This window comes from Pseudomonas sp. FW507-12TSA (assembly GCF_058781435.1).
Genome location: NZ_JBYSWT010000010.1, coordinates 57672 through 113914, shown reverse-complemented (window position 1 = coordinate 113914; position 56243 = coordinate 57672). Strand labels below are relative to the sequence as shown.

The window sequence follows — 56243 nt, the reverse complement described above, 5'->3', positions numbered from 1 at the left end:
CCCTGCTGGTGATCCTGGACTTCCTGCCACTGCTGCTGTCGAGCTTCGCCCTGTGGCTGACCGGGGTGTTCTTCATGCGCCTGTCCCGGGGGGAAACCTGGAGCGATCGCAACATCCGCATCCTCTGGCGCGTAGGCATGCTGTGGATCATCGCCCCGGCCACTTTCCCGATGATGGAGACCCTGCAAGGCCTGGCCCTGTCCATCGACCTGCCGCCCGGCGAACGCATCCTGCAGATCTCCGCCGGCTTCTCGTCCTACGCCGCTTACGAGGTGGTCAAAGGAATCTTGCTGTGCTCGTTTTCCATTATCATGCGCGACGCGAAAATCCTCAGTGATGAGCACAGTCACTACATATAGAACAATGAGATGACCATTATCGTTCGGCTTGACGTTGTCATGGCTAAAAACAAGATTCGCTCGAAAGAGCTGGCCGCCATCCTGGGCATTACCGAGGCCAATCTGTCGTTGCTGAAAAATGGCAAGGTCAAGGGGATGAAAATCGAGACCCTCGACAAACTCTGCGCCGCACTCGACTGCCAACCCGGCGACTTGCTGGAGTACCAGGCAGACTGAGACTGCGTCTCCCCCTTCGCGTGTGTTTGATCGAGTCCAGACCGTTAAAGCCTGTTCCAAGCCCTCCTGTATCCAATGGCTGACTCATGACTCGTACTCTGCTCTACCCGCTGTTGCTGCTCGTCTCCCTGTTGACCGGCTGCGCCAACAAACTCGACGTGGCGATCGACGCCACCCCCGCCCAAGACTACTACTTCGATCGCCAGGCTCCGGTACTGGTGACCGTCAACGGCGCCAAGGATGCCCAGGCCCTCAAGGCCAGCTACTACCTGCGCGACATGGTCGCCGCCCTGCATGGCATGGGTTTCACCAAGGTGTATACCGAGTCGGCATTGCCGAAGGATCATCCACCGTTTCGCATGAACATCGCCCTGGATGTGGGCAGCAAAAGGACCAGCTACCGCTACACCGCCACCGACTACGCCTCGGTGCCCAGCAGTACCAAGACCACGTGCATGCCCGGCAAGCACCAGCAGACCGTGTGCACCAGCACGCCGACCATGTCCTACCGCGCCGTCGGCTCCTCGGAGCGCACCGCCTACACCACCCTCTCGACCTTCAACATCAAGGCCAAGGACGAGCAGAGCCGGCGCACGGTGTTCGTACTGCGGGCCTCGTCCTATAACGAGGATTGCCAGGACGCCAAGATCGAGGATTTCCTGGTGCAGGAAAGCCTGGACAACCTGGACTTCCGCAACCGGGTCCAGCGCAACTACAGCGTGACCCTGCCCGAAGGCCAGAGCTGCAAATAAGCGCCTACCGCGCACCAGGCGACGCGCCTACAATCGCCCCTCGATGCCGTCCCCCATCGGGCGGGCACGGCCCTTGAGCACAAGGTGCATGTCGAGCATGACCCTGGATTGGAACGCCTGGGAAATAGAACCCGGATCGACGGTGGACGAACAACTGATCGCCCAGGTGCAGCAGCGCCTGGGCCTGGAGTTGCCGCCGCTGTACCTGGAGCTGGTGCGCTACGCCGAGGCCGCCACGCCAGGGATCGGCACCTTCGCCTACGGCAACGGCTACGCCTGCATCAGCGAGTTCTTCGCTTTCAGCATGAACGACGAACCCTGGACCCTGCCCTGGTACGCCACCCCTGGCCGCGTGCCGGGGCTCGCCGCCGGCTGCCTGGCGATTGCCCGGGATGCCGGCGGCTTGCTGGTCTGCCTGGACTTCAACAGTCCGCGCGTGGCGGTGGAAATCTTCGATCCCGACAGCGCCAATCGCTACCCGGTGGCGGCTGACTTCCGGGCCTTCGTCGAGCTGTGGCAGCCATGAACACACCGCGCAGATGGATAGCCGTGCCCACCAGCCAGGGCGCCATGCAACGCCTGGACCTGGACCAGTGCCTGCCGGGCGACCTGGAGGAACTGGCCCTGTCCGCAGAACAGTGGACGAGCCTGTGGCGCAGCGACCTGCTGCCGAGCTTGAACCGCGCCCTGGGCACGCTGATCGACGACTACGAAGACGCCTCGATCCAGGGCCAGGCCGACCTCGCCACGGCGCTGGCGATCCTCACCCAGGCCGCGACCGCCGGGGATGAACTTATCCACAGGCTGATCGCCCTGAATCGGCTGGCCCTGGAGCGGGACACCGGCCTGTACTTCTACTTCTGAGCGGGCAGGCGCCTTCGCCAGGGGCGAGCTTGCGGGGTCAGATCCCGGCGCTGGCCTGTTTCAACTGCGGCTCTGGCGCCTGCACGGCGGTTTGCGAACGCGGCGTACCCTCCGGCACCCAGTCGTAGTTCACCGGCAGCGCGCGATACACCCAGTTGCTCACCGCCTCGCTGCCCGGGGCCTTGCCCAGGTAGGGGCTGACGTATTCCCAGACGATCTCGCCAGCGCCGGTGACCTGGAAGAAACGCCCGTTCATGCCCTCGTCGATCAGGGTGTTGCCGTTGGGCAGGCGCCGCGCGCTGCTGATGAACGAGCTGTAGAAAGCCCAGCCCGGTTGCCTGGAACTGGCGGCGCTGTATTGCCAGACGATTTCACGCTTGATCGGATCGATCTCCAGCACCCGGGAGCCGGCGATCAGCCCCAGGGGTACCGAGGGGTAGCCGGCCGTGCCCTGGTTGTCGAACACCAGCAGGTTGCCGGCCCCCGGCAGGCCGGCGGGGATGATGTGGGCATCGTGCTGGCCGACGAACTGATCCACCGGGCGCGGCAGCTTGCCGGCGCTCTTGGGCTCGATCGGCGCCAGGTTCGGTCCCAGGCGCCAGACCACCTTGGCGCTGTGCTTGTCGATGATGGCGATGAAGTTGGCGTTGCGTGAATCGATCAGCAGGTTGTCCGGGGCGAAGCGTTTGTCACCGGCGTCGAACCAGCGGTTGGGGCCTACCACGCTGAGGTTGTTGATATGCAGGTAGTCCGGGTTGCTGGTGCCGCGCACCAATTGCAACTGGGCGGGGGTGAAGCCGAACTCCTTGAGGTGCTCGGAGGCCAGCCACTGCCATTTGACCTGGCCGTCGGCGCTGACTTCGTAGATCACGTCGTCGATCACCTGGGGCACCTTGAAACCCGCCACCTTGTGCACCTTGTTGGCCAGCACCAGGGTGTTGCCATTGCTCAGCCGGCGCTGGTCATGGTGCTGCTGGGCCGCGCCACCGGGGGCCTGGTCGCCCCATTGCCAGACCAGCTTGCCGTTCCAGTCCAGCTCGCCGACGCTCTGGTTGCCCAGGCCGTTGCCCGCCGAACCGAGCGGGCCGGGGTCCTTGTCCTTGATCTGCAACAGCACCCGGCCACGCTCGCCGCCCACCAGTTGCGGGTCGATGATGGCCGAGGGAAAACCGGCCTGGGGCCAGTTCCTGACCTCGTTGCCGTTCATGTCGATCAAGTGGGTCTGCTTGTCGGCACCGCTGAAGATCACGTACTGGTTATAGGCCTTGGCCGGGTCGTAGCGGGTCACGCCGGTGGGGTAGACGCTGGGCGCCGCGTGCAGCGCTCCGGCCAGCAAGGTGGTGGTCAACAAGACCAAGGGGATTGTGGCGCGTGGCATGGCAGGCACTCCTGTTCGGATTGAAGGGCGCCGACAGTCCCGGCGCCAGGTGCGAAAGCGGACTTCAGAAGTCGTAGCGACCGGTCACGCCCAGGGTTCGCGGCGTGCCCAAAAGGCCCTCGTAACCACCGTTGCCGCCGGTCCAGAGAGTGGTGTAGTAGGTCTTGTCGAAAGCGTTCTTCAGCCACAGCGAGACGTCCCACTGGCCCTGCTCGTAGTTGCCCCGCAGGCCAGTGGAGAGGTTGACCACGGCGTAGCTGGGGATCTGCCCGTACTGGGAATCCTCCACCGTGCCCACGGCCTTGGAACGGAAGGCATAGCTGGCGGTGACGTACTCCTCCAGGCCGTTATCCAGGTTCCACTTGTATTCGCCGTTGGCGTTGGCGATCCACTTCGAGGCACCCACCACCTGGTGCCCGGTGAGATCGCAGGACGCCGGCGCCCCGGGACGCAAGCTGACCTCCGGCGGGCATGGGGCATCCTTGTAGGACAGGTAGCGCACGTCGTTGTAGGAACCGTTTAGGTTCAGGGTCAGGCCGCGCAGCGGCACCAGGGTGCTTTCCACCTCGACCCCGCGCGAGCGCACCGAACCGGCGTTGGTCAGGTACTGCACGCGGTTGCCATAGTCGTAGGCGTTGGTCTGGTAGCCGTTGACCTGGGTCCAGAACAGGTTGGCGTTGAGTTGCAGGCGCCGGTCCCACAGGGTGCTCTTGAAGCCCAGCTCGGCGTTGTTGGCGCGCTCGGTGCCGATCAGCAAGGAGTCGGCACCGGCCGTGGGCGCCGAACCTACCGCCAGGTTGACCCCGCCGGATTTCTCGCCGTGGGACAAGGTGGCATAGCCCAGCAGGTCATCGCTGAAGCGGTAGCTCAGGTTGAGCAACCCCGAGGGGCTGGTGCTGTACTGGTTCAGGTCGCCGGAATCGTAGGCCCCGGCCCGGCCACGCCGGGCATTGGCCGCAGCCCCGGTGACCGCTACACCGCCCAGGGGTGCGTCGCGGCCGACCGAGGCGGTTTTTTCCTCGTAGGAACCCCGCAGGCCAGCGGTGAAATCCAGGCGCTCGGTGAGGTGCCAGGTGCCCTGGGCGAACAGGGCGAAACTGTCGGTGCGGATCTTGCCCTTGCCGATGCTGGTGACGTCGTTCAGCGCACCGGTGGGCGTACCGTTCCAGATATCGGCCTTGGGCCCGTAGTAGGCGAAGGACTTGTTATCCAGGTCCGAGCCGAAGTAGTAGGCCCCCAGCACGTAGTCGAAGAACCCGCCGCTGGGCGAGGCCAGGCGAAACTCCTGGGACCACTGTTTATCTTCCACCGAGACCCCGGCGTTGTAGGTGGCCGGCACGTTGAGGCCATCGTCGTTGCGCGGGGTGAAGTTCCACCAGCGGTAGGAGCTGACCGAGGTCAGGGTGAAATCGCTGGGCAGGATCCAGTTGGCCTCCAGCGAAGTACCGCCCTGGAACACCGTGACGTGCTGGTCGTTGTCCAGGTTGACCTTGCGATGGCTGCCATTGACCAGGGTCGCCCCGGCGGCCGCCGCGCGCGACTCATAGACATTGCTGCCGTTGATGGTCGGCCCGGTGCTGTACAGCACCCGGGTGCCAGCGCTGGAATCCTCTTCGTTGTAGTCGCCGATCCAGCGCAGGTTGAAGCGGTCGCTGGGCTTGTACAGCAACTGGCCGCGAAAGCCCTGGCGCGAACCGCCGTTGAGGTCGTGGCCGTCGTGCTCGTTCTTGATATCGCCGTCGCTGCGAGTGCGATAGGCCGAGAAACGCCCCGCCAGCTCATCGGTCAGCGGCCCGGAAATGGTGCCCTTGGTCTGGAAGTAGCCATCCTCGCCCAGGGAGGTCTCGATGCTGCGCTCGGGGGTGAAGCTCGGCGCGCGGGTGCTGATGTTGATCACCCCGGCGGTGGTGTTCTTGCCGAACAGGGTGCCCTGGGGACCACGCAGCACTTCCAGCTGCTCGATGTCCATCAGGTCGAACACCGCCATTCCCGGCCGCCCCAGGTAGACGTTGTCGATGTACAGCCCGACGCTGCCTTCCAGGCCGTCGCTGGCCGGGTTGTTGCCCAGGCCGCGGATCGACACGCTGGACTGGCGCGCATGCATGTAGGCGACGTTGACGCTGGGCACCAGCTGTTGCAAGTCCTGGATGCGATAGACCCGCTGGCTCTCCAGGGCCTGGCCGCCGATCACGCTCATGGGTGTGGGCACGTTCTGCGAGCTTTCCTCGCGGCGCCGGGCGGTCACGGTCACGGTCTGCAACTGGCCGTCGTCGACCTTGTTGGCGCTGCTCTTGGCCGGGCTCGCCTGGGGCACCGGCGCCTCCTCGGCCCAGCTCGCGCTCCAGCCGGCACTGCCGGCCAGCAGCAGGGCCAGGGGCAGGCGCTTGAGCCGCCGAGGCGTGAGGGGTGAAGCGATGGACAACGGGCTCATGGGCGGCTCCTGGTCAGAAAACATACAGCTCGTATATTCCCTAAAGTTATTTATTTATGTTTTTACAAAGATTTACTGCATAAGAGATTGCCTTTATAAGGAGTCGACCTAATGCATAGCCAATGCATTTCCCCGATATTTTTTATGTGAAAAATGCATATCGACCTGCGCCAGCTCCGCCACTTCATCGCCCTCGCCGAGCAGCGCAGCTTCGTCGCCGCCGCGGCCACGGTGAACCTCTCGCAATCGGCCTTCAGCCGCAGCATCCAGGCGCTGGAGCACAGCGTCGGCTGCCAGCTGGTGGACCGTGGGCGCAAGGACCTGGCGCCGACCAAGCAGGGCCAGCTGCTGCTGGAACACGCGCGGCGGCTGGTCAGCGGCGCCCAGCAGATGGCCAACGAAATCAGCCAGTTCAATGGCCTGGAAGCCGGGGAGTTGCGCTTCGGCTGCGGCCCGGCACCGGCGGCCGGGCTGATCCCCCGGGCCATCGGCAGCTTCATCGGGCGCTATCCCAAGGCCCGGGTGCAGTTCCAGGTGGAGGATTGGCAGAGCCTGGGCAAGCGCCTGCTGTGCGAGGAGTTCGAGTTTTTCGTCGCCGATACCCGGCACTTCGAGGCCGACCCGGACTACCTGACCCAGCGCCTGCGCCCGCGCAAATGGCACTTCTGCTGCCGCGCCGGCCACCCCCTGGCCGGGCGCGACAGCGTCAGCGCCAGCGAGCTGATGAGCTATCCGCTGGCGGTGACCATCCGCCCGCCGAACCTGCGCAAGGTCATTGTCGATCTCAGTGGCAAGCCGGACTTCACGCCCAATGTGGAATGCGAGAACAGCTACAGCCTGCTGGGGGTGGTGCTGCGCTCGGACGCCATCGGCATCGTCGGCTCCTACAGCGATGCCCTGCACCAGGCCAAGGGCGAGCTGGTGTGCCTGAAAATCGAGGGGCTGGCCGACGACCTGGAAGAGCTCTACACCCGCTACGGCATCGTCAGCCGCGCCGGGTATCGGCTGTCGCCGCTGGCCCAGGCGATGATCGAGGAGATCAAGCACCTCGACGCACAGGATGAGGAGCTGTGCTCGCTGCACAAGCTCGCCATCTGATCCGACTTGCCGGCGATGGCGTCCTCAAGAGCGATGCACATCACGCATGAAAAGCATGCGGCAAATGCGCTTGCCGGCATCCCCTGGCGAAGGCGAAAACCCTCACCTGTCTTTCGATCGGTGAAGCCCATGTCCCCTACCCCCCAACCCGTGCGCAACGTGCTCTACATCATGTGCGACCAACTGCGCCGGGATTACCTGTCGTGCTACGGCCACCCGCACCTGCATACCCCCAATATCGACCGCCTGGCCGCCGCCGGAGTGCGCTTCAGCCGCGCCTACACCCAAGGCACCATCTGCGGCCCGTCGCGGATGTCGGCCTACACCGGGCGCTACGTCAGCAGCCACCAGGTGGCGTGGAACGCCGTGCCCCTGCCGCTTGAGGAACTGACCCTGGGCGACTACCTGCGGCCCCACGGCATCCGCACCGCGCTGGTGGGCAAGACCCACGCCACGCCCAACCTGGATGCCCAGCAGCGGCTGGATATCGCCGCCGACAGCCCCCAGGCCGAACAGTTGAACGAAGTAGGCTTCGAGCCCTGGTTCCGCCACGACGGCATCTACCCCGACGACCCGCTGTTCGACGACAAGCGCGAGTCCGCGCCCTACACCCACTACCTGCGCGAGCGTGGCTACGCCGGGCGCAACCCCTGGCATGACTGGGCCAACGCCGCAGCCGGCGAACAAGGGCAGATCCTCAGCGGCTGGAAGATGCGCCACGCGCACCTGCCGGCGCGGGTCGCCGCAGAGCATTCGGAAACCGTCTACACCACTGACCGCGCCATCGATTTCATCCACGAACAGAGCGAGCGCCCCTGGTGCCTGCACCTGTCCTACATCAAGCCGCACTGGCCCTATATCGCCCCGGCGCCCTACCACGCGCTCTACGGCGCAGAGCAGGTACTGGCGCCGGTGCGGGCCGCGCCGCAGGAAGCCAGCGACCACCCGGTGTACCAGGCCTTCCGCCAGCACGAGGAAAGCCTGAACTTCTCCCGCGATGAGGTGCGCGCCAACGTGGTGCCCACCTACATGGGCCTGATCAAGCAGGTGGACGACCAGCTAGGCCGGCTGTTCGATGTACTGCACAGCAGCGGACGCTGGGACGACACCCTGATTGTCTTCACCAGCGACCATGGCGACTTCCTCGGCGATCACTATCTGGGGGAAAAGGAATTCCTGCTGGAGCCGGCGGTAGGCGTGCCGCTGATCGTCCGCGATCCACGGCCAGCGGCGCACAGCAGCCGGGGCACGGTGGATGCCCGCCTGGTGGAAACCATCGATGCCCTGCCGACCTTCCTCGAGGCCCTGGGCTTGCCGGGTGCCGAGCACCGCCTGGAAGGCCGCTCGCTGATCCCGCTGCTGCATGGCGCCACGCCGCCCTGGCGCCGCTACGCCATCAGCGAATACGACTACGCCTTCCAGGCCCCGGCCCGGGAGCGCCTGGGCCAGCCCATCGACCGTTGCCGCATGACCATGGTGCGCAGCGAGCGCTGGAAGTACCTGGCCTACGACGGTTTTCGCCCGCAGCTGTTCGACCTCCAAAACGACCCACAGGAGCTGCACGACCTGGGGGCCGATCCGGCCTATGCGTCGGTGCGCGAAGAACACCTGGGCTACCTGCTGGAATGGCTGCGCGGCCTCAAGCGCCGGACCACCATAAGCTACGAGGAGATCGACCTGCGGGGCCAGCGTTTCCGCTACGGCGAACCGGAAGCGGAAAAGGTGGTGCAGATTGGGGTGTGGTGAGGCGCTGACTTCAAGGACCTCATCGCGGGCAAGCCTCGCTCCTACAAAGGCATACGCGTTCTTGCGTAGGAGCGAGCGGGCGGCGATCCGACTTGCCCGCGAAAAAACGCCAATCCGCCACCGTCCCGGAGCCGCTGCGGCGATTGTGTGGCCCTCGGGCCCTGCGCAGCCTCGCAAGCTCGGCAGCGGCAGGGTTGGTGGTGACCTGCAACCGTCGGGGGCGTTCAGGCCCCCTTGGTGGTCTGGCTGCGCTGGCCCTGGACACCCACCGGGACGTCGCCCTTGAGGGTCACCCGACGCACGACGCGGTCCTGGCTGCCGTAGTCGTCGACGGCGTAGTGCTGGGTCGAGCGGTTGTCCCAGATCGCCACGTCACCGGCGCTCCAGCGCCAGCGCACGGTGTTTTCAAGGCGCGTGACATGGCTTTGCAGCAGGTTGAACAGGTGCGCCGAATCGGCCTGGGAATAGCCCTTGATGCGCTTGACGAAATGCCCCAGCACCAGGCTCTTCTCGCCGCTCTGGGGATGCACGCGAACCACCGGGTGCTCGGTCTCGAACACCGTGGAGGTGAAGATCTTGCGGTAGCGCTCCAGCCGTTCCGCCGAGACGTCGGGCTTGACCGAGGCATAGTCGTACTCGTTGCTGTGCACCGCCCACAGCCGGTCCGCCAAGGCCCGCAGCTCCTCCGGCAGCTCGTTATAGGCGGTGGCGGTGTTGGCCCACACGGTGTCGCCGCCGAAGGCCGGGGCTACCACCGAGCGCAGGATCGAGGCCTTGGGATAGGCGTCGACGAAGGTCACGTCGGTGTGCCAGGAGTTGGCTCGCTGACCCTGGGCGCCATCGAGCTCCATCAGATAGCGGGTACCGTCGCGCACCGGCACGGTGGGGTGGGCCACCGGCTCGCCCAGCAGGTGGGAGAAGGCTTCCTGGCTCTGGTCGTCGAGGTGGGCCTGGCCACGGAAGAAGATCACCTTGTACTGCACCAGCGCCTGCTCGATGGCCTGCACGGTAGCGGCATCGAGCTCGCCGGAAAGTTGCACGCCACGGATCTCGGCGCCGATACGGCCGGCCACCGGGTGGATTTCAAGGGCCTGGACAACGGGTTTGACAGCTAATGCGGCATTACTCATCGAAGACACCCTCAGCGGACTGATCACGGTAGGCACCGCCGCGAAACAACGCTCTATCTATATTCACTTTAGATCTAATAGATAAATACATGCTTCGTTGACGGAATAAGAGCTTGCATTTAAAACCTCATTCCTCACTCGTCGCAAATGCCTTCGAGCTATTTTTCGGATGCCGGGAAAGCATATGGATCTTCGCCAATTGCGTTACTTCATCGCCCTCAACGAGCACCGCAGTTTTGTCCGCGCCGCCGATGCCATGGGCATCACCCAGCCGGCCTTCAGCCGCAGTATCCAGGGCCTGGAGCAGGAGTTCGGTTGCGTGCTGGTGGACCGGGGCAACAAGGACCTGCGCCCCACGCCCGAGGGCCAGGTGGTGCTGCAGCATGCCTTGAGCCTGGTGCAGGGTGCGGCCCTGCTCAGCAGTGAAGTGACCCAGATGACCAAGCTCGATGCCGGCGAGGTGCGCTTCGGCTGCGGCCCGGCGCCCGCGGTGAAGCTGGTGCCCGACGCCGTGGCGCAGTTCACCAGCGCCCACCCGCGGGTGCGTACCTGCTTTGCCGTGGATAACTGGGAAAAACTCAGCCGCAGCCTCAACCGCGAGGAGATCGAGTTCTTCATCGCCGACATCCGCCACTTCGAGGCCGACCCCAACTACCAGACCCAGGCCCTGACACCCAAGCGCGGGGTGTTCTTCTGCCGTCCCGGGCATCCGTTGCTGGCCAAGGAAAGCCTGTCCACCAACGACATGTTCGACTACCCCCTGGCCACCACCCTGATCCCGCCGGGCATTCGCAAGCTGCTGGCCAACCTGAGCGGGCGCATCGACTTTTCGCCGACCATCGAGACCGAGCATTTCCCGGCGCTGGTGAAGATCGTCCGCCAGTCCAACGCCATCGGCGTGGGCACCGCCGAGGCGTTCGCCGAGGATATCGCCCAGGGTTCGCTGGCCCTGCTGCACTGGCGCAACCTGCCGCAGAACATCGACAGCCTGAACGCCCGCTGCGGCATCGTCAGCCGCAGTGGTTTTCGCCTGTCGCCGGCGGCCCGCAAGATGATCGAAGTGCTGGTGAGCGTGGACCAGCAGCAAGTGGCCATGGCCCTGTAGCCGCTGACGAGCAGCGCGCGGCTGCGACCGGGCGCTACAGGCCGGCGGCGGCCAGTTGCGGGGCGACCCATTCGCTGACCTTGAACGGCTTGCGGATCAGCCGCTCCTTGGCCGCCAGGTCCACCGAGTCCTGCAAGCGGCCGAGGAACACCGGGTCCAGGGTCGAGGGGAAGATCTCGCTCAGGCGCTGGTCCTTGAGGTCATCCTGGAGAATCACCGGTGGATAACTGGCCAGCCCCGACACCAGTTGGATATAGGCCTCCTTGTTGCTGTCCTGGGTCAGCCATTGCACCGCCTGCTGCTGGGCCTTGAGCAGTTTTTCCACAGCCTCGGGATGCTCGTCGACGAACTTGCCCGACCCTACCAGCACCGCCTGCACGCTGCCGGCATCGCCCAGGTCCTTGGTACTCAGGGGCAATTCGGCCAGGCCCTTGCTGCGCAGGGCGGACAGCCCGGTGCTGCCCCAGGAGGCGTCGATTTGCTTGGCCGCCAGGGCCGCCACGGCGGCATTGAAGTCGAGGTTGACCACCTTCAGGTCCTTTTCGCTCAGGCCCCGGCTGGCCAGGGCCGCATCGAACGACAACTGGGTGGCGGTGCCACGGAACACCGCCACGCGCTTGCCCTTGAGGTCTTCCAGGGTCTTGATCCCCGACCCCGGCGCAACCCCCAGGTAATGCTTGACCCCACGGGCCGTGGCACTGAGCAGGCGGGTATCCAGGCCATTGGACTTGCCGATGATGGCCGCCAGGTCGCCGAGGTAGGCCAGGTCCACCTGGCCATTGGCGAAGGCTTCGTTGATCACCGGCCCCGCGCCCTTGAAGAAATTCCACTGGATCTTGATGCCCTGGTCGGCGAAGGCCTTCTCCAGGATCTGCTGGTGGCGCAGCACATCCACCACCCCGCCGGAACTGTGCTGGGTACCGGCGCTGAGGTCGGGCACGGCGATGCGGATTTCCTTGAGTTCGCCAGCCTGGGCCAGCAGCGGCAGGTAGCCCAGCAGCCCGGCCAGGGCCGGCGCGGCCAACAGGCTGATCACACGTTTGAAGGGAAGGTTCATGGGGACGGCTCCTGGAGGGCAAAGGCGTTGAGGAGCCCAAGGTAGGCCCAGCAGGGCAAGGCATTTAAATACTAAAAATTCACATTTTAATAACCTAAAGAAATAAATCAGTCAGTACGGGGCTCCCCCGGGAACATGCGGAAAATGCATGGAAAATATTCTCCAAATGCATTGGATGCGTGGCGAAGGGAAGCCTTAAATGGCTTCTCTTATCGCTCAATAGCATTGATGTGCTTTTTAATAGAACACAAATGCATATTGTAGGAGCGATCGGTTCCGCCACGCCTGGACGTGGCCCGCCCCATGCCATGCCGCACCCGACGACGGAGGTCCTCCATGGCCCGTGTTTCCCTGCTCAGCCTGCCCCTGTGGGCACCCTCCGGCCAGCGCCAACACTGGCCGGCGGCCAAGCACCTGCTGCCCTGGTTGCTGCCACTGGGGTTGTTCGGCCTGTGGTGGCTGGCCAGCCGCAACCAATGGATGAGCGAGCAGATCCTGCCGGCTCCGGAGCTGGTCTGGAACAGTGCCCGGGAGCTGGCCGCCGGCGAGCTCTGGAGCCACCTGGCGATCAGCCTGCAACGGCTGGGCTGGGGCCTGCTGGTCGGGATCGGCGCCGGTGCCCTGCTGGGTGGCGCCATGGGCTTCAGCCGCCGCCTGGAGCGCCTGGTGTTTCCCACCTTCGGCGCCCTGGCACAGATCCCGACCCTGGCCTGGGTACCGCTGTTCATGGTGTTTTTCGGTATCGGCGAACTGCTCAAGCTGGTGGTGCTGCTCAAGGCGGTAGTGGTCCCGGTGACCCTGCATACCCTGGTGGGCGTGCGCGACGCGCAACCGCGGCTGCGCGAAGCCGCCGCGGTGCTGCGCCTGCCACCGATCCTGCTGCTGCGGCGCCTGGTGCTGCCCGCTGCGCTGCCGGCCTTCATGGCGGGTGTGCGCCTGGCCCTGGCCACCGGCTGGACCTCGTTGCTGGCGGTGGAACTGCTGGCCTCCAGCGAAGGCATCGGCTACCTGATGGTCTGGGCCAGGCAGCTGTTCATGCTGGATATCGTCTTCGTCTGCATCCTGGTGATCGGTGTGCTGGGCATGGCCATGGATCGCGGCATCGGCTGGCTGGACCGCAAGCTGGTGTACTGGCCGCACCCGGCCACCGCCGAGTTTCGCCGTGGCCCGCGCTACCAGGGCTGGCAGCGCCTGCAACCCTGGCTGCTGCCCCTGGCGCTGCTGGCCCTGTGGCAATTGGCGAGCGAACGCCAGTGGCTGGACGCCAACATCCTGCCCAGCCCCCTGGTGGTGCTGGCCACCACCTTCGACGGCCTGGTCGATGGCAGCCTGCTGGGCGGCCTGGGCCTGAGCCTGGGACGTACCCTCACCGGCCTGTTGCTGGGCGGCAGCCTGGGCCTGGGGCTGGGACTGCTGCTGGGCCTGTCGCGCCTGAGCGAGCGCCTGCTGGGGCCGACCCTGGCCGCCCTGCGCCAGATCGCCATCTTCGCCTGGGTGCCGCTGCTTACCGCCTGGTTCGGCCTGGGCGAGCTGGCCAAGTGGGTCTTCGTCGCCCTGGCCGCCTTCTTCCCGCTGTTCATCGCCACCCAGCGCAGCGTCGCCCAGCTCTCGCCACAACTGGCGGAGGCTGCCCAGGTGTTGCGCCTGGGCCTCTGGCAGCGCCTGCGGCGCCTGGTGTTGCCCGGGGCCGCACCGGGGATCTTCGCCGGCCTGCGGGTGAGCCTGATCTACGCCTGGCTGGGCACCATCGGCGCCGAGTACTTCATGCCGTCCGACGGTGGGATCGGCAGCCAGATGATCAGCGCCCAGCAGCTGCTGCGCATGGACCTGATCATGGCCGGGATGCTGCTGGTGGGCCTGACCGGCGCCCTTATCAACTTCCTTGGGCAATGGCTGGAACGCCACGCCACCCGTTGGAGACACGCATGAACGCACCTCTGGTCAGCTTCAATCACGTGGGCAAGAGCTTTCCCGTCGCCGGTGGCGAACTGGAGGCGATCCGCGAATTCAACCTGGACATCGCCGAAGGCGAATTCGTCGCCATCGTCGGCTCCAGCGGCTGTGGCAAGTCCACCCTGTTGCGCCTGCTGATCGGCCTGGACACCGAGTTCCGTGGCCAGATACGCGTCGATGGCAAGGCCGTCGAGGGCATCGGCAGCGAACGCGGCATCGTGTTCCAGGAGCACCGGTTGTTCCCCTGGCTGAGCGTGGCCGAGAACATCGGCCTGGGCCTGGTCAACGAACCGCTGGGCGCCGCCGAACGCCAACGGCGCATCGCCGAGTTCATCGAGCTGGTGGGCCTCAAGGATTTCGCCAAGGCCTACCCGCACCAGCTGTCCGGCGGCATGGCACAGCGGGTGGCCATCGCCCGGGGGCTGGTGGCCAGCCCGCGCATCCTGCTGCTGGACGAACCCTTCGGCGCCCTCGATGCGCTGACCCGCCAGCAGATGCAGGACGAGCTGCTGGCGATCCGCGAGCGGGCACGGATCACCACGATACTGGTGACCCACGATGTCGAGGAAGCGATCTTCCTCGCCGACCGGGTGGTGGTGATGGAGCCACGCCCGGGGCGGATCAAGCGCGTGGTCGAGGTGGCCCTGCCCCATCCGCGCCAGCGCAGCAGCTTCGACTTCCACCAGTTGCGCGAGGAACTGCTGCACGAACTGACCAGCGACGATCACTACCAGGCCCCGACACCGGTACGGATCAGCGACCTGCCCTTGACCTTCATTGCTTGCTGAACAGGAGTGACTCGATGCCGCAACGTCCCAACTTCCTGGTGATCCTGGCCGACGACCTGGGCTTTTCCGACCTCGGCGCCTTCGGGGGCGAGATCGCCACGCCGAACCTCGATGCCCTGGCCTTCAACGGCCTGCGCCTGACCGACTTCCATACCGCCCCGACCTGCTCGCCGACCCGTTCCATGCTGCTCACCGGCACCGACCACCATATCGCCGGGATCGGCACCATGGCCGAGGCCCTGACCCCGGAGCTGATCGGCAAGCCAGGGTACGAGGGCCACCTCAACGACCGGGTAGCGGCCCTGCCCGAGCTGCTGCGCGAAGCCGGCTACCAGACCCTGATGAGCGGCAAGTGGCACCTGGGGCTGACCGTGGACCGCGCACCCCACGCCCGGGGCTTCGAGCGTTCGTTCGCGTTGCTGCCCGGGGCGGCCAACCACTATGGTTTCGAACCCACCTACGACGAGCACACCCCGGGCCTGCTCAAGTCCACCCCGGCGCTGTATATCGAGGACGACCGCTTCCTCGACGCTCTGCCGCAGGGGTTCTATTCCTCCGATGCCTTCGGCGACAAGCTTTTGCAGTACCTCAAGGAGCGCGACCAGAGCCGGCCGTTCTTCGCCTACCTGCCGTTCTCGGCGCCCCATTGGCCGTTGCAGGCCCCTGAAGAGATCGTCGCCAAGTACCGCGGGCGCTACGACGCCGGCCCCGAGGCCCTGCGCCTGGAACGGCTGGAGAAGCTCAAGGCCCTGGGGCTGGTGGACGCCCAGGTCGAGCCGCACCCGCTGATCGGCCTGGACGCCGAGTGGGCCGCCCTCAGCGACGATCAGCGCCAGCGCTCGGCCCGGGCCATGGAGGTGTATGCGGCGATGGTGGAGCGCATGGACTGGAACATCGGCCGGGTGGTGGATTACCTGCGCCAGCAGGGCCAGCTGGACAACACGCTGATCCTGTTCATGTCCGACAACGGAGCCGAAGGGGCGCTGCTGGAAGCCTTCCCCAAGTTCGGCCCGCAGCTGTTGAGCTACCTGGACCAGCATTACGACAACCGCCTTCAGAATATCGGCCGGGCCAATTCCTATGTCTGGTACGGACCGGCCTGGGCCCAGGCCGCCACCGCGCCGTCGCGGCTGTTCAAGGCCTTCACCACCCAGGGCGGGATTCGCGTGCCGGCGTTGCTGCATTACCCGCAGTTGCCGCTCAAGGGGCAGGTCAGCCATGGCTTCGGCACGGTGATGGACATCACCCCGACCCTGCTGGACCTGGCCGGCGTGCGCCATCCGGGCAAGCGCTGGCGCGGGCGCGATATCGCACCGCTACGGGGCAAGTCGTGGCTGGGGTTCCTGTCCGGCGAGACCGCGCAGGTACATGACGAGCACACGGTCACCGGCTGGGAGCTGTTCGGCCGCCGGGCGATCCGCCAGGGGCAATGGAAGGCGGTGTACATTCCAGGCCCCGTGGGCCCGGCCACCTGGCAGTTGTACGACCTGGGGCGCGATCCCGGGGAGATCCACGACCTAGCCGGCAGCCACCCGCAAAAGCTGCAAATCCTGTTGCAGGAGTGGCAGCGCTACGTGGACGAAACCGGGGTGATCCTCAGCGAGTCGCCGTTCCAGCCGGACTGATAGCGACCGGGCAATCACCATCGCGGGCAAGCCTCGCTCCTACCGGCATGGCTTGCCCGCGATTGGCTCAACCATCCCACCTCAGGCCTTCACCGCCTCCATCGCCGCCCGCTCCTTGGCGGTGAAGCGATTGGCCCGGGTGAAGGTGCCCAGGTCGTTGAAACGCACGCCCATCTGCGCCATCACCCGGTGGGCCACCGGCGCGGTCATCTGGCGGATGTAGAAGGGCTCCTTGACCACGAAGTGGTGGATGCCGTGGGTGCTGCCGAAGTTGAAGCAGAACGCTTGCAGCGGCCACATCCACCAGGGGTTGAGCACCTGGGTCTGCTGGAGCACGTTGCCCGGCTCGACATCACCGTAGTAGTGCATGTTGGAGCTGACGAAGTGCAGGCAGAAGGTACGCAGCACGTTCGGGCCGACGATCACCACCACGGCGATATCGATCACCTGCATCAGCGCCAGGGTGCTGGCCGACCACTCGATGGAAGTGCCCAGCAGCGCGGCGGCGCCATTGGCCCCATGGAAACCTAGAAACACGTACCAGGCCCCCCAGTGCAACTGCGCCAGGGGAGCATAGGCCGCCATCAGCCGGGCGAAACGCTTGAGCTTGGCCTTCCAGCCCGGTACATGGAGCGTATGGACGAAGGCCGAGATCATGTTGTCGCCCACCATCAGCAGTCGCGCGATGCCCCACGACTCGCCGTTGGTGATGCCACGTTCTTCGACGTCGCCCGCAGTGCCCGAGACCTTGTGGTGGTTCAAGTGCAATTGGCGGCGTATCCAGGGGTTGATGGTGCTGGGACGAGCCAGCCAGACCAAACCCATCATCAGGTTGTGGGGCACCCGCCGCTTGCGAAAATACATGCTGTGGATCAGGTCGTGCTCCAGTTCGTGGGTCAGCGAGGCGAAGAACGCATTGAGCAGCAGGCAGGCCCACCAGGCCAGGTGACCATTGAGATAGAGCGCCGCGCAGCCGACCATGCCGGCCAGGGCGAAGGCCAGGATCGCCGCGCCCAGGGCGTCCTGGTGGCGCAGGAGCGGATAGCGCCGGCGCAGTTCGTCGCCCCGGGCCATGACCACCTCGCGAATATGCGCCGCGCGTTGTTGCGCGTCCATCCGGTCGGGGCTTGCGCAAGTACCGTGCATGATTCCATCCTCTGGGTCAGTGATGTGTGCATCCTGCCCCGAGCCCCGGCCCGGGGCGCTAGCTGTGAACGCCAACCTGTTGACCGGACGCGCCAATCGCATGACCGAAGCCACTTCTCTCGCCAGCTGGACCCGTGCCCTGCGCAAGCAGCTGGATGCCCTGGACCTGGATAGCGCGGCCCTGTGCCGCGAGGCCGGACTTGACCCCCAATTGATGGACAATCCCAACGCCCGTTATCCGCTGTCGGCCACCACTCGTCTGTGGCAGTTGGCGGTACAGGCCAGCGGTGATCCGGCCATCGGCCTGCGGGTGTCGCGCTTCGTCAGCCCCACCACGTTCCACGCCCTGGGGTATGCACTGGTGGCCAGCGGCAGCTTGCGCGAGGTGTTCGAGCGCATCCTGCGCTATCACCAGGTGGTCAGCGATGCCCTGGTCCCGCAGTTGATCCGCGACTCGGACCGCTACCGCTTCGTCCTGAAGATTCCCGAAGGCGCCCAGCAGCCGGCGTTCGAGGCCATCGACGCGTTCGCCGCGATCCACGTGCGCACCTGTCGCAGCCGCCTGGGCCGTGAGTATGCGCCGCTGGCCGTACACCTGCGGCGGCCGCAGCCCGAGGACCCCAGCCAATGGCACCGGGTGTTCCGCTGCCCGGTGCACTTCGCGGCCAGCGAAGATTGCCTGGAGTTTCGCGTGCAGGATTTCGAAAGCCACCTGGACGACGCCAACCCGGAACTGGCCGAACACAACGAGCAAGTGCTCAAGCGCGCCCTGGCGCAGCTGCGGCCGCTGACCTGGGAGCGCAAGGTGCGCGAGGTGATCGAGGCCCAGTTGCCCGACGGCGAGCCGGCCGCCGAGCGAGTGGCCCAGGCCCTGCACCTGAGCCTGCGCAGCCTGCAACGGCACCTGGCGGACGAAGGCACGCGCTTCGACACCCTGCTCAACGAATGCCGGGAAAACCTCGCCCTGCTGCACCTGCGCGACCCGGCCTGCTCCCTGAGCGAGATCAGCTACCTGCTGGGGTTCGCCGACGCCAGCAGCTTCAGCCGGGCCTTCAAGCGCTGGACCGGCATGACCCCGGGGCAATTCCGCGACGGCCTGCGCTGACCCCCGAACCGTCCCTGACCTGTAGAAACCAGGCGCCGCCAGATGGCGGCGCGTGCCGAGCCTGCGACAGCGGCTACACGGAGTTGGCGAGAACACGCAGGCGTTCGGGGTCGAGGATCTCGATCTCGCCATAGCTCAGGCGCAAGATGCCCTGGTGCTGCAGGTCCTTGAGGATCTGGTTGGTGGTCTGGCGCGACAGCGAGAGCATCAGCGCCAGCTGCTCCTGGGGCAGATGCAGCAGGCGCCGGCTCTGGGCCACCTCGCCATAACCGGCAGCGATTGCCAGCAGGCGGTTGGCCACCCGCGCCGGAGCCGGCATCAGGCTCAGTTGCTCCAGGTTGATGAAGGCCAGGCGCAGCTTGTGGCTCATCAACAGGGCGAACTGGCGCCAGTAGACGGGTTGCTCGTCCAATAGCCGCACAAGGCTCGCCTGGGGTACCTGGAGCAAGGTGCAGGCGCCCTCGGCGCAGGCATCGTGGGTACGCGGCTGGCCATCGAACAGGCAGATCTCGCCGAACCAGTGGGGTGCCTCCATCAGGCTGAGCAAGGCCTCCTTGCCCTGTTCGCTGACCGCGCCGACCCGCACCACGCCTTCGACCACCGCATACAGGCCGCAGGGTGGATCGCCACGGCGAAACAGGTACTGCCCCGGCGCCAGCCGCCGCAAGCGGGCATTGTCGAGCAGACTATCCTGTAGAGAGGCCGGCACGTGGCTGAACCACTGGCCGGCCATCAGGCATTCGCGCCATTGCTGCATATCCATGGACCGTGTTTTCCCAGGGCATCGCCTTGATTGTCGCCTAGCCGACAGAGCCGTGATCGGGCGTCCGGCATGATCCCGTTACCCCAACGGAGGAACAACAATGAAAAGCCTCGTCGATCATCTCAGTCAATACGCGGCCTATCACCGCGACCCACGCAATATCGCCAGCCACTTCATCGGTATCCCAATGATCGTGGTCGCCGTGGCCGTACTGCTGTCCCGTCCGGCCTGGCCGGTGGCCGGGTTGATGCTCTCGCCGGCGCTGCTGCTGGCCCTGTTCGCAGCGGTGTACTACCTGCGCCTGGAACTGCGCCTGGGGTTATTGATGAGCGTGCTGATGGGCTTGTCGGCGTGGGCTGGCCAGGCACTGGCGCAACAGAGCACCCTGGTCTGGCTGGCCAGTGGCGTGGGTATGTTCGTTGTGGGCTGGGTGATCCAGTTCGTCGGCCATTACTACGAAGGGCGCAAGCCAGCCTTCGTCGATGACGTCTCCGGGCTGATCATCGGCCCGCTGTTCGTGGTGGCCGAACTGGCCTTCCTGCTGGGCCTGCGCCATGACCTCAAGCAGCAGATCGAGGCACGGGCGGGGGGTGTGCGGGCCAATCCGAAGCGTGCCGCGATCTAGATCGATATCGCGGGCAAGACCGGACGCGGGCAAGCCTCGCCCCTACAGGTTCGTGTCGTTCGCGGTATAGGCGAACCACTTCGATCCGCAGGAGCGAGCGGGCGGCGATCCGGCTTGCCCGCGATGCTTTAGCAGGCCGTTGAAAAATGTAGGCGAGCCTGTTTTCAACGCAGCGATGGCAACGCAGGTAGCTTTCAAACGACCTGTTAGAGGTTGGCGACCTTCTGCCAGACCTTGGGCTTGAAGAACAGCGTCTCGCCCTTGGCCAGGCCCACCAGGCTGTCATGGTCCTTCACCACTTCGGCCTCGATCAGTTCATCCTGGCCCTCGACCTTGAGGGTCACCCGGGTGGTGGCGCCCAGCGGGCGGATATCACGGACCTGGGCGGCGTGGTGGTCCTCCAGCTCCGAACGCGACAGCGACACTTCATGGGGCCGGAACAGCACATGGTCGTCCTCCCCCAGGCGCAGGCGGTTGGAGTCGCCGAGGAAGTGATAGACGAAATCGCTGGCCGGATACTCGTAGACCTCGCCAGGTGAGCCGATCTGCTCGATCACGCCCTTGTTCATCACCACGATGCGGTCGGCCACTTCCATGGCCTCTTCCTGGTCGTGGGTGACGAACACCGAGGTCAGGTTGATGTCTTCGTGCAGCCGCGCCAGCCAGCGGCGCAGCTCCTTGCGCACCTTGGCATCCAGCGCGCCGAAGGGCTCGTCCAGCAGCAGCACCTTGGGCTCCACCGCCAGGGCCCGGGCCAGGGCGATACGCTGGCGCTGGCCGCCGGAGAGCTGCTCCGGATAGCGATCGGAGAGCCAGTCCAGCTGCACCATGTTCAGCAGTTCATGGACTTTCTCGGCGATCCGGCTTTCGCTGGGGCGCTGGTTCTTGGGCTTCATGCGCAGGCCGAAGGCGACGTTGTCGAACACGCTCATGTGGCGGAACAGCGCGTAGTGCTGGAACACGAACCCGACGTTGCGATCGCGCACATCGTGGCCGGAAACGTCCTCGCCATGGAACACGATGTTGCCGGCATCGGGAGTCTCCAGGCCGGCGATGATCCGCAGCAGGGTGGTCTTGCCGCAGCCCGAGGGACCGAGCAGCGCCACCAGCTCACCGCTGTGGATATCCAGGTTGATGCTGTCCAGGGCCTTGAAGGCGTTGAAATTCTTGCTGACGTTACGGACTTCGATCGACATGTCTTATTCCTCCGCGGCGCTGGCGCGCAGGCGGTTGATTCGGGATTCGCTCCACTGCTTGAGCAGCAGGATGAACAACGCAAGGATCAGCAACAGGCTGGCCACGGCGAAGGCGGCGACGTGGTTGTACTCGTTGTAGAGGATCTCCACGTGCAGTGGCAGGGTGTTGGTGACCCCGCGGATGTGCCCGGAGACCACCGACACCGCGCCGAACTCGCCCATGGCCCGGGCGGTGCAGAGCACCACGCCGTAGATCAGGCCCCATTTGATGTTGGGTACGGTGACGTGCCAGAACATCTGCCAGCCGTTGGCCCCCAGCAGGCGCGCGGCCTCTTCTTCCTGGGTGCCCTGCTCCTGCATCAGCGGGATCAGCTCGCGGGCGACGAAGGGCACGGTGACGAAGATGGTGGCCAGGACGATGCCCGGCAGGGCGAACACGATCTGGATGTCGTGCTCCGACAGCCACGGGCCGAACAGCCCCTGGGCGCCGAACATCAGCACGTAGACCAGGCCGGCGATCACCGGCGACACCGAGAACGGCAGGTCGATCAGGGTCACCAGGAGGCTCTTGCCACGGAACGAATACTTGCTCACGCACCAGGCGGCGCTGACGCCGAACACCAGGTTCAACGGCACCGAGACCAGCACCGCGATCACCGTGAGCTTGAGCGCCGACAGCGCATCGGGCTCCAAGATCGCCGCGAAGAATGCCCCCAGGCCAAGCTTGAGCCCCTGGGACACGACGATGAACAGCGGCAACAGCAGGAACAGGGCAAAGATCAGCCAGCCCAGGCCAATCAATACCCGCCGCGAAGTGGCACTGCCACGGCGGGCGGCGTTGGCCGACGAGGCAGCGATGGACGATTGGGACATGGTTCGCGCCTCCTTATGGGGTTTCGATACGCCGCTGCAGCAGGTTGATCAGCAGCAACAGGATGAAGGACACCACCAGCATCAGCACGCCGATGGAGGTGGCCCCGGTGTAGTCGTACTGGTCGAGCTTGACCATGATCAGCAGCGGCAGGATCTCGGTCTTCATCGGCATGTTGCCGGCGATGAAGATCACCGAACCGTACTCGCCCACGCCCCGGGCGAAAGCCAGGGCGAAACCGGTCAGCCAGGCCGGCAGCAACGCCGGCACCAGGATGTGGCGGAACACCTGCCAGGGCTTGGCGCCGAGGCAGGCGGCGGCCTCTTCCACTTCGCGGGGGATGTCCGCCAACACCGGTTGTACGGTACGCACCACGAACGGCAGGGTGACGAAAGTCAGCGCCAGGGTGATGCCCAAGGGCGTGTAGGCGATCTTGAAGCCCAGGTCGGTGGCAAACTGGCCCACCAGCCCGGTGGGCGCGTACAGCGCGGTCAGGGCAATGCCCGCCACCGCGGTGGGCAAAGCGAAGGGCAGGTCGATCATCGCATCGATGATCCGCCGCCCGGGGAAGTTGTAGCGCACCAGGACCCAGGCCAGCAGCGTGCCGATCAGGCCATTGATGACTGCCGCGTACAAGGCGGTGCCGAAGCTGAGCTTGAGGGCGGCGAGCACCCGGGGCGCCGAGACGATGGCCCAGAACTGGTCCCAGGTGAGTTGTGCGGCATGGACGAACATCGCCGCCAGGGGGATGAGCACAATCAGGCTGAGGTACACCAAGGTGTAGCCCAGCGTCAGCCCGAAGCCGGGTATGACGGGGGAGATACGACGCGACATAAGAGTCCTTGGTTGAACGCAGGTGAAACGCACGAAGCCCCGAAGTGATTCCGGGGCTCCAGGCGAGGGCGGTTAGAGTGGCTCCTCCTGTTACTGGGCCTGGTAGATCTGGTCGAACACGCCACCGTCATTGAAGAATTTCGGTTGGGCAGTTTTCCAGCCGCCGAAGTCCTTGTCGATAGTCACCAGCTCCAGTTTCGGGAACTGCTGGGCGTATTTGGCCGCCACGTCCTTGTCCCGTGGACGATAGAAGTTCTTCGCCGCGATCTCCTGGCCGGCCGGGCTGTACAGGTGCTTGAGGTAGGCTTCGGCGATCGCCGTGTTGCCCTTCTTCTCGGCGTTCTTGTCCACCACCGCCACCGGCGGTTCGGCGAGGATCGACAGCGACGGCACGACGATGTCGAACTTGTCGGCGCCACCTTCTTCCTTGAGCGCCAGGAAGGCTTCGTTTTCCCAGGCCAGCAGCACGTCGCCCTGGCCGTTGTTGACGAAGGTGATGGTCGAGCCACGGGCGCCGGTGTCCAGCACCGGTACGTGCTTGAACAGCTCTTGCACGTACTCCTTGGCCTTGGCTTCGCTACCCCCGGCCTTCAGGCCGTAGGCCCAGGCGGCCAGGAAGTTCCAGCGGGCGCCGCCGGAGGTCTTCGGGTTGGGGGTGATCACCGAGACGTCCTTCTTGATCAGGTCGCCCCAGTCCTTGATGCCCTTGGGGTTGCCCTTGCGTACCAGGAACACGATGGTCGAGGTGTAGGGCGTGCTGGCGTCGGGCAGGCGCTTCTGCCAGTCGGCCGGCAGGGTCTTGCCGAGCTTGGCGACTTCGTCGATGTCGCCGGCCAGGGCCAGGGTCACCACGTCGGCGCGCAGGCCGTCGATCACCGCACGGGCCTGCTTGCCCGAACCACCGTGGGATTGCTGGATCTTCACGTTGTCGCCGGGGTGCTCCTTCTTCCAGAAGCTTGCGAACTCGGCGTTGTAGTCCTGGTACAGCTCGCGGGTCGGGTCGTAGGACACGTTGAGCAGCTCATAGTCCTTGGCTACGGCGGAACCGGCAAAAACGGCGCTGGCGAGGGCGGCCAGGGCATAACGGCGAATCGACGACATGGTAGAGCTCCCGAAATTTTCTAATGTGCTGGCATTTTTCTTATGGCGAATCAGGCTCGCATTCGCGGGCGAACGCTGGGGGACGAACTGGGGGTCATGGGTGACGCCCTCCGGTTGACCAGTCGGGCCTCTCGCTCGCGAGAGGGTGATATGCGATTCAGCTGGGCTTGTTGCCGGGTTGCTGCAGGCGGAATTTTTCCTTGCGCTCGATCTGCACGACCTGGGCGTTGTGCACGGTGATTTCCACCGCACCGAAGCGCAGGTCCCGCAGTGCACTTTGAATTTCACGCAAGATGGTTGCTTCGTCCTGTCCGTCGACGCTACGTAGAGATGCGCTCATGGTGTTGCTCCTGAGTGGGATGTGCCGTGCAGTGGCGGCACTGCGGGTGGCGTGGAGCAATAGTAGATAGGCAGGGATATTCTTAAAAATACTATTTAAGAATGTTTATATAACCAGTGGAAATTATTCGGCGGGGCGCGCAGTTACGGGCCCCCTGAGTCCGTGCCCACCCTCTTGCGGCCGCTACGCGAAGCGCCTAGAGCCGCTGTCGAACGCAGCGAGGCCGCGACCGGGGCGCAGCACCCGCAACCTGCATCAGGCAGGTCAGAGGATCTGCGGGGCGTTGTCCCAGTCCAGCAAGGAGGCCGGCATCGGCCGGCCGAACCAGTAGCCCTGGCCCAGATCGCAGCCCTGGTCGAGGAGGAACCGCGCCTGCTCCATCTGCTCGATGCCTTCGGCATGGACCTGCATGCCCATGCTCTGGGCCAGCGCCACGATGACCCGGGAAATCGCCGCATCGTCCTCATCCCAGGGCAAACCGGCGACGAAACCCTGGTCGATCTTGAGCTTCTGCACCGGCAGGCGCTTGAGCCGCAGTAGCGACGAATAGCCGGTGCCGAAGTCGTCGATGGCCAGGCGGATGCCCAGCTCGCGCAGGCGATGCATCTGTTCCAGGGCCACTTCCGGGTCATCCATCAGCGCGCTTTCGGTGACCTCCAGCTCCAGGTAGGCCGGATCCAGCCCGGTGTCGTGCAGTACCTGGGCCACCTGCTGGTACAGCTCGCTACGGGCGAACAGGCGGGTCGAGACATTCACCGCGATGAACGACAGCACCACGCCCTCGGCCTGCCACTGGCACATCTGCCGGCATGCCTCGCCCATGACCCAGGCATCGATCTCGGCAATCATCCCGGTGCGTTCGGCGATGGGGATGAACTCCGCCGGCGGCACCAGGCCCCGGTGCGGGTGCTGCCAGCGCACCAGGGCCTCGACGCCCACCAGGCGACTGCTGGCCAGGTCGTGCACGGGTTGGTAGTAGACCCGCAGCTCCTGGCGGTCCAGGGCGCGGCGCAACTCGAAGGCGGTCTCCACCCGCTGCTGGGCATGGGCGGTGAGCTCCTCGGTGTACAACGCATAACCATTGCGCCCGGCGCTCTTGGCCTTGAACAGCGCGGCATCGGCGTTGCGCAGCAACTGGCTGGCGCTGCGGGCATCGCTGGGAAACAGGCTGATGCCGATGCTGGCGTTGATCAGCACCTGGTGACCGTCCAGCTGGAACGGCTCCTTGAGACCATCGAGGATGCGCTGGGCCAGGGCGGCCGCCTGCACCAGCTGCGGGCAACTTTCGGCCAGCACGGCGAACTCGTCGCCGCCCAGGCGCGCCAGGGTCACGCCCGGGCCGAACATCTCCCGCAGGCGTTGGGCAAAAGCCTTGAGCAACTGGTCGCCGACGTTATGCCCGAGGCTGTCGTTGACCATCTTGAAGTGGTCCAGGTCGATCATCAGCATGGCGCAGCCGCGCTTGTGGATCTGCGCCGAAGCCAGGGCCTGCTCGGCACGGTCGGTGAGCAGCAGGCGGTTGGGCAGGTCGGTCAGCGGATCGTGGTGGGCCAGGTGCGCCAGCTCGTGCTCGGAATCCTTGATCGCGCTGATGTCGGAGAATACCGCCACATAGTGGGTGAGCTCGCCCTGCTCGTCGCGGATCGCACGGATGGTCTGCCACTGTGGATAGATTTCCCCGCTCTTGCGCCGGTTCCAGATTTCGCCGCTCCACTCGCCGGTCTGGCGCAACGCGCCGAACATCGCCTTGTAGAAGTCCACCGAATGATGGCCGGACTTGAACATGCTCGGCTGGCGCCCCAGCACCTCCTCGCGCTGGTAGCCGGTGATCTCCATGAAGGCGCGGTTGACGTGGACGATCTGCCCCTGGGTGTCGCTCACCAGTACCCCCTCGCGGGTACAGTCGAACACCGCCGCGGCCTGGCGCAGGCGCTCGCGGTCCTTCTGCTGGTGGCGCAACCAGCGATCGGCGCCCAGCACCCGCAGCAAGCGGGCACGGGCAAAGAAGATCAGCACCGCGCTGACCAGGGCCCAGGCATAGCAGCTGGCTTGCTGCCACAGGACCTGGTCGATCGATCCATCGAAGAAACTGCTCAATAAATAGCCACTGAGCTGCAGCCAGGCCATGGACAGCAGCAGGTAGAGCAGCGCAGCACGCAAGCCATTGCGATAAGAAACCGACATAAGCCCGTCTATTTCCACACGAAAAGTTTGGGATTATAGAGGAAGAAACATCCCGCCACTCTTATCTGAAAGGGCGACTGGTTTTCTCACCGGGCTTAGTGATAATGCCTGGGCTGTTTTTTCTCTATCGAGGGCCTTATCGCCTATGTGGTATGAAGGTTTACTTGGCTTGTCCGCCTGGCAACTGGTGGCAGTCACCCTGTTGATGACCCACGTGACCATCGTTGCGGTCACGGTCTATCTGCACCGTTACTCCGCGCATCGCTCCCTGGAGCTCAATGCCGGGCTCAAGCATTTCTTCCGTTTCTGGCTGTGGCTGACCACGGCGCAGAACACCCGCGAGTGGACCGCGATCCATCGCAAGCACCACGCCAAATGCGAGACCGTCGACGACCCGCACAGCCCGGTGATCAAGGGTTTGTCCACGGTCATGCGCAAGGGCGCCGAGCTGTACCGCGAGGAAGCGCGCAACCCCGAGACCCTGCGCATCTACGGCAAGAACTGCCCGGAAGACTGGATCGAGCGCAACCTCTACAGCCGCTACAAACTCGGCGGCGTGGCGCTGATGGCGGTGATCGACCTGCTGCTGTTCGGCACCATCGGCATCACCATCTGGGCGGTGCAGATGATGTGGATCCCGTTCTGGGCCGCCGGCGTGATCAACGGCCTGGGCCATGCCGTGGGCTACCGCAACTTCGAATGCCGCGACGCGGCCACCAACCTGGTGCCCTGGGGCATCATCGTCGGCGGCGAAGAGCTGCATAACAACCACCATACCTACCCCAACTCGGCCAAGCTGTCGGTGAAGAGGTGGGAATTCGACATGGGCTGGGGCTGGATCAAGCTGTTCAGCCTGCTGGGCCTGGCCAAGGTCCAGCGAGTGGCGCCCATCGCCCATCGGGTCGAAGGCAAGGGCCACCTGGACATGGACACCGCCATGGCGATCCTCAACAACCGCTTCCAGATCATGGCCCAGTACCGCAAGCTGGTGATCGGCCCGCTGGTCAAGCAGGAACTGGCCAAGGTCGATCACTCGGTGCGCCATCAGTTCCACCGCGCCAAGCGCTTGCTGTCCCGGGAAACCAGCCTGCTGGAAGACCGCCACCACCTGCGTATCCAGAACATGCTGGAACACAGCCAGGCGTTGAAGGTGATCTACGAGAAGCGCCTGGCGCTGCAACAGATCTGGGTCAAGACCAGCTCCAACGGCCACGACATGCTGGCCGCCATCAAGGACTGGGTCCACGAGGCCGAGGCCAGCGGCATCCAGTCCCTGCGGGACTTCGCCAACCAGCTCAAGACCTACTCCCTGCGCCCCAGCGCCGCCTGACCCGCATCCCTCGCCACGCACGTGGCGAGGGAGCACACTCCCTCCGGCCTCACCCGCAACCCGCGCCTGCCGACCGTCCGGCGCGTCGCCGGGGCACACGGGAACTTAGCGTTCCATCCTCTATCTCAAGCAACACTTCGCCATCCAGGCGGGCTTGGTTGTAGCCGCTGTCGAACACCACGCGGCACGCCCTTCGAGAATTGTGCCGATGGTCAACAAGAATCCAGATATTCCATCTTCGCTTCCCCTGTGGCCCGAGGCCGCGCAAACCCTCATGGCCCTGATGCATGCCCAGGGCGAAGTCGCTCGCCTGACCGAACGCGAGCAGCTGTTCAACTCGCTGCTGGTCAGCGTCAACGCCGTGCTTTGGGCCTTCGACTGGGAAAGCCGCCAGGTGCTGTACGTCAGCCCGGCCTATGAACGCATTTTCGGCCGCCCCGCCGGCCTGCTGCTGGCGGACTACAACCAGTGGCGCGACAGCATCTACCCCGACGACCTGGAATACGCCGAGCGCAGCCTGGCCCAGGTCCTGGAGAAAGGCGCGGTGGAAGACCGCGAGTACCGCATCATCGACGCCACGGGCCAGGTGCGCTGGCTCAGCGACAAATGCTTCATCAACCGCAATGCCGAACCCGGGCAGCGCCTGATCGTGGTGGGGATCGCCGAGGACATCAGCGAAAAGAAGCAATTGGAGAACGAGCTGCAGCGCCTGGCCACCACCGACGCGCTGACCCAGAGCAGCAACCGCCGGCACTTCTTCGAGTGTGCCAATCGCGAATTCGAACAGGCCCGCCTGCAAGGCTCGCCCCTGTCCTTCCTGTTGCTGGACATCGATGATTTCAAGGTGATCAACGACACCTATGGCCACCCCGAGGGCGATATCGTCCTGCAACGCATCGCCGAGAGCGGACGCGCCGCCCTGCGCCGGGGCGACCTGTTCGGGCGTATCGGCGGCGAGGAGTTCGCCGCGCTGTTCCCCGGCTGCGCCGCCGACATGGCGCGCCAGGTGGCCGAACGCCTGCAACGAGAAATCCAGCGCCAGCACTTCAGCCACCAGGGCCAGGTCTTCAGCATCACGGTCAGCCAGGGCCTGACCAGCCTGCTGGCAGAAGACGAGAGCCTGGATAGCCTGTTCGCCCGGGCCGACGCAGCGATGTACGAGGCCAAGCGCCAGGGCAAGAACCGCATCGTCACCGGGTGATATGCGAACGCAGCGGTCACTCAACCCTTGCGCAGGCGACTCAGCTCCGGCAGGCCGATTTTCAGCAACCGCGCGGTCTTGCCCTGGGCCACTTCCTCGACGCCCTCGGTGGGCGTCAGGTGCGCCAGCTGGCCCGCCAGGTTCATCGCCAGGGCTTCGCGGGAGTAGACCCCACCCCCGAGCTGGTAGACCGCGGCGATCAGCTCGCGCAGCTCCAGGGGCATGCGCCAGCGGGTACGCAGGGCCGAGCCGTAGGCCGCGCCATAGCGCTCCAGGGCATCGCCGATCTCTTCCTGGTCGTCCAGCTCGCCGCCGGCCTGCTTCCACTCTTGCAGGCAACGCAGCAGCGCCAGGTCGCCCAGGCGGTGCAGCAAGCCGGCGCAGTAGCAACGCTCCTGGTCCAGGTCCAGCAGGCGGGCCAGGGTCCGGCCGTACTCGGCGGCGTGCAGCGATAGCCCCCAATAGCGCTCGGCATAGTCGGCCAGGACCGGGTCGCTGAGGCGGGCGCTGCGCTTGAGGGTCAGGCCGAGGATCAGGTTCATGCTCTGCCCGGTACCGAGCCGGTGCAGGGCCTGGGACAGGGTCTGCACGCCGTCGCCATGGTGCTGGGCAGCACTATTGGCAGCGGCGATCAGCACGGCGGTGACTTGCGGGTCGGTGCGGATTTCGTCCTCCAGCAGCCGCAGGTCCAGCCCCTCGGGGTGCAGGCTGCGCTTGACCGCCAGTTGCACGTCGGTCAGCAGGGGCGCACCGTCGGCCAGTTCGCGGCGGTGTTCGAGAAAGCTGTACAAGGTCGTGCCGGGCGTCAGGCTCGGGATCTCGCAGGAGACCTCCTGGCCAGCGTCCAGCAGCAAGCCTTGCAGGCGCTGGGTCAGGCCTTCCATGTTCAGGGGCTTGGTCAGGTACGCGGTAGGGGCCAGGGGCAGGGCCTCGCGCACGCTGGCGCTGTCGCTGCGCACGCTGAGCAGGATGAACGGCTGCGGCGGATTGCGCTTGCGCTGGCGCATCGCACGCAGCAGCGAGAGGCCGTCGATGCCTGGCAGCTCCCAGTCGGCGATGACCAGGTCGTAGGGCTTGGCGTTGAGCAGGTCCATGGCTTCCTGGCCGTCGGCGCACAGATCCAGGCGAGCATCGCAACGCACGTTAAGCAGCACTTGCTCGAGCAGGTCGCGGGACCAGGGATCGGCCTCGGCGATCAGCACGCGAGGTACAGCGGGTAGATCAACAGCGGTCATGCGGCACGCTCCCTAGGCAATCCCTTGCACCTTAGTCAATGCGCAGGCTTCCATACAGCGCAAATCCGCCTATAGACCACCGTGGAATGAAAAAAACCCGCCGAAGCGGGTTTTTTATCGATCAGCCCAGGCGGGCATCAAAGCTCAGCGAAGCACTCTTCGATGATGGCCAGGCCCTTGTCCAGTTGCGCGTCCGGCGCGGTCAGCGGCACCAGCACCCGCAGGACGTTACCGTAGGTGCCGCAGGACAGCAGGATCAGGCCCTTGTCACGGGCCTTGGCCACAACCTGCGCCACGGCGGCGGCGTTCGGCTTGTGGCTGTCGCCGTTCTCGAACAGCTCGACCGCGATCATCGCGCCCAGGGCACGGACTTCACCGATCACTGCCGGGTGCTTGGCCTGGATAGCCTTGAGGCCGGTCACCAGGCGCTCGCCCACAGCCTTGCAGCGATCCAGCAGGTGCTCTTGTTCGAACACTTCCATCACGGCCAGGGCCGCGGCGCAGGCAATCGGGCTACCGGCGTAGGTGCCGCCCAGGCCACCTGGGGCGATGGCGTCCATGTACTCGGCCTTGCCGCATACGCCAGCCAGCGGGAAACCACCGGCGATGGACTTGGCGAAGGTGGTCAGGTCAGCGGCGACGCCCATCTGCTCCATGGCGAAGAAGGTGCCGGTACGGCCAGCGCCGGTCTGCACTTCGTCGGCGATCAACAGGATGCCGTGCTGGTCGCACAGGGCGCGCAGGCGCTTCATGAATTCCTTCGGCGCGACGTAGAAGCCGCCTTCGCCCTGCACTGGCTCGATGATGATCGCGGCAATGTCACGAGGCTCGGCGTCGTTCTTGAAGATGCGCTCGATGCTGGCGATGGAATCGTCGATGCTCACGCCGTGCAGTTCGTTGGGGTACAGCGCACGGAAGATGCCGCCTGGCATCAGGCCCATGCCGGCCGAGTACGGCACGACCTTGCCGGTCAGGCCCAGGGTCATCATGGTGCGGCCGTGGTAGGCGCCGGTGAAGGCAATCACGCCGGCGCGGCCAGTGCTGGCGCGGGCGATCTTCACGGCGTTCTCGACGGCTTCGGAGCCGGTGGTCACCAGCAGGGTTTTCTTGGCGAAATCGCCTGGCACCTTGGCGTTGATTTTCTCGCACAGCTCAACGTAGGGCTCGTAGGCCAGGACCTGGAAGCAGGTGTGGGTCAGCTTGTTCAGTTGCTCGGTCACCGCGGCGATGACTTTCGGGTGTACGTGACCGGTATTGAGCACGGCGATACCGCCGGCGAAATCGATGAACTCGCGGCCTTCGACGTCAGTGACGCTGGCGTTCTTCGCGCTGTCGGCGAAGATCGGGTGGATCTGGCCCACGCCACGCGGTACGGCGGCTTCACGGCGTTTCATCAGGGATGCGTTGGTCTTGCTCATAGTGTCCTCATTCACCGCGGCGGCCGCGGTGCGGTTCAAGGGTTGCGGGGCGGGGAGGCGACGGCGGCAGCATGCGATGATCGACTGCCGCCGTGGTCCCGGGCCACCTTGAATAGTGCGGTTTTAAAACTGCGCGCGGGAACAGCGCTCTCGTGTCCTGCGCGCTTGAAACCGGATCAGATACCCAGGCAGAGGTATTTGATTTCCAGATAATCCTCGATCCCGTACTTGGAACCTTCGCGACCCAGGCCCGAAGCCTTGATGCCGCCGAACGGCGCCACTTCGTTGGAGATCAGGCCGGTGTTGACCCCGACCATGCCGTATTCCAGGGCCTCGGCCACACGGAACACGCGACCCAGGTCGCGGGCATAGAAGTAGGAGGCCAGGCCGAATTCGGTGTCGTTGGACATGGCGATGACTTCGGCCTCGTCCTTGAAGCGGAACAGCGGCGCCAGCGGGCCGAAGGTTTCTTCCTTGGCCACGGCCGCGCCCTTGGGCACGTTGACCAGGATGGTCGGCTCGAAGAAGTTGCCTTCCATGGGCTTGCCGCCGGCCAGCAGGGTGGCGCCCTTGTCCAGGGCATCCTTGATGTGTTCCTGGACCTTGGCCACGGCTTTTTCATCGATCAGCGGGCCGGTGGTGGTGCCCTCTTCCAGGCCGTTGCCGATCTTCAGCTTGGCCACGGCGGCCTTGAGCTTCTCGGCGAAGGCGTCGTAGACCGAATCCTGGATGTACAGGCGGTTGGCGCAGACGCAGGTCTGGCCGTTGTTGCGGTACTTGGAAATGATCGCGCCCTCGACCGCCTTATCCAGGTCGGCGTCGTCGAACACGATGAACGGCGCGTTGCCGCCCAGTTCCAGGGACACCTTCTTGATGTCGTTGGCGCATTCGGCCATCAGTTGGCGACCGATCTCGGTGGAGCCGGTGAACGACAGCTTGCGCACGATCGGGTTGCTGGTCAGCTCGCCGCCGATGTCGCCGGCACTGCCGGTGACCACGCTCAGCACGCCTTTCGGGATGCCGGCACGGTGGGCCAGCTCGACCAGGGCCAGGGCCGAGAACGGAGTTTGCGACGCAGGCTTGATCACCATGGTGCAACCGGCGGCCAGGGCCGGGCCGGCTTTGCGGGTGATCATCGCCGCCGGGAAGTTCCACGGGGTAATGGCCGCGGTCACGCCGATCGGCTGCTTGATCACGATCAGGCGCTTGTCGGGCTGGTGGCCGGGGATCACATCGCCGTAGATGCGCTTGGCTTCTTCGGCGAACCATTCGATGAAGGACGCCGCGTAGACGATCTCGCCCTTGGCCTCGGCCAGTGGCTTGCCTTGTTCCAGGGTCATCAGGCGACCGAGGTCGTCCTGGTTCTCGATCAGCAGCTCATACCAGCGGCGCAGCTTGGTGGCGCGCTCCTTGGCGGTCAGGGCACGCCAGGCCGGCAGGGCCTTGTCGGCGGCCTCGATGGCGCGGCGGGTTTCGACGGCGCCCATCTTCGGCACGGTGCCGAGGATTTCACCGGTGGCTGGGTTGTTGACCTTGATCGTCTGGCCGCTGTCCGCATCCACCCAAGCACCATCGATATAGGCTTGTTGGCGGAACAACTGGGCGTCTTTGAGCTGCATGTCGGCTTCCTTAACAGCACCGCGCATACGCGGGGCAAATTGTGATTGTAAAAAAGGCGCCTTGTCGGCCATTGAGCGCGGCAGCGCATTCAACGATCCGAGGCAAAGCTGCCGTCAGGAAAATCGTTCACTGGGTCGAAGCATGAAAAATGTCGCACACAAGGATAGACGTGCGCTTGGTCACCCAGGCAAGAGCGTTTGAAATCTCAAACGAATCCTAGGAGCAAAGGGGGTAAAAGGACAATAGGCCGTTCGAAAAAAAGAACGTAAACGTCCCCAAGGCGAAAACTTTCGGATCAACGTCACGCCCTAAAGACAACGCCCCCGCTGCCGGAAGACAGCGGGGGCGCTGGCATGTTGCCAGGGGGACGATCAGCTGTTGAGCGACTTGAGCACGGTCAACAGGCTGGCGAGGTTGTCGACCACACCGCCCTGGGCGACTTTCTCGGCGGTTGCCGCACCGGCGGTGGTATCGACGGTGTAGATCTGCATCACGCCCTGGTTGGTCGCGGCCTGCGCCAGGGTGTTTTGCTGCTGCTGTGCCGAGACCGAGTTCTGGAACAGGATGGCCACGGACTGGCCCATGGACTGGTAGACAGTACCCATGGAAACAGCCGGGGCCTCGGCGACGACCTTGACGTTGCTCTGGGTCACGGCATCGGTGATTTGCGGACTAACTGTGCTCATAAAAACTCCATTTTTTCAGCAAGAAGAATCAATTCGGGGCTAAGCCGTCAGGCCCTCAAGACTGGAAGGACTTGAGCACCGTCAGCAGGCTGGTGAGATTGTCGGCAACCCCACCCTGGGCGACCTTCTCGGTAGCCGCGGCACCGGCGGTGGTGTCGACGCTGTAGATCTGCATCACGCCCTGGTTGGTCGCGGCCTGCGCCAGGGTGTTTTGCTGCTGCTGCGCCGAGACCGAGTTCTGGAACAGGATCGCGGTGGCCTGGGCCATGGATTGGTAGATGGTGCCCATCGCCATGGCCGGCGCTTCGGCGACGACTTTGACGTTGGTCTGGGTGACGGCATCGGTGATTTGTTCATTTACGAGTGGCATGGCTCAACTTCCTTTGTTTGGCACACGGAGCATTCCGTGTCATTGAGTGAACGTGGCACCCAGGGGACTGTGAACGGGGCCGGGTATCGGTGATCCGCCGTCAACGCCCCCCTGGCTTGCCGCCGGAGGCATTGAGCTGCTTGAGCGCTTGCTCGACCTGCCGCGAGAGCTCGGCCATCTGCTTCTCGATCACGCTCTTGACCTCAGCCTGCACCATGGCGCTGAGCATCGCCTTGAGCGCCGGATCGTCCGCTGGGCCTGCAGGCGCAGGTGGCGCCGCCTGGCCCTGGGCCGCGATGGCCGCGAGCAACTGCGAGAGCACCAACTCCCGGGCCTGGGGGTCGGCCCTGTCGTTGGCCCTGGGGCTGGTCACCTGCTCGAGAATGCTGCGGGTGCGCTGGCTGTCGGAGCGGATCAGCTCCATGGCCTGCTTGCGGGCCTGCTCGACGCTCTGCTGGGCGTTCTGGGAAAAGTCCAGAGGCTTGTCGCGGATGAACGCATCGAGCACCTGGCTTTCGACCTGGGTCAGCGGGCGATTCAGGTAGGCTTCGGCAAAACGCTGGATCGTTTCCAACGCATTTAGGTCTTCAATCGCCATCTCATGCTCCTTGTCGATGAATGGCGCTGAAGCCTTGGTAGTCGGCTTGATCGGGCTTCAGCGCCCGGGATGAAAAAAGAGCCCACGCGGGCCCCGAGTACAACCTCCCCGGACGCCTTGCACGCCCGGGGAGCGGTGTTCAGGATGCCGAACGGTTGGCCAGGGTGTCGGCGTACTTGGCGATGCTGGCGTCGATCTTGTCGATGGCCCCGGCCGCGGCATCGGCTTCCATGGCCCCGGCCGCAGCAGCCACTGCCGCCGCAGCCCCCACCATCAAGTCGGTGGCCAGCACGCCCAATGCATCCTCGGCGGCCCCCGTGACGTTTTCCTTGACGATGTTTTCGGTCATCTGCTTGATCAGCACCGCCTGGGCCGCCAGGGCCAGCTTGCTGACCCCATCGAAATAACCGGCGGCCGACTGCGCCACCAGGCCGGCCGCCTGGCTGATCATCATGTCCGGAGGCACGGCGATCTGCGCCGGGGCATAGCTGAAGGCCTGCGCATTGGTGAACTGCACCGCCTGCACGATCTGGCTGTTCAAGGCCGAGGTGTCGCCGGTGTCCGGGTTGTTGGCCTTCTTGAGCAACTGATCGTTCAACATCCCCATGATCGAGACTTTGTCGCCGCCCGTGGACGGCGGCACTTGCGGTGCCGGTTCAGGCGTAGGCACCGGGTCGGGCGCCTTTTCCGGGCCCGGCTCCAGCGTTATCACGGGCTCGGGTTTTGCACCGACTTCAACCGTGCGAGGGGTTTTCTTCTTGAACCAAGCCATGACGCTTCTCCCGGGCCATCAGCCCTACTCGCCGATCGCCATGATCAGGGCCACGGCCTTGGACACCACCGCATTGGAGATCTGGTTCAGCGCCTGCTGGCTGTTGACCGCGTTCTGCAACGACAAGCCCGCGGAATGGCTGGCCACCTGGTACAGCGAGGCAATGGACTGGGCGGGCGCCTCGGCCACCACCTTGACGTTGGTCTGGGTGACGGCATCGGTGATCTGCGAGTTGACCATTGGATCTGGCATACATCTCTCCTTAGATGGAATGGCCCACCGCAGGGGCGGCGGCGCCGGCTACAGCGTCGAAAACAGGCTCACTGAAAGAAAACGCTCCGGCGCGCCAGTTGTGAATCCTCGTCGAGCTTCAGCGCAGCTGCTCGCGCAGCAATTGCACATGCTTGCGGACCAGGGGCTGGTTGATACCCAGCTCGGCGGCGATGTGCGGGTAGGGCAGATCCTCGATGAACTTTAGTTCAAACAGCCTGCGCTTCTTGAGGGGCAACTGCGCCACACGTCGGCTGAGCTGGGCCAGGGTTTCTTGCAGTTCCACATGCTCGAGCACCGAGATCTGCGGGGCTTCCAGTTGCTGCAAGGGGTCTTGCTCGACATCGCCCAGGTCGACGAACAACCGCTGTTCCCGAGTCCGCCGCCGGCAGCTGTCGAGAAACACATGTTCCAGGACCAGGAACAGGAAACCCTGGGGGTCGCGGATCCGCTCCGGCGACCGGCGAAAGAACAGCAAGGCCTTGATCGCCGTGGCTGCCAGCCACTCCTGGGCACCATCGGCATTGCCTCGTGCCAACTGCCGGGCACGGCGCTGCAAACCGGGCAGCACCGCCCGCCAACTGGACTCGAACAGATGGTCCGCCAACGCCGCCGACAGCTCCCCTTGCATGGAACAGTTCATCCCCGCACCTCCCTGTGCCCCGTGATCGCACGGACATGGCTGCAGGGTGCGCCGGGGCAGAGGATCGGTTCAGCGGGAAAAACTACCGCTAGCCCCGGGGTTTCCGGGGATCGCGACCGGCAACCACACGCGCATGAAAACCAGCGTGGACGCCCCGGGTGGACATAGGTATGATGTCGCCCGCACTGCACTCGTAGCTCAGCTGGATAGAGTACTGCCCTCCGAAGGCAGGGGTCGTGGGTTCGAATCCCGCCGAGTGCGCCAGCTTCAACGAGAAAGCCCCAGGCCCATGGCCCGGGGCTTTTTTGTTGGCCCGGCCAAGACCGGACGACAACGGCCTGGCCACCCAGGCCTGCCCAGGCGGAGGGCAACTTGCTACATTCCTCGCCCCCAGGACAGGAGGTCCCGATGCTGCGCCACCCCTTGCTCGACCAACCGTACCAACCGACCTTGCAGCGCTGGATCGCCTGTTTCACCGGCTACCGCATGCCCGAGGCGCTGGATGCCGAGTTGAGCCGCTATGACCCCAATGACCCAGACGACCGTGAACAGCTGATTCGTCGCTATTGCCTGGCGCGGGACGATGTGCGCGAGAGCTTCCGCCATCGGCAGCAGCGGGTCCTGGCGCTGCAAGCGGCCGTGGCGGATGCGCACTACGACTTCGGGCAGGTCTGGGAGCCGCCCGAGGACGACTACGAGGACTCGCAGTGGCCCAGCGGCTGGCCGGAGCGAGTGATCGATAGCCGCGACTTTTTCCAACGCCTGCTGCGTGCTGCCCGCGAGCTGTGGCACGACGACCTGGTCCGTGCGGACCTGCCCTCGCTCAAGCAATGCCAGGAGATTGCCGAACGGGATCGCGGCAGCCGCGACTGGCTGTTCAGTGTCGATAACCCCGAGGCCTGGAAAGCGTTGTTCGGCCTCGCCGCCACGCCCTACGAGCTGCAGACGCCCGGCCCACAGTTCCATGGCGAACGACTGCGCCTGGCCCTGTCCGGGGAGTTGCCCCGCCTGCTCCTGCCCGCCAGCTGGAACAGCCCGCCAGGGCCGAGCCATTGCAGCTTGGTGCTGGAGATCCAGGGCATCAGCGAACTGGCCATGAGCGGCACACGCTTCGATGGGCCCATGCGTGCCCAGCTCACGCGCTTGAACCCCGGTTGCTACGTGCGCCTGGAGATCGGCTTCGACAGCGTGATCGAATGCGTGGCGCTATCTGTGAGCATTGCCCAGGTCAAGGGAACACAAGATGAAAAGCAACTTTGAAGAGGCGCTGGAGCGTGAGGAAGTACTGCTGTTCTTTCGTGGCCAGGGCCAGTACCTGACCCGGGACGGCGATTGGGACGAGCACCTGTACTGCATCAACTGGCCGGGAATCTTCAGCTACCTGCGCGACAACGCCGACGGCGCGCAGCAGTTCAGTGCCAGCTTCGAGCTGTATGCCTACAGCATCGAGCAAACCCTGGAAGACTGCTTCGGCCTGCGGGAAAACCTGTTCAGCTACTACTCGACCCGAGCCCGCCTGGCGCCTGGCAGCGCCGACCTGCTGGGGCAGCTGCCGCCGGCCTGCAAGCGGCGGATCGTCCAACGCCTGAGCTGGTATCGCTGGCAAGTGGAAAACCACCATCGGCTGCTGCCGGAGCGGGCCCGGCGCATGAGCGCGGATGGCGCCTGCGCCGAGTTCCTCGACCTGCCCGCCACGCCTTACGCTTGAAGATTCAGGCCGCCGGGCTCATTCAGCCTCGTCGGCCTTCGGCAGGTCTGCCTCGGCCTGCGGCGCCAGCGCTTCGGCATCGCCCTCTTCGGCCTGTTCAAGGTCGAAGTCCTTGCGACTCTCCTTGATGGCCTGACGGATCTGCGCGCCCTTGATCGGGCAGTTCAACATTGCCGCAATGCGGTCGATGCGAGGTGCCATGGACGGCCTCTCAAGTTCTGGAAACGGCCACGATAGTGCGCGTTTTCCGCCTTGAGGGCCAATCCTTGTGCCTCACCGCCGACGCAAGGCGTGCAAGCGGCCGTCCAGGTCCTCGTCCGGGTAGGCGGCATAGAGCTTGAGCAACAGCTCGGCCGCCTCTCGGTTATGGCCGCCGTCCCACAGGCGCAACACCTCCTTCAGGACCGGGTCCAGCCGCTCGATGGGGCTCGGGCCGAGCGTCGCGGCCATGCGCTTGGCCAGGTGCGATGCCTGGGCCTCGGTGGGGACGTCCGATTGCGCGAGCCGTTCCTCGAGCCGGTCCATGTGCGGTGCCATGGCGAAGCTGCTGGTGGGCGCCGCCGGGGCGGGAGCGCTCAGGGCACCGGATGCCTCGGCCGGTGCCGGTTCCGGGGCTGGTACCGGGGCCATCTCGGCCTGTTCCATGGTCCGGGGCCTGGCCTTGGCTGCCGCAGGCATCGGGGCTGGGGCTCGCGCCGGGGCGAAGACCTGGGTCGGGTACTGCTCCGGAGTGCGCTGCACCATACCGATGATCAAGGCCACGCCGAACAAGCTGGCAAAGGCCACCTGGTAACGCGGGCGCTGGCAGGCCTGCAGCCAGCGCTGCCACCACCCGGGACGGGGAGCGGGAGCCTCGCGGCGGGCAGCAGCCAGGATCAGGGCGTCGAGATGGGCCGGCGGTTCCATGGCGCTGTGCTCGCGCACATGGGCCAGCATCTGCTCCTCGGCGGATGGAGTCTGTCGGGCGTCAGTCATGTGAGTACCTCCTCGGCCAGGAGCCGACGCAGTTTTTTCAGCGCATAACGGAAACGGCTCTTCACCGTCTCCAAGGGTGCCTGGGTCAGGCTGGCGATCTGCGGCAATTCCAGCTCGCCGTGGGCCCGCAGCAGGAATACCTCGCGCTGGTCTTCGGGCAAATCCTGCAGGGCAGCATCGATGCGCTGCCGGTCGCGGCACAAGCTCAATTGCTGCTCGGGCCCTGGGGTTTCGTCAGCCTCGGCATGCAGTTGTTCGTCATAGCTGTCGTGCAGTGGATTGCGCACACCGTGCTTGCGCCAGTGGTCGATCAACCGATTGCGGGCAATCTGGTACAGCCAGGTGCGGAAGCTGGCTCGGCCCGATGGCCCGCTGGTGCTGCGGATCAGGCTGAGCCAGGTTTCCTGGTAGACCTCTTCGGCCAGCTCCGCCTTGCCGGACAAACCGAGCAGGAAGCGGTACAGGCCCTGGCGATGGCGCTGGTACAGCAGTTCGAAGGCCGCACCTTCGCCAGAGCGATAACGCGCCAGCAGCGCTTCGTCGCTGCTGGCGTCGGGGGACGGGTGGGGAGCAGACATAGGGCGCTGGAACTCCTGTTCACTGCTCGTCATGGCTCTACTCAAGGCGGCTTTGCACGGCATGCTGGCCCAGCGCATCGGCCGCCCGATCTTTGGGGGCTTGAGTTTGCAGGCTTTGCGCCAGCTCCACCAGCTGTACGAACTCACCACGCAACCCGTAGGGGTCATCGCCCTTGGCGCCCCGGGCCAATTTGGCGGTGTCGGCCAGGCTGAAATCCGCGGTATAGCGACCGTCCTTGAGCTGCTGGGAGAACGCCGCCACGGCGGCGGCAAACCGCAGGTCGGGGCTGGCCTTGGCCAACTCCGTCGGCTGCTGGGTGCTGATCGGCCGCTCGATCAACCGGCTGCTACCCCCTTCCGGCGCCTTGTAGCGCACCCGCAGCATGGCCAGCTCATCGGCCTTGCCACTGGCGGCGGAAGTCTTGGCCTGGCCGTAACGCAGCGGCTCCAGCCAGCCCTTCTCGCCCACCGGGACAACTTCATACAACGCCGTGACGGTATGCCCCGAGCCGATTTCCCCGGCATCGACCTTGTCGTTGCTGAAGTCTTCGCGCTTGAGCGCCCGGTTCTCATAGCCCAGCAGGCGATATTCGCTGACCTGGGCCGGGTTGAATTCCACTTGCAGCTTCACGTCCTTGGCCACTACCGCCAGGGTCGAGCTGAGCTGGTCCACCAGCACCTTGCGCGCCTCTCGCAGATTGTCGATATAGGCGTAGTTGCCATCGCCGGCGTCGGCCAGCTGCTCCATCAGGTGCTCGTTGTAGTTATCCACGCCAAAACCCAGGGTGGTGAGGGACACGCCGCTCTTGCGCTTCTCGACCGCCATGGCCTTGAGGCTGTCGAAGTCGCTGACCCCGACGTTGAAGTCGCCGTCGGTGGCCAGCAGGATGCGGTTGATGCCCTTGTCGATGAAGCCCTGCTGGGCCATCTGGTAGGCCATCTCGATACCCGAGGCACCAGCGGTGGAACCTCCGGCGGTGAGCTGGTCGATGGCGTTGCGGATCTTGGCCTTGTCGCGACCTGAGGTGGGCTCGAGTACCACCCGCGATTCACCGGCATAGACCACCAGCGATACCCGATCCTGGTCGCGCAGTTGGTCCACCAGCAGCTTGAGGGTGCTCTTGACCAGGGGCAGGCCTTCGCGACGGTCCATGGAGCCGGAGACATCCACCAGGAACACCAGGTTGGCCGGGGCCAACTGCGCCACTGCGCGATCCGAAGCCTTGATGCCGATGCGCAGCAAACGGGTATGGGGGTTCCACGGCGTGGGCGCCAGCTCGGTGGTCACGCCGAAGGGCGAGCCATCGCTGGGCAAGGCGTAGTCGTAGGGGAAGTAGTTGACCATTTCCTCCAGGCGCACCGCGCCTTCGGGCGGCAGGCTGCCCTGGTTGAGCAAGCGGCGGACATTGGCATAGGCGCCGGTGTCCACGTCGACGCTGAAGGTCGATACCGGGGCCTCGGCCACGCTGTGGATCGGGTTGTCCGGCAGGGCCTGGTACTGCTCGCGCGGCTCGTCCCGGTAGGCCTGGAATGACTCGCGGTACTCCGCCGGCGCCGGCATGGGCGCGATCATCGATACCGGGCGCAAGCCGCGCTTGGCCAGCGACCTATCGGCACGCGGCATCTCGTACTGGGCCTCAGGCGCCGCCTGCAGGGTGCCCTGGGCCGCAGCCTCCGCAGCGGCATCAGGCTTGGACGACACGCCGCAACCGGCAATCGCCAGCAGCAGGCCAGCGATGGCGAAACCCTGGGTGGCCGGGCGAAGGAAATGCAGAGGAAGGAACATGGGGGCTGACCTCGGGGAAGAAATGATCCATTCCCCCCTTCAGACGAAGCGCCTTGGCGATTCGGGTTAAGCCCCCGGAAAAAAATTCGTCAGCGCGAGTAGCGGCGCACCACGCTGCTATTGCGCAGTACATGGCCGTTGATCTTCTCCAGCAGCTGGGCACGGGTCAGCCCGGCAGGCAAGGCCTCGGGCGAAATGTCCAGGGCGAAGATCTGGATGATGTAGTGATGGGCGCTGTCGCCCACCGGCGGGCACGGCCCCATGTAGGTGGTGCTGTTGCGGCTGTTGATACCCGCCAGGCCTTCCAGGTTCGGCTTGGTGCCGGCGCCGGCCGGGAGCTGCCGGGTGCTGGCCTTGAGGCCGTAGTGCACCCAGTGATCGACACCCTGGCCCTTGGCGCCATCCGGGTCATGCATGACGATGGCGTAGCTCAAGGTCCCGGCGGGGCCTGCGGTCCAGCTCAGCGCCGGGGAGTTGTTATGCCCGCCACAGCCCTTGGCATCACTGGCATTGCCGGTGGTGAACAGCCGGTCATCCGACACCCCGGGCACATTCAGGGTGAAACGCTCCTGGGCCTGCACGGGAAGTTGCAGGCACAACAGCACGGCACCAGCGGCCAGCCAAGTATTGCGGGAGGCAAAGCGAGACATACGAAAGCACCTTTTTGCGGATGGAAACGGGGTGAGCACCAGACTATAGCCGGCTTGAATGAATGCGCCCCTTCACGCAAGGCGCGGTGGGAGATTGAGCTTGAGCGCAGGGGTGGTTGTAAATTAAAAAAAGTGGAATTTTCCAGCCACGACCACTCAGAACACTGAGTTCAAGCCAGCAATCAGGCGCTGAGGGCTCTTCGAACAGGGTTTCATCATTGGCGTGAATCTTCCGCCATCCCCTGCTGCGGCTTGTGACATTGGCTCGCTGGCACGCCTTGCCCACCCGGCGAGCCCTGGCCTGTGTGACGGTGTGCGGCATTGGCGAATGCCGGGTAACTTCCAGGACTTGCTGCCCCCCGGGCCGCTCTTCGATAATCCGCCGCTCACGACAATCAGTAGCTCAAAAAGGTGCTCGGCGCACCCAGGGCGGAGTCTCAGCATGGATGTACAGGCCGCAGCGCGGTTTGGCGATGAAATCGCCCATGGATTCGGAGTTGCGGCGATGATCGCCGGCGCGGTCGCCGGGGCTCTCATCGGTGCAGCCATCGTCGCGGCAACTGCCGCAACGGGCGGCCTGGCGGTGGTGATCCTGGCGGGCTCGGTCGCCGCTGGCGGCCTGTCGATGTTCCAGCTGGTGAAAGGCCTGTCGACCATCTTCGATTTGCCCGAGCCAACCACCGGCGAGCTCATAAGAGGCAGCCCCAACGTCTTCGTCAACCTGCGCAACGCCATGCGGGCCGGTGAGGATGTATCGAGCTCCTGTAGCGGCTTTCCCCTGGGGCATCCGCCCTGGCCGTTCCCGGTCACCATCGCCGAAGGCAGCGCCACCGTGTACATCAACGGCAAGCCGGCGGCGCGCCTGACCAGCAAGATGACCTGCGGGGCGCACATCAAGTCCGGTAGCCAGAACACATTCATCGGCGGCCCGACGCTGCGGGTGGAGTTCGTGCTGGATATCGAGGGTTGGCTGCATACCGGCCTGGAGGCATTGGGCCTGGTCGCTGCCGCAGGAGCCCTGGTGCTGGCGGCCATGGCCGGCGTGGCAGCCCTGTTGACCACCGTGGCGGTGGGGGCTGCAATCTATGGCGGCATGGAATTGCTCGGACAGATCGGTGACCGGCTCGGCCCGGGCTACCGTGACCTGCTGCAGGGCATCGCCGGCCTGGCACTGCTCGGCGCCGGGCCGAAAATGGCCAAGATGAGCGCGGAACGCAACGCCGCGCGCCTGGCCAACCAGTCGCAGGTACTGGAAGTGCGCACGGCCGCGGAGGTCAACAAGGTGATGATCGAAAAGGGCGACTTGCCAGCGTGGCTGGAAGGAACCCAGGTCAAGACCGAGATAGTGCCACCGGGAACGCAATACCAGATGGTGGTCGCCAAGGGCCAGGCCGAAGCCATCATGCAGGGCAAAAAGGCCTTCGGCGGCTTCGCCACCCCCGATGCGATTCCCAACCAGGCCTATGCCCGGGATAAACTGGTGATCCTCGATCGGTTCAAGACAGATGTGTCCCATGTGATCACCGTCGAAACCACCGCCCCGCAAAAGATTCACAGTGGCATCACCGGTCCGCTGGAGAACTACAAGGGCGGGGTGAAGCAAGTGGAGTTCCTCGACGAGAGGTTTCTGAAAATAGTCGGCACGCCTGAAGTGCTGCCTGTGGAGTGAAAATTGTGATCAGTGATTTCGAACGCATCCGGGAAGACGGCAAGGTCATCGACGAAAACATGACGGTGGACCGGATGATCGCCCTCGGGTGGTCTCCTTGCCTGGTCGTCGAGGCACGCTGGCGCTGGCAGGAACAGCTCCTTAGCGTGGTCAACAGCCGCGGCCTGCTGGCGATCGTGGTACCGGATCGGCAACACCTCGCCATCCTGTGGAACGATGACGACACGGGCATAGCCGCGACCCTCTACGTGGTCTCCGGCGACCGCCAGCAACAGATCCGGATTACCGACCAGTTGCTGATCGATGGCCAACTCGAAACCGGGGTCTACAGCTGGTTCGAACAGTTCCCGCAGGATTCGCCCAGCGTCTTCACCTGCATGTTCAGCCGGCAACGCGACCAGGCGATGTTCAGGGTGGATATCGACGCGGCGACCGGCGACATTCTTTCGGTACAGCATTCCCGCTGAATACCCTTGCGCCTGCTGCACCAGCACATAAATGCCGCGCAACAGTGCATGGCGCAGCGCACCAGGCGCATCACGGGCGGCCACTCAGCCGTCCGTTTTCACAAGGAAACACCATGCCTGCAATGGCCGACAACATCCCCCTGCGCCAGATCCGGGCGGTCTACGACGCCTGCACCCTGCGCGTCTACCAGGCCTACTCGGCAAGCATTGCCGATGCGGCGCTGGCCCATGGCACCTTCGTCTCGCCACCGTTCAAGATGGAACGCATAACCTGGATAAAGCCCTCCTTCCTCTGGATGATGTATCGCGCCGGCTGGGGCTTCAAAGACGCTGGGCAGAGCCGCATCCTGGCCATCGACATCAGCCGCGAGGGCTTCGAATGGGCCCTGGCCCACAGCTGCCCGAGCCACGCCGAGGAGGGGCTGAGCAAGGAGCAATGGTTGCAGTTGAAAGACCAGTCGCCGGTGCGCATCCAGTGGGACCCGGAGCGCGACCTGCACCTGCGGCCCCAGGAACACCGGGCCATCCAGATCGGCCTTGGCCAGGAAGCGGTGGGCTTGTACGTGAACCAGTGGATCCAGCGCATCAGCGACGTCACGCCGCTGGCGCATCGCATCCATGAGCGGGTGCTGGCTGGCGACCTGGAAGAGGCGCGGCGCCTGCTACCCCAGGAACGCGAATACCCCATGGCGGGCCCTGCTGCGTAAACCGCCTGGCGCGCCATCTTCAGCATAGCCGCCACTGGTGGGATTCCTGCCTGAGGCATCAACAATCGGATTGACCAGCTTTCTGTTTTCATCATCAAGCAGGTGAATTGGGAACGGCATAACAGTTACCAATTCCCAAAGCGCCATTGAAACCCTTAGCCGACTCTGCGCCTCCTCCGCTTTTACAGAGACACCATGACTAGCACTTTTAACCATAGAGTTGGCGGCATTACGCATCCGCTCTTGGTTTTCAGGTGTGGACGCTTGATAAGCCAGTGCGCCAACCAGGGCAAGCATAACCCCCGAACTAGCGAGCCCCTGAGCATAGTTATTTGCGCCTGCAGGAGAGATGAGTTGGTGTTTGCCGAAGGGGAACAAGGGCCGTCCGACGATTTGCGCCTGCGGTTCGTGGCCGTCAGCAACATGCCCGAACAAGAGAAGTCGGTAATCGATCCCCTGCTCGATGGGATGATTCTTAAATATCAGGCATCGCGGATCATGGGCGGCGATACGCCGCAAACCAGCAACTGACCGAGTAATACAGAAGGAATACAAAAGCGCGGGCCGAGGGTGCGACAACACCTCCGTCCCGCTAACCACAAGCAGCTAATAAGGAGCTGAATCATGGCTAAGGCCGATCTTAGGGCAGCCCTGCCAAAACTGAACGTTTCGCCACCATCGCCGCCGATTTCTACCCGTCCAACGACAAGGACAATGACTACGCCACCGTCCGGCCCGTGCCCTGAATCAGGCTGCGAGGGCCGTGGCTACGGCAAGCGGGGTTTGAGGTGAATGAGGACGTTAAAGTTCGAGTGATGAAGGGGTGTTTGGTGATTAAGGCGGAGTAAGAAAAAATCCCCGGCTTGGCCGGGGATATTTTATTCTTCATCCCAGAAATTACCTGGCGGCGCATATTCACCATCTTTCAAAACAACGCACCATCCAAAATCTGTGTAAAACATTTCTAGATCAATAATCTTGTAAAGATTGGCTTTAATCTCTCTTAAAGTAATCAGGCTATTCGCATAGTGTGTGTATTGGCCTCCTCCCCCTGCAACAGCTCTTAACTCCAATTCCTTACGATCCCACTCCAATACGACTCCATATGAAATAGGAACAGTATCTGAAAAAGAAACCTCAAACTTGCTAGAGATCCTGCACAAGCAGGGGATGCGTACCTGCCTGAGCAATTGCTCAGTTCTCATATCAGATGGAAATTCAATACTTAAATTCATTTCAACGCACTCCGAGGAACAACAACCTCACCCGTAAAGCTTTTTTCAAAAGTGGTGACAGGACTGAAGTATTGCGTGCCATGAGGGTCACGAATAGCAACAACTGGAATGTTATTTCTAGTTGTGACTCCATCTACCACTACAAAATGAGAGAAATCAGAGCCTCCTGTCTTGTCAGCTATACGCACAACTACAGGAGTCCCACTTGAGGTGTATCTAGTTAAGTCAGCAACATTTCTGTTTCCAAAGGCACTTGCAGGAACACCTTCAGACTTCATCAAATCAGCAACATTCTGAGTAAATATTCCTTTCTCAGAAGGGGGCAGTCTTTGGACAAGAGTCCCTATATCAACTTCTTTACCCATGGTGTTCAAAACCATCCCACATGAATTGTGACCACAAGTAGGCACTGGCCCTTGGTTCACAACTAGACGATCACCGTTTCTAGATATCGAATCAGCAAGTAAAGGATTTTTAGGAACAGCACCCGCCGCTTCTCCTACAGCCCCTTCACCTTTTGCCGCAGCAACCCACTTCCCACCAACCCACTCGACTGCCTTGCCACCGATACCTGCGGTAATTGCTCCGGTAGCTGAGTCAAAAACTATACCGCCTAACTGATCCGGCGTCGAAAATAGCAACTGATCACCAGCACGCTCAAGGCTTTGTGCTGGTATCGGACTGTTAAGCCAGTCAATACCTTCTTTGCCTGTCTGAACAATGTGGCCCGGAATATCCGTCAAATGATTCAGGGTATTGACAGTACTTTCGTAAACCTTGCCAGGCCAGTTGATAGCCGCATCAACAAAACCTGACCCCATCTCACTAGCAATGTACCCCCACTCTTTCGCAGGACCATATCCGGACCAAACAACCTGACTTTTATCAATCCCGCTCCAGTAGCGGTCTAAAGCCTGTTGGTGTTCCGCTGGAGTCATGCCCTCTTGATAAGCCGCCAGCTGTACCAGACGGGCCTGTTCAGTCCGTTCAAAATTTCGAGCCTGATCCAGGCTATCCATGGCCTTGGTAATTCTATTTTGACAAGCTGCAACATCTCCACCCCGAGCCTTACAGCCTTCACGTGCTTGATCTGCTGCCTCTATTTCTCTATGTAGCAACCAGTTGTACTGGGTCGCATTCTTCGCAACCCAACCACCCTTCTCCATCTTGGCCGCATCAGCATCTGCCTGCCCGGCTGCTGCCAACACCCCCACGATCTGCGAACTCATGCTCAGCAGGTCTTTATTGCCACGCACCAAATCGTCCAAATAGACGACCACTGCCTCATTTGCTCCCGCTGCCAGGGCACCGGTCCTGAAATCACCTCCGGTTGCCTTGGCCAGCAGTCCACCGACCATCGCGTGAACCGCAACCTTAGGTAACGAGCCGTCCGCCAAAACATCTTTAGTGTAGTCGCCGACCAAGTTGAAGCTCGCCGCCGCCAAAGTATTGAACAAGGCTCCTTTCAAGGCATCGCTGGCACTACCACCCTGCCCCAGTGCCTTGCTCAACAACATGGAGGTACCGCTCTGTAGCGTCTGATTAGCAGCAAACTGTCCAACACCACTCCATGTGCTCAAAGAAGGCTGGGTGATGACCTTTCCTATGGCCGTATTGGTTTCAGTGCCGGTCCACTTATCAAAAACACCACTGGTCAGCCCTGCTGTCACACCCGAGATCACATACCCCTTCATTGCATTCGAGGAGGTTACGTCCTTGAATACTGCCCCCAGGTCGCCGCGATTGTTGATCACGCTGACTGAAGCATTGGTGGCTGCACCTGCCGCGACAGCACCTGCTGCGGCTGACAAGCCGCTTGCTGTAGTCGACGAAATGGTCCCGGCAGCAACTGCCCCGGTAGTGGCTCCCCCCATTGCGCCTGCCGCCATGGGGCCTACAACTGCCGCCATCACAATCGCAATGATGATTTGCGACGCAGGCCCGAGCCCCGAATGGCTGTACTTGAAGGAATCGTGGATTTCCTTCACCTGCCGCCAGTCCACATCGCCACGAGCTTCGGCCTGTTTCAACCAGGCCAACTGTGGATCAGCCTTGACCATCGCATCGATGCTTTGGCTGACCGTCTCCTGGTTGACTTGCTTAACATCGATTTTCAAACCATCGACGGCTTTGATTGCGATGTTGCCAGCAGCCATTATCTGGCTCTGACGCAGGGTCTCATCGGTGTTGCCCTTACCTTTGGACGAGACCCAGAAGGCATTGTTATTTGTCTTTTCGTGGCTCTCCTGATGCAGATCCTTCACCCCTTCAAAGGTGATGGCACCACCACTTTCCAACGAGATGTCCTTGCCACTCTCAAGCTTGGCAGCCTGATATTTCTGGTCACCGTCACTCTTGAGGGTCAGGTTGCTACCAGCACTGATCTCACTCCCGACATGGGTGACCTTGGTCACTTCATCGCGCTTGGTTTTCTTGGCTCCCCAACTCCCCTTTTTCTTCATGTCATACAGCGAGTATTCGCTGTCCTGGGCGGCCAGTAGCTCCAGCTTGTCACCCGCTACCAAGTACGCATCATCACCAGCACTGATCCGGCTGGAGATCAGGGTCAGATCCTGCCCCGCCCCCAAACTTACATCTCCACCCGCCTTGACGCTGGTGCCCACTTGCTTGACCTGGTCTTGCTGGCGGGTGACCTTCTTGGTCTTGCTATAGGCGTGCTCTTCATCGGCTGCCGAGGCCAGGGTCAGGTTCTCGGTAGCGGTCATGTTGATGTCGCGCTTGGCCTCGATCTGGCTGGCGATGGCAGTAAGGTCACGGCCCGCCTGGGCCTTGAGGTCGCGTCCGGCTTCCACGGTGGAGCCAGACTGGGCGATGGTCTGGCTGCGGTGATGGGCGCCCTGGTCGGCGCTGTCGATTTTCTCGACGGAGGCGATGCGGATGTCACGACCGGCCTTGAGGCTCAGGTCGGCGCCGCTTTTCAGGCTGCCGCCGTTGTTGAGGAGGTCGCGACCGGCATCCACGCTCAACTGGTTGGCCGCTTCGATCCGTGCGCTGCTGTCGAGCAAATCGTTGTGGAAGCGATGATCGCCAATGCCGCTGTCGAGGCCGGTGACGGTGCGCTCGTTGATCATATCCCCCTGGCTGGCCCTAAGGCTCACGTCACGCCCGGCAATGATGCCGCCGGCCTTGTTCACCAGGGTGTTGCCGGCCAGCAGGTCGAGGCGGTCGCCGGCTTCGATCAGGCCACTGTTGACCAGGTCTTGCCCGGCCTGGGCCGAGAGGTTGTGGGTGGCCCGCAGGGTGCCGGCGTTGTCCAGGTTCTTCCCGGCGATCAGATTCAGGTCACTGCCGGCGATCAGCGCGCCATTGGGCGCCAGGCGGTTGTTGGAGTGGGCCAGGTAGAGCACCGGCACCAGCACCTGCTCGCCATTCACTTCGGTGCTTTCCAGCCAGACGATGTCATGGGTCAGGGCCGCCACCTGCTCGGAGGTCAGGCTCACGCCCACCGCCAGGTTGAGCTGCTGCTTGCTCTTGATGGCGTTGTCCATCAGGTACTTGAACAGCTTCTCGTCGGTGTCCTGGCCATTGATGAAGCGCTGGCCGGTGCGGGCGGTTACCGCTTGCTGGATCAGCTTCTGTTCGTAGAAGCCGTCGCCCAGGCGCTTGGCGCTGTCGTCCGGGTTGTAGCCCAGGTTGGACAACAGGTAGTCCGAGCTCATGAACTGCTTGAGGTCGGTCAGCACCGGGTTGGTTTCGATCAGGTACTTGTGCGGCTGAGCCGCCGGGGAGCGCTCCGGCAACCCCTGCACGCGGTTGATGTTCAGCAAGCCAGGGTCGGAGGCCTGGTTGCTCAAGGTCGCGGTTGGCTGGCTATCGGCAACCGTGGTCCGCCCCAACGGGCCTGTCTCGATACCGGGCGTTGCGACAGTGATCGCCGTGGCGCCGGTCGCGCGCTCACCCTTCTGGCGATTGGCCTGGAGTGACTCCAGCGCCTGGGCCTGGAGCTGGGTCGAGCCGGTGATCGCCACCTCTCGTTCCACGCCCGTGGGCACGGCCTTCTGGTGCTGCACGTTGCTGACCTGGGCGCTGCCCATGCTCCACTGCTGGGGCGCGGCCCCCGTGGCGGTGCTGCCGTCTTGCTGGCTCAAGCGGAACAGGCCGTTCTGGCCCGAGGGCAGGCTGAACCCTGGCAGGGTCAGCGGGTTGACCTGCTGCTGGGCCAGGTCTGGCGGCAGTTGTGCATTGAGCTTCACGACCACCGGTTCGACACCACCGCGCACCGAAGTATCGACCCCGGGCTGCGAGGTTCGGTCAGGACGCTTGGATTCGGTCACCGAGCTGTTCACCAGCGTCTGGCTGGCCTTGATCGAGATCGCCCCGCCTGCCTGGATGATGGCCGGGGAGATCGCGCCTCCCACGACCTGCGAATCGGTGGTGACGTCACTGACCAGGCCGCCGCCCCAGGCGGAGGTGTAGTTGTTGAACGCTTGCTCGGAGATAGGCGTCGGGGTCGTCTGCGCGTTGTAGGAGGCAACGTAGCCGCCACTGAAGGCGTAATCGCTCTTTTTCTTGGCCCAACCGGAATACCACATCCGGGTGCGGACGGATTCCCCAGCTACGTCGCCCTTGTTGAGCAGGTTGTCAGCATCGATGCTGATGTTCCCCGTCGCACTGAGGGTGCTGTTGGTATTGGTGATGTCGCCGCCCCGGACCGTCAGGTTGCCTCCTGCGTGGAGCAGGGACTGTGGCGAGTCCTCCTTGATGACGTTGCGGAAGGTCTCCCGGGCGTAGTAGTTGGTCTGCCGGTGCTTGCTGCCCGAGTAGTAGTTGGAGACGGTGATGTTTCCGGAGACGAACTCCTTGTTGTAGTCGATCTTTTCCTTGCGGTTGATCAGCTCCTGGACATCGAGCTGCATGTTGCCCTGGGATTCGAGCGTGCCGGAGATGTTCTCCATCCTGGCGGCCCGTGCGCTGTCACGGCCAGCCACCACCAGGTTGCCCAGGCTGTAGATGTCGCTGCGGTTGTTGGTCAGCTCGGTAACCTGCAGGTCCATGTCGGCGCCGCTGAACAGCAGCCCGCCACCGTTGGTTTCCAGGCTGCCGTTGCTCAAGCTGCGGGCCTTCACCGTCAAGCCCTGGGCGCCGGCCAGGGTGCCCTGGTTGAGCACGGTGTCGGCCTTGATGTGCAGGTCGCTACTAGAGGTTACGCGCCCCAGGTTGCTCATCTGCCCGAGTACGTCGATCGAGGTCCGACCGCCACCCGCCAGGCTGCCGGCACTGGCCAGGTTCAACTGTGCGGCGCTCAGGTCCAGGCTGCCCTGGCTGCTGGTCCGGCCACTGCCGCCATAGCTCCCAGCCAGGGTCAGGTCGAGGCTGCCATCACTGGCGATCAGGCCATCGTTGGACCAGTTGCCGCCGCGCCCCACCAGGCTTTCGGACGCCAGCAGCTGGCCTTCTGCAGTCTGGTTGAGGGTGTTGACGTTGAGGGTCAGGCGGCCGGCCTGGATCACGCTGCTGTTGGTCCAGGTGTCGGTGTCCAGGGTCAGGCCGCCCCGGGTCACGAGGTTGCCCCCGGCCCGGGTCAGGTTGTCGGTGCTGATATCGAAGGTGCCGGTGCCGGCGTGCAAGACACTGCCGCCCTGGTTCTGGAAGCTGCCGACATCCAGGGTCAGGTCGCGGTTGGCGGTCTCCAGCTTGCCGGCACGGCTATCGAATGCCCCGGCGATCTGCAAGCCGGTGCGGCCCTCTGCGCCCAGCGCCCGCAGTTGCCCACCGCGGTTGTCCAGGCTGGCAGCGCGGATGTTCAGGGTCTGGGCACTTTCCAGGATGCCTCGCTGGTTGTTCAGCGCACCGCTGAGGTCGAAGTCGATCCGGTTGCCCGCGACCTGGCCACGCACATCGCCGCTGTTGTCGAAGCTGGCGGCGTTGACCTTGACCGCTTGCTGGGCATACACGCCGCCGTCGCGGTTGTCGAAATCCCCGGTGGTGATGGTGGTGTCGCCACTTTGCGCCGCGAGACGACCGCCATGATTGTTCAGGCTGGCGCTGCTCAAGCTCAGCGCCTGGGCCTGGATGATTCCGCCCTGGCGGGGGTTGTCCTGCTCGAAGTCATTGCGCAGCCAGCCCCCCAGGGCCTTGCCTTGCAAGGCGCCCTTGAGGCTGGAGAGCGTGCCGCCACGGTTGTCGATGGTTGCGGCCGCAAGACTCAGGTCGGCGGTTTCGGCGATGACCTTGCCGCGCCGGTTGTCGAAGGCGCCCTGTACATCGAGGTCCAGGGCCGTCCGGCCCTGGATCACACCGGCCACGTTGTCGAGGCTGCCGGCCTTGAGCTTCACATCCGCGTTGCGACTGTGGAGCAAGCCGTCGGTGCTGTTCTGCAAGGCTGCGTCGATGTTCAGGAGCAAGGCGCCATTGGCCGCGACAGTACCGCGGTTGCGGTTGTCCAGGCTGCCGGCGGCAAGGCTCAGCAGCCCCTGGCTGATCAGCTCGCCGCCCTGGTTGTCGACCTGACTGGCGCGCTTGAGCAATAGCTGCTCGGCGCTGGCCAGCTTGCCCCGGGTATTGACCAGGGCACCCAGCAGGTCGAGGGTCACCGCGCCATTACTGGCCAGGGTGCCCGCGCTGTTATCCAGGTGGGTGCCGGTCACGCTCAGTTGCTGCTGCGCGTTGATCGTGCCTGCGGCATTGACCAGGGTCTGGGCCTGCAGGTCCAGGTCGGCGCCGCTGTCGATCAGGCCGCCCTGGCTGTTATCGAGTCGCCCGCTGACGCTCAGGCGTTGTCCGCCCGCACTGGAGAGTACGCCGCGCTCGCTGTTGTCGAGGTTGGCGGCGCTGACGCTCAGGCCTTGCTGGCTGACCAGTGCCCCGCCGTCACGGTTGAGCAGGTCGTTGGCGACATGGGCCTCGAGCTTGCCGTAGCGACTGGAGACCGTACCGTTGTTGCGGTTGTCCAGGTTCGCGGCATCGATCTTCACCCCTTGCCAGCCAGACATCAGGCCGCCACGGTTGCTCATCTGGCCGGCGTTCAGGCTCAGGCCCTGGTGGCTGATCAATGTGCCGGCGTCGTTGTCCAGCCGGCGCCCGGCCAGCTCCAGCTGCTGCGTGGTGGATATTTCACCCTGGCGGTTGTCCAGGTCCCGCAGGTGCTCGAGGGTCAGGACACCGGTGCTGCTGATCAGGCCCGAATTGTTGTTCAGGTCGCCGGCGCCGAGGTCGAGACCAATGGCGGCGGCGGTCAAGGTGCCCTGCTGGTTGTCCAGGCCGGTACTGCCGAGCGTCAGGGTACGGGTGGCATTGATCAGCCCTTGCTGGCGGTTGCCCAACTGGCCATCGATGTTCAGCAGCAGGTCGCTGCGGCTGGTCAGCGTGCCGCCGCTGTTGTCCAGGCTGGCGGCGCGGCCATCGATGGACTGGGCGGCGATCAGCCCCTTGAGGTTGTTCAGTTCCCGGCTGACGCGCAGGGTCAGGGCCTGGTTGCTGAGCAGCTTGCCAGCACCGTTGTCCAGGTGCTCGGCCGCCAGGACAAAGCCCTGGGCGCTGGAAATCTCGCCCCCCTGGTTGTTCACGCCCTTGAGGTTCTTCAGGTTCAGCAGCGGGCCGTTGATCAGGCCGCCCTGGTTGTTCAATTGGCCGTGATTCAGGTCGAGCGTCACAGCACTGTTGCTGGACAGCTTGCCACCCTGCTGGTCGAGGCCAGTGACCGTAGCGCTCAGCGCCTGGTTGCTGGTGAGCTGGCCGCCATCGCGGTTGATCAGCTGGCCGGCCTGAATATCGAGGGTGTTGCGAGCGCTGACATGGCCGCCCTGGCTGTTGTCGAAGGTCCCGGTGGTGATCCGCAGGGCCTGGGCGCTGCTCAAGATTCCCTGTCGAGTGTTATCCAGGCTGGCGCTGTACAAGACCAGGCCAGCATCGCTCACCAGTTGCCCGCCTCGGTTGTCCACCAGGCCAAGACTGGTGATACCCAACTGCCCGGCGCTGGACAGCACGCCCTGGTTGTTATGCAGATTGGCAGTGTTGACCGTCAACCGGCCCTCGCTGCTCAACGACCCCTGGTCGTTGAGCAGGTCCCCGGCAAGCTCCAGGGCGACATCTTCCTGGCTGCTCAAGCTGCCGCCGGTGTTGTCCAGGCTGGTCCCGCTCAGGGCCAGCGCGGTCTGCGCCTGCAGCTTGCCCTGCTGGCGGTTGAGAATGCTGGACAGCGTCAGGTCCAAGGCCTGCCCGGCGACCACCTGGCCGCCATCGCTGTTATCCAGTTGCCGCCCCTTGAGATGCACATTCGCCTTGCTGGAGATTTCACCGCCCCGGTTATCGATCTCGGCGACCTTAAGCTCCACGCCCTGGGTCGCTCGGACCAGTCCATCGTTGCGGTTGTCCAGGCCGGCGCCTTCAAGCGTGAGCGAACCATCGGCCAGCAGCAGGCCGTTGTGGTTGCTGGCTTGCCCCACCCGAGCTAACACATCGCTCTTGCTGGAAACCTGGCCATGGGTGTTATCCAGGCTGGCGGCATCGAGCCGGGTCAGGCCATCGCCAATCAGGCTGCCGCCCTGGTTGAGCAACACGCCATCGACGGCCACTGTCGTCGCGCCACGGCTACTAAGCATGCCGTCGCGGTTATCCAGGCTGGCACTGCGCACCTGCAAGGCCGCCGCGGACACCTGGCCCTTGAGGTTGGCCAGGGCCTGTTCGATACGCAGGGTCAGGGCCTGCTGGCTGATGAGTTTGCCGGCGCTGTTATCCAGGGTGTTGGCGGCCAAGACAAAGGCCTGGCTACTGGAGATCTCACCGTTGCGGTTGTCGACGCCATTGAGGTTTTTCAACATCAGCAACGGGCCGTTGATCAGCCCCTGGCGGTTGTTCAACTGACCGTTGTTCAGGTCCAGGCTCAGCGAGGTCTTGCTGAACAACTGGCCGCCCTGCTGATCGAAACCGCTGACGCTGGCCGTCAGCGCTCCATCGCTGGCAATGCGGCTGTCGGCGCCATTGCTGACTTGCCCGGCCTTGAGTTCGAGGCTGTCGAGGCTGACCAGGCGACCGCCGGCGGTGTTGTCGAAGGCTCCGGTGGTCACCGTTGCCGGGCCCTTGGCATCGAGCAGGCCGTGACGGTTATCGAGGCTGGAGCTGCCAAGCCCCAGGCCACCGGCACTGCTGATCGAACCCTGCCGGTTGTCCAGGGCTCCGCTGCTGGCCAGGGTCAGGGCGCCGGCGCTGGAGAACTTGCCGGTGGAGTTATCCACACTGGCGGCACTGGCCCCTAAGGCGCCTTCAGTGGTGAGCACGCCCCGGGTGTTGTCCAGCTTGCCACTCAGGTGCAGCGCCAGGCCTTTCTCCCCGGAGACGGTGCCTTCGCGGTTATCCAGGCGTTGGCCTTGCACGGTCACCTGGCCCTTGCCGGAGACCAGGCCCTGGCTCTGGTTGATCAGTTGCGCAACCTGCAGCGTCAGGTCCGTGTCGGTCAGCAGCTTGCCGCCGCTGTTGTCCAGGCGCGCGCCATTGACCTTCACCCCGGTGGAGCCAGACAGGCTCCCGCTTTGGTTGTCGATGTCATCGACCTTGAGTTCCAGCGCTTTTGTTGCGCCGACCAGCCCGCCCTCACGATTATCCAGGACACGACCTGCCAGGCTCAGGTTGCCCTGGGCCACCAACTCACCTTTTTGCTGATTGAAACGTTCGACATTGGCGTTCAGGTCTTGCTGGCTAG

At 64.1% G+C, this 56243-nt stretch carries 51 protein-coding genes and 1 tRNA gene (2 of these 52 cut by a window edge); 23 read left to right on the top strand and 29 right to left on the bottom strand.

The genetic code is table 11. The annotated features are described in order from the left end of the window. The 5 genes from AC3WK8_RS11995 to AC3WK8_RS11975 form a co-directional block, all read left to right on the top strand. On the top strand, positions 1-359 hold the 3' portion of the coding sequence (locus AC3WK8_RS11995; protein ID WP_022643916.1) for a hypothetical protein. Its footprint begins 220 nt before the window's first position; 359 of the gene's 579 nt are visible here — the last part of the coding sequence; its start codon lies beyond the left edge, outside the window; it ends in the stop codon at positions 357-359. A gap of 9 nt (positions 360-368) precedes the next feature. Then, a complete protein-coding gene (locus AC3WK8_RS11990; RefSeq protein ID WP_022643915.1) occupies positions 369-575 on the top strand; it encodes a helix-turn-helix domain-containing protein in 207 nt (68 codons plus the stop codon). 86 nt (positions 576-661) lie between these two features. Further along, the gene (locus AC3WK8_RS11985; RefSeq protein ID WP_022643914.1) at positions 662-1327 is read left to right on the top strand and encodes a hypothetical protein; all 666 of its coding nucleotides are present in this window, start codon (positions 662-664) and stop codon (positions 1325-1327) included. 97 nt (positions 1328-1424) lie between these two features. Then, a complete protein-coding gene (locus AC3WK8_RS11980) occupies positions 1425-1853 on the top strand; it encodes an SMI1/KNR4 family protein (RefSeq protein WP_246196016.1) in 429 nt (142 codons plus the stop codon). Next, positions 1850-2191, top strand: coding sequence for a hypothetical protein (locus tag AC3WK8_RS11975; protein ID WP_177409169.1), 342 nt, complete (start codon positions 1850-1852; stop codon positions 2189-2191). The genes AC3WK8_RS11980 and AC3WK8_RS11975 overlap by 4 nt, the downstream gene beginning before the upstream one ends. Before the next feature lie 37 nt (positions 2192-2228). On the opposite strand, the gene AC3WK8_RS11970 is transcribed toward AC3WK8_RS11975, so the two are convergent. Then, the gene (locus tag AC3WK8_RS11970) at positions 2229-3569 is read right to left on the bottom strand and encodes an aryl-sulfate sulfotransferase (RefSeq protein ID WP_103324782.1); all 1341 of its coding nucleotides are present in this window, start codon (positions 3567-3569) and stop codon (positions 2229-2231) included. 64 nt (positions 3570-3633) lie between these two features. After that, positions 3634-6000, bottom strand: coding sequence for a TonB-dependent receptor (locus AC3WK8_RS11965; RefSeq protein WP_022643910.1), 2367 nt, complete (start codon positions 5998-6000; stop codon positions 3634-3636). Between the two features lie 153 nt (positions 6001-6153). Between AC3WK8_RS11965 and AC3WK8_RS11960 the strand changes: the two genes are divergently transcribed. Both AC3WK8_RS11960 and AC3WK8_RS11955 read left to right on the top strand, forming a co-directional pair. Further along, positions 6154-7098: a LysR family transcriptional regulator gene (locus tag AC3WK8_RS11960; RefSeq protein ID WP_085598095.1), complete on the top strand. Its 945-nt coding sequence runs from the start codon at positions 6154-6156 to the stop codon at positions 7096-7098. Between the two features lie 129 nt (positions 7099-7227). Further along, entirely contained in the window at positions 7228-8844 is a 1617-nt protein-coding gene (locus AC3WK8_RS11955; RefSeq protein ID WP_103324783.1) for an alkaline phosphatase family protein, read from the top strand. Between the two features lie 224 nt (positions 8845-9068). Here the strand turns inward: AC3WK8_RS11955 and AC3WK8_RS11950 are convergent, their stop codons facing one another. Continuing rightward, entirely contained in the window at positions 9069-9974 is a 906-nt protein-coding gene (locus tag AC3WK8_RS11950; RefSeq protein WP_053132786.1) for a TauD/TfdA dioxygenase family protein, read from the bottom strand. Positions 9975-10158: 184 nt separating this feature from the next. On the opposite strand from AC3WK8_RS11950, the gene AC3WK8_RS11945 reads away from it, so the two are divergent. Continuing rightward, positions 10159-11079, top strand: coding sequence for a LysR family transcriptional regulator (locus tag AC3WK8_RS11945; RefSeq protein WP_022643516.1), 921 nt, complete (start codon positions 10159-10161; stop codon positions 11077-11079). A gap of 34 nt (positions 11080-11113) precedes the next feature. Here the strand turns inward: AC3WK8_RS11945 and AC3WK8_RS11940 are convergent, their stop codons facing one another. Beyond that, positions 11114-12136, bottom strand: coding sequence for an ABC transporter substrate-binding protein (locus AC3WK8_RS11940; RefSeq protein ID WP_103324784.1), 1023 nt, complete (start codon positions 12134-12136; stop codon positions 11114-11116). 336 nt (positions 12137-12472) lie between these two features. On the opposite strand from AC3WK8_RS11940, the gene AC3WK8_RS11935 reads away from it, so the two are divergent. From AC3WK8_RS11935 to AC3WK8_RS11925, 3 genes are read left to right on the top strand one after another with little or no spacing between them, the layout of a single operon-like run. After that, complete coding sequence (locus tag AC3WK8_RS11935; RefSeq protein ID WP_103324785.1) at positions 12473-14065, top strand: ABC transporter permease; 1593 nt, start codon at positions 12473-12475, stop codon at positions 14063-14065. Then, positions 14062-14877, top strand: a complete 816-nt coding sequence (locus AC3WK8_RS11930) for an ABC transporter ATP-binding protein (RefSeq protein ID WP_103324786.1) — start codon at positions 14062-14064, stop codon at positions 14875-14877. The genes AC3WK8_RS11935 and AC3WK8_RS11930 overlap by 4 nt, the downstream gene beginning before the upstream one ends. A gap of 14 nt (positions 14878-14891) precedes the next feature. Next, positions 14892-16502: an arylsulfatase gene (locus AC3WK8_RS11925; RefSeq protein WP_085598091.1), complete on the top strand. Its 1611-nt coding sequence runs from the start codon at positions 14892-14894 to the stop codon at positions 16500-16502. An 81-nt stretch (positions 16503-16583) separates the two neighbouring features. Here AC3WK8_RS11925 and AC3WK8_RS11920 read toward each other — a convergent pair whose 3' ends face one another. Then, positions 16584-17648, bottom strand: a complete 1065-nt coding sequence (locus tag AC3WK8_RS11920; protein WP_103324787.1) for a fatty acid desaturase — start codon at positions 17646-17648, stop codon at positions 16584-16586. Between the two features lie 100 nt (positions 17649-17748). On the opposite strand from AC3WK8_RS11920, the gene AC3WK8_RS11915 reads away from it, so the two are divergent. Continuing rightward, positions 17749-18753, top strand: a complete 1005-nt coding sequence (locus AC3WK8_RS11915; protein ID WP_103324812.1) for an AraC family transcriptional regulator — start codon at positions 17749-17751, stop codon at positions 18751-18753. 73 nt (positions 18754-18826) lie between these two features. Here the strand turns inward: AC3WK8_RS11915 and AC3WK8_RS11910 are convergent, their stop codons facing one another. Further along, complete coding sequence (locus tag AC3WK8_RS11910) at positions 18827-19516, bottom strand: Crp/Fnr family transcriptional regulator (protein WP_103324788.1); 690 nt, start codon at positions 19514-19516, stop codon at positions 18827-18829. Positions 19517-19616: 100 nt separating this feature from the next. Here AC3WK8_RS11910 and AC3WK8_RS11905 point away from each other — a divergent pair, with 100 nt between their 5' ends. After that, complete coding sequence (locus AC3WK8_RS11905; protein WP_103324789.1) at positions 19617-20141, top strand: Mpo1 family 2-hydroxy fatty acid dioxygenase; 525 nt, start codon at positions 19617-19619, stop codon at positions 20139-20141. Between the two features lie 206 nt (positions 20142-20347). Here AC3WK8_RS11905 and AC3WK8_RS11900 read toward each other — a convergent pair whose 3' ends face one another. The 6 genes from AC3WK8_RS11900 to dibA form a co-directional block, all read right to left on the bottom strand. Further along, positions 20348-21337, bottom strand: coding sequence for a sulfate/molybdate ABC transporter ATP-binding protein (locus AC3WK8_RS11900; protein ID WP_103324790.1), 990 nt, complete (start codon positions 21335-21337; stop codon positions 20348-20350). Positions 21338-21340: 3 nt separating this feature from the next. Further along, positions 21341-22210 carry a sulfate ABC transporter permease subunit CysW gene (gene cysW, locus AC3WK8_RS11895; protein WP_085598086.1) on the bottom strand — a complete coding sequence of 290 codons (870 nt, stop codon included), beginning with the start codon at positions 22208-22210 and terminating at the stop codon, positions 21341-21343. Positions 22211-22223: 13 nt separating this feature from the next. Then, complete coding sequence (gene cysT, locus AC3WK8_RS11890) at positions 22224-23042, bottom strand: sulfate ABC transporter permease subunit CysT (RefSeq protein WP_085598085.1); 819 nt, start codon at positions 23040-23042, stop codon at positions 22224-22226. Between the two features lie 90 nt (positions 23043-23132). Then, the gene (locus AC3WK8_RS11885) at positions 23133-24143 is read right to left on the bottom strand and encodes a sulfate ABC transporter substrate-binding protein (protein ID WP_103324791.1); all 1011 of its coding nucleotides are present in this window, start codon (positions 24141-24143) and stop codon (positions 23133-23135) included. Between the two features lie 157 nt (positions 24144-24300). Next, complete coding sequence (gene oscA, locus AC3WK8_RS11880) at positions 24301-24483, bottom strand: sulfur starvation response protein OscA (RefSeq protein ID WP_022643503.1); 183 nt, start codon at positions 24481-24483, stop codon at positions 24301-24303. Positions 24484-24747: 264 nt separating this feature from the next. Next, on the bottom strand, positions 24748-26667 hold the full coding sequence (gene dibA, locus AC3WK8_RS11875; protein WP_022643502.1) for a phosphodiesterase DibA: 1920 nt from the start codon (positions 26665-26667) through the stop codon (positions 24748-24750). A gap of 145 nt (positions 26668-26812) precedes the next feature. Here dibA and desA point away from each other — a divergent pair, with 145 nt between their 5' ends. Together desA and AC3WK8_RS11865 are read left to right on the top strand one after the other, a co-directional pair. Further along, complete coding sequence (desA, locus tag AC3WK8_RS11870; protein ID WP_085598084.1) at positions 26813-27997, top strand: delta-9 fatty acid desaturase DesA; 1185 nt, start codon at positions 26813-26815, stop codon at positions 27995-27997. Between the two features lie 208 nt (positions 27998-28205). Next, positions 28206-29198, top strand: coding sequence for a GGDEF domain-containing protein (locus AC3WK8_RS11865; RefSeq protein ID WP_053132811.1), 993 nt, complete (start codon positions 28206-28208; stop codon positions 29196-29198). A 20-nt stretch (positions 29199-29218) separates the two neighbouring features. On the opposite strand, the gene AC3WK8_RS11860 is transcribed toward AC3WK8_RS11865, so the two are convergent. The 9 genes from AC3WK8_RS11860 to AC3WK8_RS11820 form a co-directional block, all read right to left on the bottom strand. Continuing rightward, positions 29219-30433, bottom strand: a complete 1215-nt coding sequence (locus AC3WK8_RS11860) for a response regulator (protein WP_085598083.1) — start codon at positions 30431-30433, stop codon at positions 29219-29221. A 137-nt stretch (positions 30434-30570) separates the two neighbouring features. Next, entirely contained in the window at positions 30571-31851 is a 1281-nt protein-coding gene (gene gabT / locus AC3WK8_RS11855) for a 4-aminobutyrate--2-oxoglutarate transaminase (protein ID WP_085598082.1), read from the bottom strand. 176 nt (positions 31852-32027) lie between these two features. Beyond that, on the bottom strand, positions 32028-33470 hold the full coding sequence (gabD, locus tag AC3WK8_RS11850; RefSeq protein WP_085598081.1) for an NADP-dependent succinate-semialdehyde dehydrogenase: 1443 nt from the start codon (positions 33468-33470) through the stop codon (positions 32028-32030). Between the two features lie 372 nt (positions 33471-33842). Continuing rightward, the gene (locus AC3WK8_RS11845; RefSeq protein ID WP_085598080.1) at positions 33843-34157 is read right to left on the bottom strand and encodes a RebB family R body protein; all 315 of its coding nucleotides are present in this window, start codon (positions 34155-34157) and stop codon (positions 33843-33845) included. Positions 34158-34212: 55 nt separating this feature from the next. Next, positions 34213-34527 carry a RebB family R body protein gene (locus AC3WK8_RS11840; RefSeq protein WP_022643485.1) on the bottom strand — a complete coding sequence of 105 codons (315 nt, stop codon included), beginning with the start codon at positions 34525-34527 and terminating at the stop codon, positions 34213-34215. A gap of 100 nt (positions 34528-34627) precedes the next feature. Next, entirely contained in the window at positions 34628-35125 is a 498-nt protein-coding gene (locus tag AC3WK8_RS11835; RefSeq protein WP_085598079.1) for a hypothetical protein, read from the bottom strand. A gap of 139 nt (positions 35126-35264) precedes the next feature. Further along, positions 35265-35897 carry a hypothetical protein gene (locus AC3WK8_RS11830; RefSeq protein ID WP_085598078.1) on the bottom strand — a complete coding sequence of 211 codons (633 nt, stop codon included), beginning with the start codon at positions 35895-35897 and terminating at the stop codon, positions 35265-35267. Between the two features lie 24 nt (positions 35898-35921). Then, on the bottom strand, positions 35922-36149 hold the full coding sequence (locus AC3WK8_RS11825; RefSeq protein WP_031321382.1) for a RebB family R body protein: 228 nt from the start codon (positions 36147-36149) through the stop codon (positions 35922-35924). Between the two features lie 118 nt (positions 36150-36267). Then, the gene (locus tag AC3WK8_RS11820; RefSeq protein ID WP_256578696.1) at positions 36268-36810 is read right to left on the bottom strand and encodes an RNA polymerase sigma factor; all 543 of its coding nucleotides are present in this window, start codon (positions 36808-36810) and stop codon (positions 36268-36270) included. A gap of 187 nt (positions 36811-36997) precedes the next feature. Between AC3WK8_RS11820 and AC3WK8_RS11815 the strand changes: the two genes are divergently transcribed. From AC3WK8_RS11815 to AC3WK8_RS11805, 3 genes are all read left to right on the top strand, one after another. Next, positions 36998-37074: transfer RNA gene (locus AC3WK8_RS11815), tRNA-Arg, on the top strand. A gap of 144 nt (positions 37075-37218) precedes the next feature. Continuing rightward, complete coding sequence (locus AC3WK8_RS11810) at positions 37219-38070, top strand: hypothetical protein (protein WP_085598077.1); 852 nt, start codon at positions 37219-37221, stop codon at positions 38068-38070. Next, positions 38054-38518 (top strand): hypothetical protein, encoded by a 465-nt coding sequence (locus AC3WK8_RS11805; protein WP_103324793.1) that lies wholly within the window; start codon positions 38054-38056, stop codon positions 38516-38518. The genes AC3WK8_RS11810 and AC3WK8_RS11805 overlap by 17 nt, the downstream gene beginning before the upstream one ends. Positions 38519-38536: 18 nt before the next feature. Here the strand turns inward: AC3WK8_RS11805 and AC3WK8_RS11800 are convergent, their stop codons facing one another. From AC3WK8_RS11800 to AC3WK8_RS11780, 5 genes are all read right to left on the bottom strand, one after another. Next, a complete protein-coding gene (locus AC3WK8_RS11800) occupies positions 38537-38719 on the bottom strand; it encodes a hypothetical protein (RefSeq protein WP_103324794.1) in 183 nt (60 codons plus the stop codon). 72 nt (positions 38720-38791) lie between these two features. Next, a complete protein-coding gene (locus AC3WK8_RS11795; protein ID WP_085598074.1) occupies positions 38792-39493 on the bottom strand; it encodes a hypothetical protein in 702 nt (233 codons plus the stop codon). Then, positions 39490-40071: an RNA polymerase sigma factor gene (locus tag AC3WK8_RS11790; RefSeq protein WP_103324795.1), complete on the bottom strand. Its 582-nt coding sequence runs from the start codon at positions 40069-40071 to the stop codon at positions 39490-39492. The genes AC3WK8_RS11795 and AC3WK8_RS11790 overlap by 4 nt, the downstream gene beginning before the upstream one ends. 37 nt (positions 40072-40108) lie before the next feature. Continuing rightward, positions 40109-41857, bottom strand: a complete 1749-nt coding sequence (locus AC3WK8_RS11785; RefSeq protein ID WP_103324796.1) for a vWA domain-containing protein — start codon at positions 41855-41857, stop codon at positions 40109-40111. Between the two features lie 89 nt (positions 41858-41946). Continuing rightward, positions 41947-42507, bottom strand: coding sequence for a YbhB/YbcL family Raf kinase inhibitor-like protein (locus tag AC3WK8_RS11780; RefSeq protein WP_053132885.1), 561 nt, complete (start codon positions 42505-42507; stop codon positions 41947-41949). Positions 42508-42949: 442 nt separating this feature from the next. On the opposite strand from AC3WK8_RS11780, the gene AC3WK8_RS11775 reads away from it, so the two are divergent. From AC3WK8_RS11775 to AC3WK8_RS11765, 3 genes are all read left to right on the top strand, one after another. Beyond that, positions 42950-44176, top strand: coding sequence for a PAAR domain-containing protein (locus tag AC3WK8_RS11775; RefSeq protein WP_085598071.1), 1227 nt, complete (start codon positions 42950-42952; stop codon positions 44174-44176). Positions 44177-44181: 5 nt separating this feature from the next. Next, a complete protein-coding gene (locus tag AC3WK8_RS11770) occupies positions 44182-44643 on the top strand; it encodes a hypothetical protein (RefSeq protein ID WP_022643471.1) in 462 nt (153 codons plus the stop codon). A gap of 113 nt (positions 44644-44756) precedes the next feature. Then, complete coding sequence (locus AC3WK8_RS11765) at positions 44757-45350, top strand: DUF4291 domain-containing protein (RefSeq protein WP_256592268.1); 594 nt, start codon at positions 44757-44759, stop codon at positions 45348-45350. On the opposite strand, the gene AC3WK8_RS11760 is transcribed toward AC3WK8_RS11765, so the two are convergent. Further along, a complete protein-coding gene (locus AC3WK8_RS11760) occupies positions 45306-45647 on the bottom strand; it encodes a hypothetical protein (protein WP_146043257.1) in 342 nt (113 codons plus the stop codon). The genes AC3WK8_RS11765 and AC3WK8_RS11760 overlap by 45 nt on opposite strands. Positions 45648-45704: 57 nt before the next feature. Here AC3WK8_RS11760 and AC3WK8_RS11755 point away from each other — a divergent pair, with 57 nt between their 5' ends. Beyond that, positions 45705-45881 (top strand): hypothetical protein, encoded by a 177-nt coding sequence (locus tag AC3WK8_RS11755; RefSeq protein WP_158250052.1) that lies wholly within the window; start codon positions 45705-45707, stop codon positions 45879-45881. A 215-nt stretch (positions 45882-46096) separates the two neighbouring features. Continuing rightward, positions 46097-46198, top strand: a complete 102-nt coding sequence (locus AC3WK8_RS11750; RefSeq protein WP_103324813.1) for a SymE family type I addiction module toxin — start codon at positions 46097-46099, stop codon at positions 46196-46198. Between the two features lie 30 nt (positions 46199-46228). Here the strand turns inward: AC3WK8_RS11750 and AC3WK8_RS11745 are convergent, their stop codons facing one another. Beyond that, the gene (locus AC3WK8_RS11745; protein ID WP_103324798.1) at positions 46229-46585 is read right to left on the bottom strand and encodes a hypothetical protein; all 357 of its coding nucleotides are present in this window, start codon (positions 46583-46585) and stop codon (positions 46229-46231) included. After that, positions 46582-56243 carry the 3' portion of a two-partner secretion domain-containing protein gene (locus AC3WK8_RS11740; protein ID WP_103324799.1) on the bottom strand. It continues 2500 nt past the right edge of the window, so only the last 9662 of its 12162 coding nucleotides appear in the window; its start codon lies beyond the right edge, outside the window; its stop codon occupies positions 46582-46584. Before AC3WK8_RS11740 ends, AC3WK8_RS11745 begins: the two co-directional genes overlap by 4 nt.

Coding starts and splice junctions, on each gene's coding strand:
- AC3WK8_RS11990 (WP_022643915.1), top strand. CDS start 369: ATGACCATTATCGTTCGGCTTGACGTTGTCATGGCTAAAAACAAGATT.
- AC3WK8_RS11985 (WP_022643914.1), top strand. CDS start 662: ATGACTCGTACTCTGCTCTACCCGCTGTTGCTGCTCGTCTCCCTGTTG.
- AC3WK8_RS11980 (WP_246196016.1), top strand. CDS start 1,425: ATGACCCTGGATTGGAACGCCTGGGAAATAGAACCCGGATCGACGGTG.
- AC3WK8_RS11975 (WP_177409169.1), top strand. CDS start 1,850: ATGAACACACCGCGCAGATGGATAGCCGTGCCCACCAGCCAGGGCGCC.
- AC3WK8_RS11970 (WP_103324782.1), bottom strand. CDS start 3,569: ATGCCACGCGCCACAATCCCCTTGGTCTTGTTGACCACCACCTTGCTG.
- AC3WK8_RS11965 (WP_022643910.1), bottom strand. CDS start 6,000: ATGAGCCCGTTGTCCATCGCTTCACCCCTCACGCCTCGGCGGCTCAAG.
- AC3WK8_RS11960 (WP_085598095.1), top strand. CDS start 6,154: ATGCATATCGACCTGCGCCAGCTCCGCCACTTCATCGCCCTCGCCGAG.
- AC3WK8_RS11955 (WP_103324783.1), top strand. CDS start 7,228: ATGTCCCCTACCCCCCAACCCGTGCGCAACGTGCTCTACATCATGTGC.
- AC3WK8_RS11950 (WP_053132786.1), bottom strand. CDS start 9,974: ATGAGTAATGCCGCATTAGCTGTCAAACCCGTTGTCCAGGCCCTTGAA.
- AC3WK8_RS11945 (WP_022643516.1), top strand. CDS start 10,159: ATGGATCTTCGCCAATTGCGTTACTTCATCGCCCTCAACGAGCACCGC.
- AC3WK8_RS11940 (WP_103324784.1), bottom strand. CDS start 12,136: ATGAACCTTCCCTTCAAACGTGTGATCAGCCTGTTGGCCGCGCCGGCC.
- AC3WK8_RS11935 (WP_103324785.1), top strand. CDS start 12,473: ATGGCCCGTGTTTCCCTGCTCAGCCTGCCCCTGTGGGCACCCTCCGGC.
- AC3WK8_RS11930 (WP_103324786.1), top strand. CDS start 14,062: ATGAACGCACCTCTGGTCAGCTTCAATCACGTGGGCAAGAGCTTTCCC.
- AC3WK8_RS11925 (WP_085598091.1), top strand. CDS start 14,892: ATGCCGCAACGTCCCAACTTCCTGGTGATCCTGGCCGACGACCTGGGC.
- AC3WK8_RS11920 (WP_103324787.1), bottom strand. CDS start 17,648: ATGCACGGTACTTGCGCAAGCCCCGACCGGATGGACGCGCAACAACGC.
- AC3WK8_RS11915 (WP_103324812.1), top strand. CDS start 17,749: ATGACCGAAGCCACTTCTCTCGCCAGCTGGACCCGTGCCCTGCGCAAG.
- AC3WK8_RS11910 (WP_103324788.1), bottom strand. CDS start 19,516: ATGGATATGCAGCAATGGCGCGAATGCCTGATGGCCGGCCAGTGGTTC.
- AC3WK8_RS11905 (WP_103324789.1), top strand. CDS start 19,617: ATGAAAAGCCTCGTCGATCATCTCAGTCAATACGCGGCCTATCACCGC.
- AC3WK8_RS11900 (WP_103324790.1), bottom strand. CDS start 21,337: ATGTCGATCGAAGTCCGTAACGTCAGCAAGAATTTCAACGCCTTCAAG.
- cysW (WP_085598086.1), bottom strand. CDS start 22,210: ATGTCCCAATCGTCCATCGCTGCCTCGTCGGCCAACGCCGCCCGCCGT.
- cysT (WP_085598085.1), bottom strand. CDS start 23,042: ATGTCGCGTCGTATCTCCCCCGTCATACCCGGCTTCGGGCTGACGCTG.
- AC3WK8_RS11885 (WP_103324791.1), bottom strand. CDS start 24,143: ATGTCGTCGATTCGCCGTTATGCCCTGGCCGCCCTCGCCAGCGCCGTT.
- oscA (WP_022643503.1), bottom strand. CDS start 24,483: ATGAGCGCATCTCTACGTAGCGTCGACGGACAGGACGAAGCAACCATC.
- dibA (WP_022643502.1), bottom strand. CDS start 26,667: ATGTCGGTTTCTTATCGCAATGGCTTGCGTGCTGCGCTGCTCTACCTG.
- desA (WP_085598084.1), top strand. CDS start 26,813: ATGTGGTATGAAGGTTTACTTGGCTTGTCCGCCTGGCAACTGGTGGCA.
- AC3WK8_RS11865 (WP_053132811.1), top strand. CDS start 28,206: ATGGTCAACAAGAATCCAGATATTCCATCTTCGCTTCCCCTGTGGCCC.
- AC3WK8_RS11860 (WP_085598083.1), bottom strand. CDS start 30,433: ATGACCGCTGTTGATCTACCCGCTGTACCTCGCGTGCTGATCGCCGAG.
- gabT (WP_085598082.1), bottom strand. CDS start 31,851: ATGAGCAAGACCAACGCATCCCTGATGAAACGCCGTGAAGCCGCCGTA.
- gabD (WP_085598081.1), bottom strand. CDS start 33,470: ATGCAGCTCAAAGACGCCCAGTTGTTCCGCCAACAAGCCTATATCGAT.
- AC3WK8_RS11845 (WP_085598080.1), bottom strand. CDS start 34,157: ATGAGCACAGTTAGTCCGCAAATCACCGATGCCGTGACCCAGAGCAAC.
- AC3WK8_RS11840 (WP_022643485.1), bottom strand. CDS start 34,527: ATGCCACTCGTAAATGAACAAATCACCGATGCCGTCACCCAGACCAAC.
- AC3WK8_RS11835 (WP_085598079.1), bottom strand. CDS start 35,125: ATGGCGATTGAAGACCTAAATGCGTTGGAAACGATCCAGCGTTTTGCC.
- AC3WK8_RS11830 (WP_085598078.1), bottom strand. CDS start 35,897: ATGGCTTGGTTCAAGAAGAAAACCCCTCGCACGGTTGAAGTCGGTGCA.
- AC3WK8_RS11825 (WP_031321382.1), bottom strand. CDS start 36,149: ATGCCAGATCCAATGGTCAACTCGCAGATCACCGATGCCGTCACCCAG.
- AC3WK8_RS11820 (WP_256578696.1), bottom strand. CDS start 36,810: ATGAACTGTTCCATGCAAGGGGAGCTGTCGGCGGCGTTGGCGGACCAT.
- AC3WK8_RS11810 (WP_085598077.1), top strand. CDS start 37,219: ATGCTGCGCCACCCCTTGCTCGACCAACCGTACCAACCGACCTTGCAG.
- AC3WK8_RS11805 (WP_103324793.1), top strand. CDS start 38,054: ATGAAAAGCAACTTTGAAGAGGCGCTGGAGCGTGAGGAAGTACTGCTG.
- AC3WK8_RS11800 (WP_103324794.1), bottom strand. CDS start 38,719: ATGGCACCTCGCATCGACCGCATTGCGGCAATGTTGAACTGCCCGATC.
- AC3WK8_RS11795 (WP_085598074.1), bottom strand. CDS start 39,493: ATGACTGACGCCCGACAGACTCCATCCGCCGAGGAGCAGATGCTGGCC.
- AC3WK8_RS11790 (WP_103324795.1), bottom strand. CDS start 40,071: ATGTCTGCTCCCCACCCGTCCCCCGACGCCAGCAGCGACGAAGCGCTG.
- AC3WK8_RS11785 (WP_103324796.1), bottom strand. CDS start 41,857: ATGTTCCTTCCTCTGCATTTCCTTCGCCCGGCCACCCAGGGTTTCGCC.
- AC3WK8_RS11780 (WP_053132885.1), bottom strand. CDS start 42,507: ATGTCTCGCTTTGCCTCCCGCAATACTTGGCTGGCCGCTGGTGCCGTG.
- AC3WK8_RS11775 (WP_085598071.1), top strand. CDS start 42,950: ATGGATGTACAGGCCGCAGCGCGGTTTGGCGATGAAATCGCCCATGGA.
- AC3WK8_RS11765 (WP_256592268.1), top strand. CDS start 44,757: ATGCCTGCAATGGCCGACAACATCCCCCTGCGCCAGATCCGGGCGGTC.
- AC3WK8_RS11760 (WP_146043257.1), bottom strand. CDS start 45,647: ATGCTTGCCCTGGTTGGCGCACTGGCTTATCAAGCGTCCACACCTGAA.
- AC3WK8_RS11745 (WP_103324798.1), bottom strand. CDS start 46,585: ATGAATTTAAGTATTGAATTTCCATCTGATATGAGAACTGAGCAATTG.